The organism is Allostigmatella hybrida (assembly GCF_020103775.1).
Lineage (GTDB): Bacteria > Myxococcota > Myxococcia > Myxococcales > Myxococcaceae > Hyalangium > Hyalangium aurantiaca.
In genome coordinates, this window is sequence record NZ_JAHXBH010000003.1 from 402,232 (window position 1) to 459,902 (window position 57,671).

Here is a 57,671-nt window from a genome sequence, read left to right on the forward strand (position 1 = left end):
TGCAGCTTGCCTCGGCCTCGTTCGATGCCTCGCTGCGCGACATGCTGCTCCCCGTGTTGATGGGGGCTCCGGTGGTCTTCGCCGATGGCGACCGGGGACGCGATCCCGAGGAACTGCTCGCGGCCATCGAGCACCACCGTGTGACCTTGCTGCCCAGCGTCGTTCCCAGCCTGCTCCGGCTGCTGATCGCGGCGGCGGGTTCCCGGCCGCGTGCCCTGGGCACGGTCCGGTTGATCCTCTGCAGTGGAGAGCGGCTCCTCGCCACGGACATCGAGCGGGCGCGCGAGGTCTTCGGGGCCGGGGTGCAGATCGTCAATCAGTACGGTCCCACCGAGTGCACGCTGACGAGCACGTACCACATCGCGTCCGCGCAGGACGCCACGGGCGTGGTGCCCGCGGGACGGCCCATCGATCACGCGGATGTCCTCCTGCTCGATGGCCGAGGTGAGCGCGTCCCCCGCGGAATCGTCGGGCAGATCCACATCGGCGGGAAGGGCGTCACCCACGGCTATCCTGGCCGGCCGGATCTCACCGCCGACCGTTTCGTGCCCCACCCTGATGCGGCCCAGCCCGGAGCACGCCTGTACGCCACGGGCGACTACGGACGCTGGCGCGCTGACGGAACGCTCGAATTCGTGGGACGGCGTGACGACCAGGTGAAGGTGCGCGGCAACCGGGTGGAGCTGGGCGAGATCGAATCGACCCTGACGCGTCACCCCGGCATCCGCGCCGCCTCGGTCCTCGCCCTTCCCGATGCGGACGGAGGCTCGCGGCTCGTCGCGTGCTTCGTCTCCAACGGCGCCACGGCTCCGAGCGATACCGAGCTCACCGCCTTCCTCGCCACCCGCCTGCCCGAGCCGATGATTCCCTCGGCCTATCTGCCGCTCGACGTGCTGCCCCGCACTCCGAATGGCAAAGTCGACCGCGCGGCACTCCTGCCCGCAGCGGAGGCCGCACAGCGGCGCGGCACGGACAGCGCATCCCCTGCGCTGATGCCCCGGACCCCCACCCAGGAGATCCTCGCCGGGTTGTGGAAGCAGCTCCTGGGGGTCGAGCGTGTCGGGATCCGCGACAGCTTCTTCGCGCTGGGCGGACACTCGCTGCTGGCCACACAGGCTGTATCGCGCGTGCGCGCGGCCCTGGGCGTCAACCTGCCCCTGCGCGAGCTGTTCGCCCATCCCACGGTGGAGGCGCTCTCCGCGCGCATCGAGGCCATCTCCCGGAGCAACCAGGAGGGAGGAGGCCCACCGCCCCTCGTGCCCGCCCCCCGCTCGCAGCATCTGGCCCTGTCCTTCGCCCAGAAGCGGCTCTGGGTCGTGGACCGGATGCGGCCAGGCAACCCGGCCTACAACGTCTCGGGAGCCATCCGGCTCCAGGGAAGGCTCGACGTCGAGGTTCTCCAGCGCTGCATCGATGAGATCGTCCGCCGCCACGAGAGCTTGCGCACGGCTTTCGAGCTGCAGGGCAATGAGCCGGTGCAGCGCATCCTCCCCTCGCTCTCCGTCCCCCTGGGGGTCGTCGACCTCTCGGAGACGCCCGAGGACCAGCGCCACGGCATCGTCGTGGAACTCGTCATCAAGAAGGCGAGCGGGTCTTTCGACCTGGCACGGGGCCCGTTGCTGCTCCTCTCGCTGTTCCGGCTGTCCGCGGACGAGCACGTCCTGGTGCTCGTCATGCACCACATCATCTCGGACGGCTGGTCGCGCGGCATCCTCATCCGCGATCTGATGGCGCTCTACGAGTCCTTCATCGAGGGCAAGCCCTCGCCGCTCGCCGAGCCCTCCCTCCACTACGCGGACTTCGCGTCCTGGCAGCGCAACTGGCTGCAGGGCGAGGTGCTCGAAGCGCAGCTCGCGTACTGGCGGCGGCAGCTCGAAGGGGCCCCACCGGTCTTGCCGCTGGCCACGGACCGCCCTCGGCCCGTGACGCAGAGCCTGCGGGGCGCGCACCACCGGGCCGCCCTGCCCCCTCCCCTCGTTCAGGCCTTGAAGGGCCTCAGCGGCACGGAGGGGACCACGCTCTTCATGACCCTCATGGCCGCCTTCCAGGCGCTGCTCGCGCGCTACACCGGGCAGAGCGACATCCCCGTGGGAACGGATGTCGCGGGCCGCAACCACGCCGAGCTGGAGGGCCTCATCGGCTTCTTCGTCAACCAGCTCGTCATCCGGGGACGGCTCGACGGGAACCCCACGTTCCGGGCGCTCCTGGCGCGCGTCCGGGAGACTTCGCTGGAGGCATACGCCCATCAGGACCTGCCCTTCGAGGAGCTCGTCCGGGCACTCAACCCGGGGCGTGGGCTCGGCCACTCGCCGCTGTTCCAGGTCAAGCTGGTGCTCCAGAACATGCCGGCCCCAGTGCTGCACCTTCCGGGCTTGTCCCTGAGCGGCGTGGAGTTCGAGAACCCGACGTCCAAGTACGACATCTCGCTCATCCTCGAGGAGTACGAAGGGAGCCTGATTGGGCTGTGGGAGTTCAGCACGGACCTCTTCGACGCGGAGACGATCGTCCGGATGGCGGCGGCCTACCAGCGGCTGCTGGAGGCGGTGGTCACCACGCCGGATCTGCGGCTGTCCGCCCTGCCCGTCCTGTCCGGGGAGGAGCGCCACCAGCAGTTGGTGGCCTGGAATGCGGCGCGCGCCGAGCTGCCCGAGGGCCGCTGCGCGCACCACCTGTTCGAAGAGCAGGTGCGCCGCACGCCCCAGGCGCCAGCGGTGGCCTTCCAGGGAACGGTCTGGACCTACGACGAGCTCGACCACCGGGCCAACCAGCTCGCGCACTACCTGCGTTCCCTCGGCGTCGGCCCCGAGAGCCGCGTGGGGGTCTGCCTCGATCGCTCCCTTGAGCTGGCCGTGGCCTTCCTGGGCGTGCTGAAGGCAGGAGGCGCCTTCGTCCCGCTGGATCCGGCCTACCCCACCGAGCGCATTTCCCTGCTGCTGGGTGAATCGGCGGTCTCCGTGCTGCTGACCCAGGAGCGCGTCCTCGACGAGCTTCCGATCCAGTCGGAGTTCCCCGTCTGCCTGGACACCAAGTGGGCGGAGATCTGCCGCCATCCCGAGACTGCGCCCACCGTGGATGTGACGCCTGGAAATCTCGCCTACGTCATCTTCACCTCGGGCTCCACGGGTCAACCCAAGGGGGCCCTGCTGGCCCACCGGGGGTTGTGCAACACCGCGCTGGCCCAGGTGAGCGCGTTCGAGGTGGGCCCCGGAAGCCGGGTGCTCCAGGCCGCGGCGCTCGGCTTCGACGCCTCGGTCTCCGAGGTCTTCGCCACCCTGCTGGGCGGCGGGTGCCTGCACCTGGCGCTGCGCGACGAGATGATGCCGGGCGCCCCACTGCGGGGGCTGCTCACCCGGGAAGCCATCACCACGGTGACGCTGACGCCGCCTGTCCTGGCACAGCTCGATCCCCAAGGGCTCGAAGGGCTGAAGGTCGTCATCTCCGCGGGAGACGCGTGCACGCCCGAGATCGCCGCCCAGTGGAAGCCTGGACGGAAGTTCCTCAACGCCTACGGCCCCACCGAGGTGACGGTCTGCGCGAGCATCAGTCTCGACGTAGCGATCGAGCGGCCTGGCATCGGCCGTCCGCTCCCGAACGTGCAGCTCTATGTCCTCGATGCCCACCTCGAGCCCGTGCCCGTGGGATGCATCGGCGAGCTGTTCGTGGGAGGCGTGGGGCTGGCGCGAGGCTATCTCGGCCGGCCAGACCTCACGGCCGAACGGTTCATCCCCTGCCCCTTCGCCCCCGAACCGGGTGGACGGATGTACCGGACGGGAGACCTCGTGCGCTACCTGCGCTCCGGCGAGCTCGAGTTCCTGGGACGCGCCGACCACCAGGTGAAGGTCCGTGGATTCCGCATCGAGCTGGGAGAAGTCGAGGCGGTGCTCGGGCAGTACCCCGAAGCGCAAGAGGTGGCCGTCACCGTGCGGCCTGATCCCTCCGGCGGGAAGCGGCTCGTGGCCTACTTCGTTCCCCTGGAGAACACCCCGGACGCCGCCGAAGGGTTCCGGGCGTTCGCGCGGACGAAGCTCGCCGACTACATGGTGCCGTCCGTGTGGGTGCCCCTCGACGCGATGCCGCTCACGCCCCACGGGAAGGTGGACACCAAAGCACTGCCTGATCCCGAGGCCAGCCTCGTCACGCAGGGCCGGGGGCGCATTGCCCCCCGCACACCGCTCGAGGAGATTCTCGCCTCCGTGTGGACCGACATCCTCGGATGCGGCCCCGCCGGAGTCGAGGACGACTTCTTCGAGCTGGGCGGGCACTCGCTCATGGCCTCGCAGCTGGCCGTGCGTGTCAGTGGCATCTTCGGCATCGAGCTGTCCCTGACCGACTTCTTCGCACAGCCCAGCGTGGCGGCGCTCGCCGCGCGCATCGAGGCCAGCGGGGGCATGCCCGGTCCGCAGCTTCCTCCCGTCACGCCCACGCCCCCGTGCGAGGTGCTGCCGCTCTCGGTTCGCCAGCAGGTGTACTGGTCGTCCGCCCAGCACGGGCCCGAGGATCTCGCCCATTCGTCTCCCTCGGCGTTCCGCCTGGACGGTCCGCTCGACGTGGCGGCCCTGGAGGAGAGCCTCCGCGAGCTTGTCCGGCGCCACGAGATCCTCCGGACGACGTTCCCCACCGTTGAGGGTGTTCCCGTTCAACGGATCGCCCCGCAGGGAGACGTCCGGCTGGAGCAGGTCGACCTCGGTGAGTTGCCCGAGCAGGAGCGCGAGGCGGAGGCCATGCGCCGCATCGGCATGGAGCTGAACCGCCCGTTCAACCTGGCACGCGGGCCGCTGCTGCGAGCCACCGTGTTCCGGCTCGGCTCCGAGGCGCACCTGCTGCTCCTCAACCAGCACCACGCGATCACCGACTACGTCTCCACCTCCCTCTTCATGGGAGAGCTGGCGGCGGGCTACGCCGCCCTGCACGAGGGACAACCGCTCCGGCTCCCGGAGCCTGCCCTGCAATACCGCGACGTCACCCGCTGGGAGCAGGACTGGCTGCGCGGAGAGGCCCTGGAGAAGCTGCGCGCGTACTGGGATCAGAAGCTCGCGGCACCACTCCCCCCGGTTGCCCTGCCCTACGAGCGCTCTCGTCACGAGAACGAGGGCCTCGCCAGCAGCCTTCAGCCCTTCGCGTTCTCCCCCAGCCTCTCGCAGGAGCTCCAGACCCTCTGCCGCAAGGAGGGCGTGACGCCGTTCGTGTTGATGCTCGGCGCGTTTCAGTTGCTCCTGTCGCGCTATGCCGGACAAGAGGACATCACGGTCGGCTTCTCCCATGCCAACCGTCAGCGTCCCGAGTTCGAGAAGCTCCTGGGCATGTTCGCGGGCTACCTGGTCGTCCGGACGGACCTGTCAGACAACCCAGACTTCCGTGAGGTCCTCCGGCGGGTGCGGACGGCGTATCTCGAGGCATTCCAGCACCAGGGGCTGCCCCAGGACGACTTGATGAAGCGGATGCCCCACCTGTGGCAGGTCGGCTTCTCGTTCACGCACCTCGACGGCAATGAACACCCCCTGGTGCCCGGGCTCTCGGTGAGCCCCATTCCCCTCCAGCGCGGGCGGACATTGACGGAGCTCAAGCTCAACGTCATCGCCGGTCCCGAAGGGCTGAGCGGCACCTTCGAATACAAAACCGGCCTCTTCGAGCCCACGGTCATCGCGGCCATGCGGGAACAGTTCCTGGCCCTGGTCGAGTTCATCGTGGCCGCCCCGGACCGGAGGCTGGCGGATCTTCCCGCCTGGCCAAGCCCCCTGAAGCGCGCCGCAGACAGTTAGAGAGGGGCCGCCGTGCGCTGCGCGAGGAACTCCTCGATGGGGCCAGCGGCCCCCCGCGAGGCCTCTGCCTGGAGAAAGTGGAGCCGCAGCGCCTCGCATGCACGTTTGTATGCGGGGTTGCGGACCACCTCCTCGAGGGCGGCGATCAACCGGTCCGCGGTGACCTCCCGGGGAGGAAGGGTGCGGCCCACGCCGTGGTGTTCGACGAGCCGCCCGATATCAGGCTGATCGAACTGCAGCGGAATCGAGACCATGGGCACACCGAAGTAGATGCACTCCTTCACGCTGTTCGTCCCGGCATGGTTCACCATCACGGCCGCCTTCCGGAGCAGGCCCAGCTGGGGGGCGACCTTCACGGCGATCACGTTGGGCGGCGCCTTGAATGCCGCCGGATCGCCCGTGCTGCCCACCGCGATGACGAACTGCCACTCGGGGCGCTGGGCGGCCGCCGCGAACCCGGCTTCGAGGAGCCTCCGGTTGAGCTTCGAGCCGTCCGCGAGCGTTCCCAGCGCGAAGAGGACCAGCAGGCGGCCATCGCGCAGGCGCTCCCAGGGAAACTCGGCCTCGCGGCGCTCCAGATCGATGCATGGCTCGAGGTAGAGGTACTCGCCCGGCGCGCTCTGGCCCCCTACCTCGGCGAACTCCCGTGGACAGAGGAGAAGCTCAGGCGAAAGGAAGCGATCGAGCACGGGCTGCCCTCTGGGGGTGGTCTTGAGGGGATAGCCGTGCTTGCGCGCCAGCTGCACCAAGGTGGGGTTCAGCCGGGGCACGAGCCCAAGGGCCATCAGGAGTTTCTCGCCTGGGATGACATCGCCCCGGCCGGGGCCGCGCGGTGTCCCCGGCTTCGCCGGAATCAGCTCCGGCGGAATGGTCCCGTTCAGCTGCAGGACGGGAATGCCGAGCCCGTGTGCAATCACCGAGAGGTGGCGGAGTTTCTCGTCACAGATGAGCAACGCGGGGCGCAACCGCGCGAAGCGCTCATCGAGCTCGCCCTCCACCATCCGCCGGAGCACCTTGTTGATTTCACGGATCTGCCCGCGCAGGAACCACAGCAGGCGCAAGCCCCGCAGCTTCGCCGAAGTCACGCGCAGCTCCGCGATCTTCCCCTTGGGAAGAATGTCCCCGAACACGGCACCGAACTCGAACCCCTCGGCGCGGAGCTCCTCCTCGATCTCCGGAAGGCCCAGATAGATCACCCGATGGCCTCTCTTCTGAAGCGACCGGGCGATCCGCAAGCTCGAATTGACATGACTCGGGACCGGCAAGGGGGCGATCAGGATGGTGGCCATGGGACTCCACGCGCGTCAGGCAGCGCAGACCAGACGCAGTGTAAAATTCTCTTGTTTTCGTCGTCCAACCCTGGCACGATAATCATGTTTTACTGGCTTAAACTGACTGGCGTGACATCAGGACGCCGCACGCTCACCGAGAGACACCTTGGACAACGCCGGCGGACAGCACGTCCTGAAGGACTCATGGAATGCCCCCGTTGCCCCCCAGGCCCTGCTTGGCATCGTGGGAGGCATGGGGCCTCTGGCCTCGGCCGAGTTCCTGAAGACGCTCTACGAGGAGAACCGGTTCGAGGTGGAGCAAGAGGCCCCCGCCTGTTTGCTCCTGTCGGATCCCAACGTGCCCGATCGCACCGATGCGATCGTCCGCGGCGAGGAGGAGCCGGTCACGCGCTGGCTCGAGTTCTCCTTGCGCCGCATGCAGAACCTCGGTGCGCGCCGGGTGGTGATTGCCTGCATCACCATGCACCACTTTCTCAACCGGGTCTCCGCGCCGCTGCGCGACCTGACCGTCTCGCTGGTGGATCTGGCGCTCGACGAGGTGATCGCCTCCGGGGAGCGCTGGCTGCTCCTCACCAGCCGGGGCACGCGCAACGCGGGCATCTTCGAGCGCAGTGAGCGTTGGCGCCAGGCCGCGCCCTACCTGGTCTGGCCCAGCGAGCAGGACCAGGACGAGCTCCACGGCGCCATCTACCGGCTCAAGAAGCATGGCGAAGTAACCCAGGCGGCCGAGCTGTGCGCGCGGCTGGTCCACGAGGGGGGCTACGGCGTGAATGGCTTCATCGCCGGCTGCACCGAGTTTCACCTCGTCACCAAGCACTTGCAGTTGAAGCCGGCTCCAGAGCGGCTCCGGTCCATCGACCCCCTGTTCCTGGTGGCCAACCGCATGTCCACGCTCGTCTCCCGCTGAGGCGGCGGGCGGTGGCTCAGGCGAGGAAGGCCCTCCAGGCGGACATGAGGAAGGTCAGCGCCTGGCGTTCGATCTCACTGAGACCGGGATGCCAGGTGTCGAAGAGCAGCACGGCCCGGTAGCGGTCCGAGTCGTTGCGAACCTCGTGCTCGAACGAGTCATCGAAGATCGAGCACTTCCCCTCTTCCCAGCCCCGCGTCTCGCCGCCGACCCGCATCGCGCAGTCCGGGGGCACCACCAGGCCCAGGTGGCACCGGATCCGGGTATTGGTGAAACCACAGTGCGGCTTCACCTGGGTGCCCGGCGCCATCACCGAGAAGTACGCCATGCCCGCCGTCTCGATCCCGGGCACCTCCGAGAGCGCACGGACGGTGTCCGGGCACGCGGCATGGTTCTGGTCGAAGCGCTGGCCCATGTGGAAGAAGTAGAAACTGTTCCACTGGCCCCGGAGCGCGAGCAAGCGGGCCTCGGGGTGGGTCTCGATTCTCTCGTACTGGCTCAGCAGCTCGGCCTTGATCTCCGCGAAGCGTTGCTCGATTCCGCGCACCCAGCCGAACTGGCTGGCGTCATGCCACGGCCTGGCCTCGAGCCCCCGGCAAAAAATGACAGGCTTCTGGTAGGGCGCGCCCTGCACCTCCGTGGCGGTGAGCGCATCCTCGATCCGGCTGAGCTGCGAAGGACTGATTCCGCCGCGGTGGGCCCAGTCCTTCATGGCCATGAGGCTCGCGCTTCGAGGGTCTTTCATCCTCCGGATGATAGATCCGCCCTACCGGCACCGAAGGGCGTTTTTTTATGATTCCGCCCATACCACAAAAAACCAGCAATACCCTTCATCCTTGCCGAAGCGGGGCTCACGCAGCGACAGGATATGACCACTAGAACACCATTTTAGGACCACAAGGGGCAGCCCTGAATTGGAGTGGTCTTCCCGTTCAAGCCTTTGATTTTCATGTGCTTTCCTGGGAGGCCCTCCATGGAGGCACCAATTTTTGTGTCGGGGTCCGCAACTTTCTCATTGAAGTCCCGATTCTTATCAGTACAAGGAAGCAGTCCACTCTAATACCAGCTACGTGCCGCGTGACGCACGGCAGATGGCAGTCCCGAAGTGGGCGCTTGGCTTCGCCAAAGGAGTGTCACCACATGCTCAACACCGCCTCGAAACTCAGAAGTCTCGCTTCAGGAGCCGTCTTACTCGCCACACTGGTGGGGTGTTCCGGGGAGCAGGATTTCTCCCAAGAGGGCAGCCCCGTGGAGACGTCGTTCAACCGGGCTGGCATCTCCTCCAGGGCCGCCGCGTGGGCGCCCAACGTCAGCTACACGGCGGGCACGCTGGTGAGCTACGGCGGCAGCACGTACAAGTGCGTGCAGTCCCACACCTCGCTGCCCGGCTGGGAGCCGTCGAACGTCCCGGCGCTCTGGGAGCTTCAGGCGGGCGGCGGCGACACGCAGGCGCCCTCGGCTCCGTCCAACCTGACGTCGCCGTCGAAGACCGCCACCTCCGTCTCCCTGGCCTGGGGCGCCTCGACCGATAACGTCGGCGTGGCGGGTTACGACGTCTACCGGAACGGCTCGCTTGCCGGCAGCACGGGCAGCACGTCCTTCACCGTCAGCAACCTGACCGCCTCCACCGCCTACTCCTTCTCCATCAAGGCCAAGGATGCCGCGGGCAACGTCTCGGCGGCCTCCAACACCCTGTCGGTCACCACGAACGCCGCGGGCCCCGCTTGCGCGGCGCTGCCCAGCGTTCCCGGCGGCCTGGCCTCTCCGTCGAAGAGCTCCTCGTCGGTCAGCCTCACGTGGAATGCCGCGAGCCCGGGCACCAACTGCTCCATCGCCGGCTACGACATCTACAACGGCAGCACCCGCGTGGCCCAGACGAGCGGCACCGGCACGAGCCACACCGTGTCCGGCCTGAACGCCAACACGGCCTACACGTTCTCCGTGGCGGCCCGCAACGAGTACGGCGCTTCGGCCAGGAGCTCGGGCGTGAGCGTCACCACCAGCCCGAGCAGCGGCGGCGGCGGAAAGATCATCCTCGGCTACTTCGCTCAGTGGGGCGTCTACGGCCGCAACTACCACGTCAAGAACATCGTCACCAGCGGCTCGGCCAGCAAGCTGACCCACATCAACTACGCCTTCGGCAACGTCACCAACGGCCAGTGCGTGCTGGGTGACACCTACGCCGACTACGACCGCGCCTACACGGCCGCGGAGAGCGTCGACGGCGTCGCTGACACCTGGGACACGGGCGCGCTGCGCGGCAGCTTCAACCAGCTGCGCAAGCTCAAGAAGGCCTACCCCAACATCAAGGTCATCTTCTCCTTCGGTGGCTGGACCTGGTCGGGCGGCTTCGCGCAGGCGGCGGCCAACCCGGCGGCCTTCGCCGAGTCCTGCTACAAGCTCGTCGAGGATCCACGCTGGGCCGACGTGTTCGACGGCATCGACATTGACTGGGAGTACCCGAACGCCTGCGGCCTCAGCTGCGACACGAGCGGCCCGGATGCGTACGTTCGCCTGATGGCGGCCCTGCGCGCCCGCTTCGGCTCTTCGAACCTGGTGACCGCGGCGGTACCCGCGGGTGCGGCGAACATCAACGCGGCCAACTACGGTGCCGCGGCCCAGTACCTCGACTGGTACAACGTGATGAGCTACGACTTCTTCGGCGCCTTCAACGCCCAGGGTCCGACGGCTCCCCACTCGGCGCTGTACGCGTGGCCGGGCATGCCGACGGCGAACGGCCAGGACAAGTTCTACACCGACGCGGCCATCCAGCTCTTCAAGAGCAAGGGCGTGCCGGCCAGCAAGCTGCTCATCGGCGTCGGCTTCTACGGCCGTGGCTGGACGGGCGTGTCCGGCACCAACGGCGGCCTGAACCAGCCGGCCACCGGCGCGGCGCAGGGCTCGTATGAGCCGGGCATCGAGGACTACAAGGTCCTCAAGCAGACCTGCCCCGCGACGGGCACCGTGGCGGGCACGGCGTACGCCCTCTGCAACGGCAACTGGTGGAGCTATGACACCCCGGCGACCATCGCCACCAAGATGACCTACAAGAAGGACCAGAGCCTGGGCGGCGCGTTCTTCTGGGAGCTGTCCGGCGACACCGCCAACGGTGAGCTGATCAACGCGCTCTACAACAACCGCTAAACCCACCTGAGGAAGGGGGGCGGGCGCTCCGCCCCTCTTTCCCCTGCTTCACCGGAAGGGACGCACCGGACTGCCTTCGGGCACCGGCGCGTCCCTTTCTCGTTTTACAGGCATCTCACACGCGAGAGCCGTCCAGGGGGATCTGTAACGCACCTACCACCAGACGGCTTGCCGCCTTGCTTTCGCTTGTGGCGTGCAACGGGACCGAAGATTCTGGCGCAAAGCCGCAATCCGCCCCCGCTCACCCCTCCTGATGCCACTCCTTGCCCTTCTGATCATTCCCTGGGTTTCCGGTGTCATCGCGGCACTGCTGCCCACGAGTGCCCGGAACCGCGCAGCGGCGCTTTCGGGCCTCACGGCGCTGGTGGGCCTCGTGGGCGTGGCGCTCCACTTCCCGAGCGTTCAGAACGGAGGCCTGCGGGTCGAGCGCTTCTCGTGGGTCCCCTCGCTCGGGCTCCACCTCGTGCTGCGGCTCGACGGCTTCTCGTGGACATTCTGCGTGCTCGTCCTGGGCATCGGCGCGCTGGTGATGCTGTATGCGCGGTACTACCTCTCGCCGTCGGATCCAGTGCCGAGGTTCTTCGCCTTCCTCCTGGCATTCATGGGGGCAATGCTGGGCGTGATCCTTTCGGGAAACCTGCTGCAGCTTGCCTTCTTCTGGGAGCTGACCTCCCTCTTCTCGTTCCTGCTCATTGGCTACTGGAACCAGCGGAAGGACGCCCAGCGCGGGGCCCGGATGGCGCTGACGGTCACCGGCATGGGCGGCCTGAGCCTCCTCGCTGGGCTGCTGACGCTCGGCCACGTGGCAGGAAGCTACGAGCTGGATGCCGTCCTCGGAAGCGCGCAGGCCATCAAGGCCCACCCGCTCTACCCGGTGGCGCTCTGCCTCATCCTCGTCGGCGCGTTTACCAAGAGCGCCCAGTTCCCCTTTCACTTCTGGCTCCCGAACGCGATGGCGGCCCCGACGCCAGTGTCGGCGTACCTGCACTCGGCGGCCATGGTGAAGCTGGGCGTGTTCCTGCTGGCGCGGCTGTGGCCGGCGCTGTCGGGAACGGAGACCTGGTTCTGGCTCACGGGCTCCGCGGGGCTCGTCACGCTGCTGCTCGGCGCGTGGGCGGCGCTGTTCCAGCGCGACCTGAAGGGGCTGCTCGCATACTCCACCATCTCGCACCTCGGGCTGGTGGTGCTGCTGCTTGGGCTTAACAGCCCGCTCGCGGCGGTCGCGGCGGTGTTTCACATCATGAACCATGCGGCATTCAAGGCATCGCTGTTCATGGCGGTGGGGATCATCGATCATGAGACGGGGACGCGGGACATCCGCCGGCTGTCGGGGCTCTTCCGCCTGATGCCCATCACCGGCACGCTCGCGCTGGTGGCCACCGCGGCGATGGCGGGAGTCCCGCTGCTCAATGGCTTCCTGTCGAAGGAAATGTTCTTCGCCGAGACGGTCTTCATCGACGCCATCCCCGCCGTCCAGTGGGGCCTGCCCATCGTGGCGACCCTGGCGGGCATGGGCAGCGTCGCCTACTCGCTCCGGTTCGTGGTGAGGGTGTTCTTCGGGCCCGCCAGTGAGCTGAACACCCCGCGTGTGCCGGAGGAGCCGCCCAGTTGGATGCGGGCTCCCGTGGAGGTGCTGGTCCTCCTGTGCCTGGTGGTGGGCATCGTGCCTGCGATGTCGATCGGGCCCATCCTCGAGGCCGCGGCCTGGCAGGTCGTGGGCGGGCAGCTCCCGCCCTACAGCCTCAAGCTCTGGCATGGCTTCACGCCTCCGCTCCTCATGAGCATGCTGGCGCTCGGCGGTGGCACGGTGTTGTACCGGGCCGTCCGGCGGCGGGAGGCGGGGCGGGTGGGACTTGCCGACGGCCTCGTGGAGCGGCTCGACGGCGGGAGGCTCTTCACGTCGCTGCTGGCGTGGCTCACCGCGGCGAGCCGGTGGATCCGCCGCTGGCTTCTCACCGCGGGTCTCCAGCGGCAGCTGATGGCGATGGTGCTGGTCACGCTGCTGGTGGGCTTCGTGGCGCTGTGGGGCGGCATCGGCCCGGGAGATCGTCCGCTGGTGCCGCTCTCGCCGGTGTTCATCGCGCTCTGGGTGGCCGGAGGCACCGCGGCGGTGGGAGCCGCCTGGCAGGCGAAGTTTCACCGGCTCGCCGCGCTCATGCTCTCGGGGACCGCCGGCGCGGTGTGCTGCATCACGTTCATCTGGTTCTCCGCGCCGGACCTGGCGCTCACCCAGCTCACCGTCGAAGTGGTGACGACGCTGCTCATCCTGCTGGGCCTCAGGTGGCTTCCGGCACGGGAGCCCGCTCGCGGCGTGTACGATGCGCACACCCGGCGGATTGCCCAGGCCCGGCGGGCCCGCGACTTCATCATCGCGGTGAGCGCAGGCTGCGGGATGGCGCTCCTGGCCTATGCGGTGATGACGCGCGAGCTCCCCGAGCGCACCTCCTTCTTCCTCGAGCACTCCTTGAGCGGCGGGGGCGGGCGCAACGTGGTGAACGTGATGCTGGTGGACTTCCGCGGGTTCGACACTTTCGGCGAGGGCGTGGTGCTGGCACTCGTCGCGCTCACGGTCTACGCGCTCCTGCGGCGCTTCCGGCCGGCGCCCGAGGTGATGGAGCTGCCGCCCCAGCAGCAGGTGCTGCCCATGGACCTGCAGACGGATCTGGTGAACCCGCGCCAGGCGCGTGACACGGCGGTGGGCTACCTGATGGTCCCCGCGGTGCTGGTCCGCCTGCTCCTGCCCGTCTCGGGAGTCGTGGCGGCGTTCTTCTTCCTGCGTGGGCACAACGCGCCGGGCGGCGGGTTCGTGGCGGGGCTGGTGATGTCCGTGGGCTTTCTGCTCCAGTACCTCATCTCCGGGACGGAGTGGGTCGAGCAGCGGCTGCGCCTCGCGCCGCGCGCGCTGATCGGCGCCGGGCTCCTGTTGGTGCTCGGCACCGCCGCAGGGGCGTTCGTGGCCGGGTATCCGCTCCTCACCTCGCACACCTTCCATCTGAGCGTGCCGGTGCTGGGTGAAATCCATATCGGAAGCGCGACGCCCTTCGACCTGGGCGTGTTCTGCCTGGTGCTGGGCTCCACGTTGCTCATCCTCGTGGCGCTCGCGCACCAGTCGATCCGCGCGCCCCGGGCCTCGGGAGGTGACTGATGGAGGTGGTGCTTGCGATCGCTATCGGCATCCTGACGGGCTCGGGCGTCTGGCTCCTGCTGCGGCCCCGCACGTTCCAGCTCGTCGTCGGCCTGTCGCTCCTCTCCTATGCGGTCAACCTCTTCATCTTCAGCATCGGCGGACTGGCCATCAACAAGGAGCCCATCCTCGCGGACGGCGTCCCGCCGGACCTCGCGCACTACACGGATCCGGTTCCGCAGGCACTCGTGCTGACGGCCATCGTCATCAGCTTCGCGATGACGGCGCTCCTCCTGGTCATCATCCTGGCCTCACGCGGGATGACCGGGACCGACCACGTGGACGGCACTGAGCCATGAGCGCGCTCATCCAGGCCCTGATGCCTCACTTGATGGTGGCCCCCATCCTCCTGCCCATGCTGATCGCGGCGGTGATGATCCTGCTGGGCGAAGGCAAGCGCCCCGCCAAGCTGCTGCTGGGGATGAGCTCCACGCTGCTGGGGCTCGCCATCTCGGTGGCGCTCTTCTCATGGGTGGACACCCACGGCGCCGTCGCCTACCTGCCCGGCAACTGGCCCGCGCCGTTCGGGATTACCCTGGCGGTGGACCGGCTCTCGGCGGGAATGCTGGTGCTGACCTGGGTCCTGGGCACCTGCGCGCTCTCCTTCGCCTCGGCGCGCTGGCACCGTGCGGGCGTTCACTTCCACCCGCTCTTTCAACTCCAGCTCATGGGGCTGTCGGGCGCGTTCCTGACGGCGGACGTCTTCAACCTCTTCGTCTTCTTCGAGATCCTGCTCGCCGCCTCGTACGGCTTGTTGCTGCATGGCTCCGGAAAGCCGCGGGTCCGCGCGGGCGTGCACTACGTGGCGGTGAACCTCGCCGCCTCGTCGCTCTTCCTCATCGGCGTGTCGATGATCTACGGCGTCACGGGGACGCTCAACATGGCGGAGCTCTCGGCGCGCCTGTCCGAGGGGGACGTGGCCAACCGGCACCTCATCGACGCGGGAGCCGCCATCCTCGCGGTGGCGTTCCTGGCCAAGGCGGCGGCCTGGCCGCTCAACTTCTGGCTCGTCCCCGCCTATGCGTCGGCGACTCCGCCCGTGGCGGCGATGTTCGCGGTGCTCACGAAGGTCGGCGTCTACGCGCTGATGCGGCTGTGGACGCTGATGTTCGCCGGGGGGCCGCTGGCGGGGTTCGGCGCGGACGGCCTGTTCGTGTTCGGGGTGGTCTCCGCAGTGCTCGCGGCCCTGGGGATGCTCGCCTCTCAGCGGCTCGCGGTCCAGGCGGCGGGAGGAGTGATGGTCTCCGCCGGGACGCTGCTGGCCGCGCTGGGGCTCGGCGAGGAGGCCGTCCTCGGCGCCGCGGTGTTCTACCTGGTGAGCTCCACGCTGGCCTCCAGCGCGTTCTTCCTGCTCATCGACCTCGTCGAGCGTTGGCGCGCGGGGGTGACCGTGGTGGACGAGGCGCCCTTCTTGAGCGCGACGCTCAAGGACCAGGAGGTCAACCTCGATGACGAGGGGGAGCCGCTCGTCGCCCTGCCGTTCCCCGCTTCCACCGCGCTGATGGGCATCGCCTTCATGGTGTGCACGCTGCTCACCTCGGGCCTGCCGCCCCTGCCCACGTTTATTGGCAAGCTGGGCATGTTGTCGGCGGCGCTCGGGCCAGGCGGAGGGAGCACGCCTGTCTCCCAACGGGCCTGGCTGTTCACCGGCGTGCTGCTGGGCTGCGGCCTGCTCACCCTCATCGCGCTCACGCGCACAGGCATCCGGACCTTCTGGTGGGAGATGGAGCGCGCGCCCCCCCGGGTCCGGGCGCCGGAGGGGCTGCCCTTGGTGGCGCTCCTCGCCGCGTGCGGAGTGCTGACACTGGCGGCGGGGCCCACCTTGGAGCTCGCGAACGCAACGGCGCGGTCCCTCTATGACCGCCGCGGGTATATCAACGCGGTCCTCGGTGCAGAGGTGCGGCCGCCCCCCACGGCGCGGGGGGCTGGGCCATGAGGCGGCTCCTTCCCTCCCCCGTGCTCTCGGTGGCACTGCTCCTGCTGTGGATATTGCTCATGCAGTCGGTGAGCGCGGGGACGCTGGTGCTGGGCGTTGTCCTGGCGCTTTTCTGGCCCGCGGTGACCGTCCAGCTCAGGCCAGCGCCCGTGCGGTTGCGCAAGCCCCTGGTGATGGCACGCCTGTTCTGCCGGGTGGTCGTCGAGATGTTGCGATCGAACGCCGAGGTGGCATGGGCCATCCTCACCCAGCAGTCACGCGACATCCGTTCCGGCTTCGTTCTCGTTCCGCTCGAGCTGAAGGATCCCAACGGGCTGGCCGTTCTGGCGGTGATCGTCACCTTTACGCCGGGCACCGCCTGGGCGCAGCTCTCGGCGGACAATCGCGTCCTTCTGCTGCACGTGCTCGCCATCCAGAGCGAGGCGGAGCTGGTGGCTTTCATCAAGCAGCGCTACGAGCGCCCGCTCAAGGAGATCTTCGAATGAGCCCTCTGCTCTCCTGGGCACTGGCATTCGCCCTGGGCTGTCTTGCCCTGGGCATCATGCTGGCGCTGGCACGGATGATCCTCGGACCCAGAGCGGAGGACCGCGTGTTGGCGTTCGACTGCCTGTACCTGAACGTGATGCTGGTCATCCTCGCGCTGGGGCTCATCTATCGCAGCAGCTCCTACTTCGAGGCGGCGCTCTTGATTGCCCTGTTCGGGTTCGTAGGCTCCACGGCGATGTCCAAGTTCCTCTTGCGCGGAGAGATCATCGAATGAACGGGTGGACGCCTCCGTGGGTGGATGCGCTGACCGCGGTGCTCGTGGTGGTGGGCGCGCTGGCGGCACTGATCGGCTCGTTCGGGGTGCTGCGCCTGAAGAGCTTCTTTCAGCGCGTCCACGCGCCCACCCTGGGAGCGACGCTGGGAACCTGGAGCTTCACGCTCGCGACGGCAGTGCAGGTCTCCTTCGAGCGCGGCCAGTTCTACCTTCATGCGCTGCTCATCGCGGTGTTCATTGCCCTCACCGCGCCGGTCACCACCGTGTTCCTGATGCGGGCCGCGGTGTTCCGGGGACGCATGCGTGGCGAGGACATTCCAGCATCCGAGGGTTGACGACGTAAGGCGGTTCGGGGAACGGACCCATGCTAAATCCTGTCTTCGGGAGGCGGAGTCATGTCGTACTCACAGCTGCTGGCTCAGATTTCCATCTTCGAAACCCTTCAACCGGAAGACCTGGAGCAGTTGTCCGCGCGCTTGCGCTCGCGGCGCTATGCCAAGGGCGAGATCGTCTTCCACCAGGGAGACGTGGGCACGGCCCTCTACATTGTCCGCAGGGGCGAGGTGGCCATCCGGCTCAGCTCGGATGACGGCAAGGAGGCCATCCTGGCGCTGCTCGACCGGGGAGACTTCTTCGGTGAGCTGGCGCTCCTGGACGATGAGCCGCGCTCGACGGACGCCATCGCGCGTGAGGAGAGCGATCTGCTCGTCCTCCAGCGGGAGGACTTCCGCCACTTCCTGGAGGAGCGTCTGCACCTGGCCATGAAGTTCCTGTCCGCCCTGACGCGCATGGTGCGGCGCGTCACGCAGCTCATTCACGATGCGACCTTCCTGGACGCACGGACGCGGCTGGTCCGCGTGCTGCTGGACCTGGCCCAGCACCAAGGGAAGCCAGGCGCTGCCGGGGTGGTCATCCACCAGCGGCTGACGCAGTCGGAGCTGGCCAATCTGTGTGGCCTGACCCGCGAGAGCACGAACAAGTGGCTGCGCTTCTATGTGCGCGAGGGGCTGCTCTCCTACGAAGGGGGGAAAATCACCCTGGTGAAGCCCGAGCGGTTGAACCAGGAGGCGGAGTAAGCCGGACGCTCACCGCGCAGGCACCGCGCTCCAGTCCACCCGGTACAGCGTCAAGGGCTCCTGCTTGCCCTTGACCTGAACCGGGGGCAGCCGCTCCAGGGGCCAGGAGCGCTCCTCGCAGCGCTGAAAAGTCGCCTCGGCGATGCAGATCTCCCCATCGGAAGCGGCGCTGCAGACGCGGCTGGCGACGTTGGTGGCATCCCCGATGGTGGCGTACTGCAGATAGTGCTCGGAGCCGATGTTGCCCGCCGCGACCCGGCCGGTGTTGAGGCCGATGTGAATCTGGAGCTCTGGCTTGCCCTCGGTCCGCCAGCGTGCGTTCAGCCGGGCCAGCGCATGCTGCATCTCCACGGCCGCGCGCAGCGCCCGGTCCGCGTCATCGGGCTGAGGGAACGGCGCGCCCCAGATCGCCATCAGCGCGTCCCCGATGTACTTCTCCAACGTGCCCTCGTGACGGAAGACGATCTCCGCCATCACGGGGAAGTACTCGTTGAGCAGGTCCATGACCTGCAATGGGTCCAGCCGGGAGGACAGCGAGGTGAACCCGCTGATGTCCGAGAAGAGAACGGTCACCTCCGTCGCGACCCGCTCCAGCGGGGCGCCCCGGGTGCTCTGCAGCTTCTTGATGACGGTGGCCGGGAAGAAGCGCAGGTAGGTGTTGCGGAGCACGGCCTCCTCGGCCAACCGCTGCGAGAGCATCGAGCTCTCCAAGGCGATGGCGGCCTGGTTGGCGAAGGCGGTGAGGAACTCCAGGTCCTCCTCGGTGAAGCGGTTGGACTGGGTGAGGTTGTCCACGTACAGCACCCCCAGCACCTCGTCGTGAGGCTTGAGCGGGACACACATGGAAGCGTGGATGGACTGCACCATCACCGAGGAAGCCCCTTCGAGCCGGGGATCCTGCAGCGCATCGGCGAACAGCGCCGCCACGCTGCGCGTGCGCACGTACTCGATGATCTGATGGCTGTAGAAGTCGCCGGAGGGAACCTCTCCCGAGGAGACCCGGGCCACCCGGGAGCGGAGTACGCCATCGGAAGGATCCACCAGGAAGATCGCCGCCCGGTCCACCTCGAGGATGCGAAAGACGAGCTGAATGATGCGCTCCAACAGCTCATCGATGGGGCCTAGCGAGGAGAGCAGCTGGCTCACCTTGAGCAGCACCTGGAGCTTTTCGGCGGCGCGGCCGTCATGGGACGGCGCCTGCCGCAGCTTCAGCACGGAGTTCCCAGAGACGGGAGTCCCCAGGAGCAGCTCTTCCATGGCCCCGGGCGAGAACCGGGTCTGGAGTTCCTGGGTATGGGTGGGCTTCGGCTCGCTCGCGGCAAGCATCAGCTTGAAGGACACCTCTCCGCAGCGAAAGGAGTCCCCCGCGCGCAGCACCCGGCGCTCCACGCGGGCCTCCTCGACGAACGTCCCATTCTTGCTTCCGAGGTCGACGAGGACGGCCTGATCGCCGTGACGCTCAAGCTGGGCGTGGCGGCGGGACAAGCTGGCATTGGGGACGTAGAGGCTGTTCTCCTCCGTGCGTCCGATGGTGGTCAGCCCCTCGGGCAGAGGAAGCACCCGCTCCGTGATCAAGCCGGGATTGATGATGAGCCACATGTATCCTCCGGGTCGCACCGCATGACGTGAGGAATGAGGAACGGTTTGGGCCAGGGAACGGACCTGACTACTCCGTCAGGTCCGACGCCGCATTCGCCGCCATGAAGGGCTGCTCGCTGGAGGCCGCGGGAACCACCGAAGGCGTGGCGTCCGCGACGGTGAGCACCTTCTCCCGGCGGCAGATCACCTGGGAGAGGAGGACAGGAGCGCTCAGGCCGGGCAACTGGCGCGTGCCCGCCGCCGCGCACTCGAAGCTGGAGGTCAACCGCTCACCGAGCTCCTCGCGGATGAGGATTTGATCCCGCTCCGCCAGACTGGAGAGCCGGGCGGCCGTGTTCACCACGTCTCCCAGCACCGTGTAGTCGAGCCGGCCCAGCGCCCTGGCACCGATGCTGCCCGAGAGCAGATCCCCCGAGGCCACGCCGATGCACACCCCGTGAGCATACGGAGACTGATCTCCGCTGCGAAAGGCCAGGGCGCGCAGCTGCTGCCGCACCGAGAGGCAGGCATCCAGCGCCCGGCCCAGGTGCCCCTGGCCCCGGAAGACGGCCATCACCGCGTCTCCGACAAACTTGTCCACCAGCCCGCCCCGGGAGGTCAGCTCGGGCACGATGACTTCGAAGTTGGAGTTCAGCCTCCGGAGGGCCGCTTCCGGCTCCTCATCCCGGATCACCCGGGTGAAGTCCTTCAAGTCGATGAAGGCCACCGTGGCCTCCACCCGCTCCCCCACCACCCCCTGGGGCACGCGGACCGCCGAGAGGACGCGATCCACGATTCCGCCGTGGACGAACATCCGCAGCAAGTCATTCTCCTCGGTGGAGCGCAGCATGCGCCGCAGCGCGGCCACGTGCTTGAGCGTCTTCTCCAGCGTGGCCTTCAAATCCTGGAAGTTGATGGGCTTGACCAGGAAGTCGAAGGCGCCGCGGTTCATCGCCGTGCGGATGTTGCTCATGTCGCTGTAGGCGGAGATGATGATGATCTTGACGAGCGGGTGCACCTCGCCGACGCGGCTCAAGAACGTAAGCCCGTCCATCTTCGGCATGTTGAGATCCGAGAGCACGGCATCCGTGTCCGGATGCTGGCGCAGCATCTCCAGGGCCTCTTCCCCATTGGCGGCGAAGATGAACTCGTAAGCGCCATCCTGGATCTGCTTGCGGAAGCGCATCCGCATCACCATCTCCATGTCCGGCTCATCGTCCACGACCAGGATCTTCGCGGCTTGAGCGGGCTGCCCTGCCACCACCAGCTCGGAGAAAGCAGCGGCCATGTCGCGCACGGACGCGAAGCGCAGGGAAGGCTCCGCCGCCAGCGCGCGCGCGAAAAAGTCATCGATCTCCGAGCCCAACTTGGGCAGCACGCTCGATGGAGGGATGGCGGCTGGGGAGGCACTCCCGCTGCGCAGGGCCACGAGCGCGTCCGCGGAGAAGGGAAACTGTCCGGTGAGGAGCCGGTAGAGCACCACCGCGAGCGACCAGAGGTCCGTGCGAGAGTCCAGGCCGGGTAGGCCGCGCATCTGCTCAGGGCTCATGTAGCGCGGGGTACCCGCCAGCTCCTTCGCCTGGAGGAGCCGGGCCTCGGCATCGACATCCAAGAGGGCCAGCCCAAAGTCGAGGACCTTGAGCACCTCTTCCCCATCAATGCGGGCCAGGAAGAGGTTGGCGGGCTTGAGATCCCGGTGAATGACACCGGCCCCATGGGCCGCGGTCAGGGCCCGGGCCACTTGATTGAGCAGGGGCGCGACGGCGGCAGGCGTGAGCCGCTGACGCCGCTCCAGGAGCGCTTCGAGATCCTCGCCTTCCAGGCGCTCCATGACGATGTACGGCACATCGCCATCGACGCCGTAGTCGTGGATCTGAACTACGTGGGGATGGTGAAGCCGGGCAACCGCCTTGGCCTCCTGGGCGAAGCGCTGCCGCGCATCCGGCGAGGAAATCCGGTGGTCCGCGAGCAGCTTGAGCGCCACGTGACGCTGGAGCTGTGAATCGAGTGCCAGCCAGATGGCGCCCATGCCACCGCCCGCAATCCTTCGCTCCAAGACGTATCTGCCGCCAATGAGGCGCTCGGACATGCTCTTACCTGTGGTGTGACGGGGCGTCGCCTCAACCATGGGAAGCGGAGGTGCTTCCAGCCAGGCCCTCTTTTTTTGGCTGCAAGATAGCATGTCAGCTGGAGCGCTGTGGAAGGGCCCCACGCGGCGCCGAGGTGGGCCTTGAGTGGCTGCACAGGGACCAAGCCACGCTCACAGTCGCATGAATCTCCGGGCTTACTGTGATTTCTGTCTTCTCCTCCCGTGTTTCACTGGAAGGGACGCACCGGGCCGCCCTTGGGCTCGGCGCGTCACGGGTGATTACGGCGCCCAGGGGCGATCGTCGAAGAGTTGCACCCAGCGGCCGTCGAAGCCGCCGTTCGCCGCCTGGTACCAGGCACCGGGCAGCCAGAACCCCGTCTCGGCGCTGTCCTTGTCGTTCACGTCGCCGGTGTGGACGAAGTAGTCATGCTGCCACCAGAAGGCATTGTGCGAGTTCAAGTAGCCACTGGCGCTGCCACGGGTGCGGCCGCGGGAGTCGAGCCCTCCGGTCTGGTAGGCCGGCGTCTTGAAGTCAGCGCTGCTGCCTGACCGGTCCGCGTCGCGCTCGATGGAGTGAACGCCGTAGAACCAAGTCTTGTCCAGATAGCCCTCGCGGCCGTCAGTCTGGCTCGACTCCGAGTAATCCCTGGACGGGGTGAAGAAGCGCTGCATCCCGGCGCTGACCTCGGCCTGCCCGCTCTCGTTGATGATGGGGCTCTCCATCAGGATGTCGATGCCCTTCGTGTCCAGCCAGTGGGTCTGGTAGCCCCCGTATTGCCAGTGGGTGGGCAGGATGTCGGCGAGATCCTGCAGCTCGTAGGTGATGCGGGGAACCGCGCCCCAGCGGGCATTCGTCTCGTTGTCATAGCGGCTGACCAGGCCCGGCGCCGTCGAGTAGTTGAGCGGGCTGGCATTCCAGGCGCTCACCGCGGCCGGCGAGCCCTCCGGCACGAAGGCGTAGTGCACGTTCTTCTTCTTGTCCTCGTTGTTGATGTTCACCTCCGCGCGCGCCGTGGGGGACACGTGCTGGCTGCCCACCCAGGAGTAGGGGTTGGTCACGAAGTGCAGTTCCTGCTTGTCCGTTGCCAGGGTGCGGGTGGACCACTCCGCCTGCCAGATGAGCACGTGCTTGCCCGTGGCCGTCTGCATGAAGTTCAGGCTGCTGTCGTAGGAGCGGCGGACGATGTGCTCGTGGTGCCGGGTGATCGTCACGTGATCCACGTACTCGCTACTCCCGGGCGAGCCGCCCACGTTGCGGATCAACATCTCGATGCGCTCCCAGTCGTGGATGCCGCTCTCATCCAGCGCGTGGTACACGTGGTAGATGAGCACCAGCGACTTGGCGCCGCCATCCACGAACTCGATGAGCGAGGTGTAGAGCGTCGGCCGGATGCGCCAATGGCTGTAGGCGCCCGTGCCATACTGCGCCCCATCGATGTACTGGTTGAGGTTCTTCCAGTTCTGACGGTTGTTCGCGAAGTTGCCGTCGCGGTCGAAGTCGAAGTTGGTAACCCAGTCGCGCCCGTGCTCGTTGTTGTTGCCGTTGCCGCGCTTGAGGATGATCGGCGCGTAGTACTGGAGATACGCCTGCCGCTGCGCAGGGGTCAGGCTCCAACTCTGCGCGAACGCTGAGTCGCTGAACAGCCCCATGGCCAGCAGCACCAAGGCTGTCAGCGCGGCGGGGGAAATACCTCTCTTGAAATGCATCATCTCTTTCTCCTGAAGACAGACGCGAAGAAAACTGGTTAAACCAGAAAAGATCAGAATACATCTTGCGTGGTTTTTCTAAAGAATCATCGAGTTCTCATCTCACTGCGGACCTTCGTTGACCTGGTGCAGCTCGCCCGTGAGCGCCTCGGCCAGCAGGCTCACCTGCTCCACGGGAACCCCCTTGAAGTCCAGCACCGCCTTGCCCTTCTGGTTGCGCACCGTCACCTTGACGAGCGCCCCCTTGCCACTGGGGAAGCGCAGCGCCACCGCCTCGCTGTACTGCTCGGCCAGCTCCACTTTCTCCGGCGGCAGGGGTTTGCTGGAGGCCGGTCGGCGCTTGCGCTGCACCGCCCGGCGCATCTGCTCCACGCTGCAGGCCGAGAACGGCTGGACGGTCACCTGCGCATTCTCGTCCGGCACCTCGATGGGCGTGGGACCCGGCTCCTCAGGGTTCACCTCCACATCCGCCGCCTCTTTGTAGCTGAGCAGCAGGTACAGGCACGTGACGCCGAAGCGCCGCGCCACCCGCTCGCTGAAGGTGCGCGCCACCGCCCCGTACAGCGTCAGCGACGTCTGGGACAGATCCGCCAGGTGCTTGCTGAAGTACTCCCGGGCGTCCTTGTGGCCGGCCTTCTCCGCCAGCCGCTTCTCCACAATGTGGTTGTAGATCTGCCCCATGCGGTGGTGGTTGCTGTTCTCCTGAGCCATCAGCTCGAGCAGTTCCCCGCGCAGCTGCTCCAGCGTGGTGCCCTCCGGGATGGCCCGGGCGCCGGACGTGCTCTCCGAAATGGCGCTGGTGGCTTCCTTGAACTTCAACAGACTGAACATGAGAGGTTCTCCCCTTTGGGAACGCACCATGCGTCCCGTCCGCTTGAGTGCGCGGTTGCGCCAGCCCTGAGCACGCCGCGCGCCAACGCCCGCAGGCTTGCGAAAACAGGCACTTGCCAGAGCAGGCCTCCCGGCAGCGTCCGCGCCGTGGACGGTCCGTCCGTGGGGCGGGACGGTGCGAACAAAGTGTTGGAATGCCCAAGGTTTACGGGGGGGCACTGGCTGTGGGAGCAGCGGAGCAGCGCGATAACTCCTTGAACGGACAAGCGCGGGCGTCCGCCCTACTCACCCGGGACAGTCCGCGTTCGCGGACGGTGGGGAGCGGCGGTCCCCACTCAGTGGGGAGTGGCAGCCCGCGGCAATGCCACCCAGTGGCTCTACCAGCCCAACGCCAGCAGCTTCACGCTGGGCATGGACCCGGGAAATGACCTGGTCATCCCGGATCGGTACTAAACCACCGGGTCTCGGCAGGCACGGGACAGGTGCCCATGGCCCTTTTGGGCGAAGCACCGGAGCAGTTCGTCCCGGCCCTTCTTGCCGTGCTCCAAGAGGTAGGCCAGCTCCGACGGCAGCAGCGCCTGGACGGTGACGAGCCGCACCTCTCCGGGCGGCATGGTGAAGCTCCGGGGGAGCGCGCTCGGCTCCTGGCCCAGCAGCACGCCCACCCTGCCCTCCTGGGTGACGAGCGACTGGGGCATGCCCTTGCCGGAGACCTCCATGGACATCAAGCCCGTCTTCACCCTCTCGCGCACCCGCTCGTGCTCGGCCACCTCGTCCCCCACCCGCTCCAGCAGCAGCAGGGGCCAGCTCTTCTCGGCGTCCTGGAGCGGCTCGTCCGTCTCCAGGGCCAGTTCCAGGCCGAAGCCCACGGACGGCTCCGCGCGGTCCACGAAGAAGTCCGAGAGCCCGTCCGTCACCAGGAGAGTCCGCCCCTCGGGGCGGTGGATGACACGCCAGACCTGGCGCCGGGCAGGCCAGTTACCACCGACGACGATGGGGATGATGGCTTCCTCGTCCAACCTCCCCAGGGTGCGCCAGAAGGCTTCGCGGGCCGCGTCCGTCTCATCCCGAAGCGCCAGGAGCTTCCGGTTGTGTTCACGCTCCTCCGGACTGAGGGCGCTCGGGCCGGTGACCTCCTCGAACTTCGCCCCAGTGACGCCCGCTCGCTCCAGCGCCTCCTTGATGTCCTCGGACACGATGACTGTCCCAGTCCATCCCCAGGTCCGGAATACCTTGGCGTCTCCCACCTTTGCCGGGTCGATTCGCATGCCGTAGACAGCGCGATACTTCCCGACCTTCTCCGGGCGCCCATCCTCCGGCTTCCAGTACCGCACCTCCTCCGAGATGTTGTCGTCGATGCACCGGATGAGCCGAGTAACAACGAGGATACAGTATGGCTCAAGCAGCCCGTCGACATCGACCGGGATGACCTGCACGTTGTCAGGCGCCAGCTCCGCGAAGATGCTCGCGATTCTCTTATGAACGACGGGTGCGCCACCAACGTCCGTCAGCGTGAAATCGAGAGGGCTCCCGGGATGGTAGATGGGGATCTTGAGTCGCTCTTCAATCGCGACGGGACATCCAGCCTTGAACTGCCATGGGTCATCCACCTCCTGGCCCTGCGAATCCGTGGGGTCTCCCAGCAGCCATCGCCCCTGGAGACTCATGTCATCGGAGAGTTTGAAGTATCGCATCGTCAAGAGTCTTCCTGTGCGTCAGTTCCGGGTGACCAGGGCATTGAGCCGGGAGCCCGGTTGGGTGATCTCCCGGGCCAGGGCCTCAAGTTCTCCAACGAGCGCCTCCCGGCATTGCTGAATGCTCCGGCAGCCTCCCATTGCATCCTCCAACCGCTCGTAGATCTGTTCATGATACTTCTGCGGGTGAGGCCCTTTGTGGCCCGGCACTCGAACCTTGTTGGCCGTGTCATCGAGTGACATGTCGGCCCGGTCGAAGAGCTTCTGGAACCTGGGGGACCACGGGCCACCGCTGCTGGTGGAGTCCCACCACTTATTCGTGGCGATATGGTGTTCGTGGGCAGCGCTCGCCACCGGCTCGGACGCCACGGCTCTCGTGCCGCGTGCCGTCTCCGCGACGGCCTCCGGACCCAGTGCAATGGTGATAACGCCTCCCGGTGCCACCGCCACCGAGGTGACCTGGCCCGCCGCCGCCAGCCGGAAGCCCCCCTGCCCCACCCCCACCAGCGAGGCTTGCGCGGATCCGGGGAGCGTGGGAACCCTCGTCGCCAGCGTCTGCGCCGTGCTTCCCAGGGCCGCCATCGCGAGCATGACGAACGCCCGCGCGGCGTTTCTTCCCATCACCTTTCCGTACTTCTCTCCCGCGTCCTGTATCTCATCGAAGGTGGTTGCCGCCTCCACCTCCCTTGCCAACACCCTCCAGCCCTTCACCAAGCTCCACACTGTGTCCCAGCCCAGGTAGCCAATCAGCGCCACGGTCAGCGTCGCAGCGATGCCCTTCGACAGCACCGGGTCGGGCACCAGCCATAAGCCGAAGTAGATGGCTCCCGTCGTGGCGAGCATCGTCACCATCGCTTCCTTGTCCGTCAGCCCTCCCAGGGCCTCGGCCGTTTCGGCCCAGACCGAATCCAGGGCCAGACGGAAGGCCAGGGTGCGCTTGCCCTCCTTGTCCAACGTGACGCCTTCCTCCAGCAGATGCAGGCAGTCCCGAGGCATCTTCTGGCACTGACACCAGCGCCCGTAGGCGCTCGCCAGCTCCGGTTCCGCGTCCTGCTCTTGGGGCACAAGAAGACGGCCCCGGTGCGGATCCTCCACCGAGATCAGTCCCAGGCGCCCGCGCACAGGAGCGAAAGCGCGGGGGTGGCTCAGGTTGAACAGCCGCAGCGCCGCTTCCCTGGGTCGCCCTGACAGGGGCGTGGTGCGTGCCAGTTTCTGGACCGCCTCCTGGAACTCGTCAGCGCGCAGCCTGACTGGCTCCTCATTCATGCGTGGCGTGTAGACAAAGGGCTGCCCCTCGCCTGTGTCCAGGCGAACTCCCCGAGAGGCCGCACAGCCCGATCCCAGCAACACCAGCAGCAGCACCACCGTGCCTCTGGGCAGCGTCATGTTCTTCTCCAGCTCATAGAGCCCCCGCTCGGCACACGTATCCTTCTCGTTGCCCCCGGAAATCCATGTGGTATAGAGCCGCCCCAGAAAGGTGCTTTCCGAGGCCATGCCTGTTGCACAACGGCGGGCGGGGCGGTAGGAAGCGCTGGAAGTTCCGCAGTAAAAGCAGTAGGTTACACACCATGGCCAGGTAGCTCACCTGGTTAGAGCGGCGGTCTCATAATCCGCAGGTAGTCGGTTCAAGTCCGACCCTGGCCACAGGCCCCGTCCCCAGGATTTCCCGGGGACGGGGCTTTTTTTTACCCAGGTGCCCCCTCCCCCCGCCGTGCCCATCTTGTCCCCGACACACCCTGGAGGGGCCTGTATGTCCACGCAGTTGCCGCCGCAGACCACGCCGCCCGTCAAGGAGCCCGATCCTCAGACGCCCCGGCGTGAGCCTCCGCCCGGCCCGGCCCCGGAGAAGGATCCGCCCTCGCGCTCGCCTCCGAAAGAGGACCCGCCCCCACCGGCGCCCGAGCCTGGCAAGCCCGTCCCCGAGGTGGAGGATCCTCCCGCGCCGGGCCAGCCGCCCCGCTCGCCGGGCATCATCGCCTGAGCGCCCTCCGGGCCGTTTTTTTGACGGAACGGCAGGCCGGCCTCCTAATTGCCGCCCACAGGCCAGTAGCGGCCTGTAGCAGCTCGCCAGGAGGTTCCTGATGCAGGATGGCAACGTCAGCCCACTGAGCTCCGACACCCCTTCGGCCCCGGTCGAAGCGGGGGAAGTCCGCTCCGTCCCAGAGATCGAGGTCGTCTCCACCCACGTCCTCGTCGCCGAAGAACAGGTGCAGAAGCTCCGCGAGCTCTCCCGGCGCACCCGCATCGCCCAGAGCGAGTACCTCCGCGAGGCCGTAGAGGATCTGCTCGCCAAGTACGGCAAGGGCGGAGGACAGCCGTAATGCCCGCCACTTCCACCCACGCCGCCACGCGCACCCGCGAAGTCCTCCCCACGCCCCTTGCCCGGGAGCTGGAAGGCCTGCTCGGCCCTCACGCCCGGCCTCTGTCCGGACGGCCTCCCACCATCAAGGACGCCATCATCCGCTGGCTCAACGAGGAGCTGTAACCCAGCGCCCCTCCGGCCTCAGGCCGTGGGGGCCGAGGCTTCGCCTTCGTCCCCCTCCTCGTCCTTGTCCATCTTCGTGGCGATGTCCCGGAAGGACAGGTGCCCCAGCGACAGCAGCAGCAGGCCGAAGCCCACCTGTTGCACCGTCTGGCACAGCCACGTCACGTTCGCGTAGGCCAGGCCGCTGGAGTTCACCACCGAGGCCGGCAGGAAGAGGCTCATGCCCACCTTCGTCGCCGCCTGGAACGTCCCCATCATCCCCGGGGCCGCGGGAATCATCAGCCCCACCACCAGCACCGTCATCACCACGTAGCCCTGGAACAGCGTCAGCGTCATGGGCTGGCACGAGGGGTCCACCGAGCCCGCGCAGCTGAAGGCCCGGGACAACAGCGCCATGCCCGCCCCGTTCAGCCCCCAGTAGGCGAAGGTGTAGAGGAAGAAGAAGGTGAGCTGCTTCGCATTGGGCAGCTGGCGCATCGCCCCGACAAAGCCATCCACCACGTCCGCCATCTTGTGCGCCAGCGCCGGGGCGAACCGCCCCACCGTGAGGCGCACCAGGTGCACCGCGCGGTCATGCTGCCAGCGCGCGAAGAGCAGGAACGCCAGCCCGCCGCCGAACACGGCGAACATCAGCGTGGAGCCCAGCTTCACGTAGCGGACTTCCGGCGTCTCCGTGGGGATGAAGAAGAGCAGCACGCGCAGGAGCGTGGCCACGAAGAGCCCGTCGGTGATGCGCTCGAGCACCACCGAGGTCATCGCCGCGCTGCTGCGGATGGAGGTGCGCTGGGCGATGAGGTACGGCCGGGCGAACTCCCCCAGCCGGAACGGCATCACCAGCAGCATCATGAAGCCAATGCCCGAGGCCTGGTTGAGCGGCCGGAACGGCACCCGCTCGATCCCCGACAGCAGGCACCCCCACCGCAACGTCCGGAAGACGTGGATGAGGGTCAGGATGCCGAAGTACGGCAGCACATAGAGGTAGTTCGCCGAGCGGAGACTGGCCCACTGCGATCGCCAGTCCGTGTTTCGGAACGCCCACCACGAGAACAGGAGGGTGACCAGCACGCTGGCCACGAGCTTGACGGCACGCTTCACGGCGGCGGGTATACCGTCACTCCTCCATGGACTCCAGCGGCTCTCCCAGGAGCAGCCGCCGGGGATGCTCCCGAAACAGCTGGACGAAAGCCTGCTCTCCTACCTGCCCCCGGAGCTCCGCCATCGCCCGCCCCACCCAGTCCCGGGCGCCCGTGGGGGCATGTAGGTCCGTCGCGGCGAGCGTGTACAGCCCCTCGTCCAGGAAGGCCCGGGCCTGCTTCTTCGCAGGCCCCCCGTAGCGGCCCATGAGCGCCCCCACATCCATCTGAAGCAGGGCCCCGGCCCGGACGGCCTCGGCCGCGCGGCCCTTGCGCGCGAACTCCTGGCACCGCTCGGGGTGGGCGATGACGGGCCTCACCCCCTTGAGGCGGATGCGGAACAGGATGTCCAGCAGCGCCGGCACCGGGGCCGTGTAGGGCAGTTCCACCAGCACGTAGGGGCCCTCCCCCAGCATCCGGGCCTCGGGCGTTCCCAGCCCCTTCAGGAAGGCGTCATCGAGCACGTTCTCCGCGTTGCGGCCCAGCGTCAGCGCGATGCCCTCGCGCTCCAGCGCCGCGCCCACTTCCGCGAGGCGCGTCTCCACCACTTCCCGGGGGGCGTACTCGGGCCGGGCATGCGGGCTGGGCGCCACGGTGGAGAACCCCAGGTCCACCAGCGCCCGGGCCATCTCCAGGCTGGCCTCCAGCGTCTTCGCGCCGTCGTCCACCCCCGGCAGCAGGTGGCAGTGCAGGTCAACCCACCCGCTCACGCGTCGCCGCCCCGCTCGGGATAGCCCGGCGGCAGCTCGTCCTCCCGCTCGTCCATCTGGCGATCCGGGACCCGGTACTCCTCGCCCAACCAGCGGCCCAGGTCCACGGCCCGGCACCGTCGGGAGCAGAACGGATAGGAGGGATTTTCCGCGCGGGGGGCGGAAGGCTTCTGGCAGATGGGGCAGGCAGGACGCGACATGATGGACTCCCAGGCTTCATAAGCCGTGAGGCTCTCCTGGGCCAGGGAGTTCGCTGCCCCCACTGGAGAGCAACCAGGCTTCTCGCCGAGGTGTCCCATGCACGTGTTCCGAACCACCGGCGCAGGCGGTCCCGAGGTCCTCTCCTTCGAGGAGCGGCCGGACCTCACCCCTGGCCCCTCCGAGCTGCTCGTCCGGGTGCGCGCCACCGCGCTCAACCGGGCCGATCTGCTCCAGCTCAAGGGCCACTACCCGCCGCCCCCGGGCGCCCCCCCGGACATCCCCGGCCTCGAGTACGCCGGTGAGGTGGTGGCCGTGGGCTCCCGGGTGCGCCGCTTCCAGCCGGGCGCCCGTGTCATGGGGCTGGTGGCGGGCGGGGCCTGGGCCGAGCAGCTCACCGTCCATGAGCGCGAGGCGATTCCCCTGCCCGAGGGCCTGGACTTCACGGACGCGGCGGCCCTCCCCGAGGTCTACCTCACGGCGTTCGATGCCCTGGTGCTCCAGGGCGGCCTGCGCCCCGGGGAGACGGTGCTTGTCCACGCCGTGGCCAGTGGCGTGGGGTCCGCGGCCGCCCTGCTGTGCCGGGCCATGGGGGCCCGCGTGGTGGGCACGGGACGCAACGCCTCGAAGCTGGAGCGTGCCCGGGAGTGGGGCGTGGAGCGCACCCTCCACGTCCCGGGCTCCCCTCCCCGCTTCGCCCAGGCCGTCCGGGAGGCCACCGGTGGCGCCGGGGCCGACCTGGCGCTGGATCTCGTGGGGGGCGACTACGTCCCGGAGACCCTGGAGGCGCTGGCCTTCCAGGGCCGGGCCATGCTCGTGGGGCTCGTGGCGGGCAACCAGGCGCAGGTGAACCTCGGGCTCATCCTCTCCAAGCGCCTGCGGATGACTGGCACCACGCTGCGCAGCCGCCCCCTGGAGGAGAAGATCGCCGTGGCCCAGGCCGCCGAGCGGCACCTGCTGCCGCTGTTCCGCTCCGGGGCGCTCAAGCCCGTCATCGACGCCGTGGTGCCCATCCAGGACATCCGGCAGGCGCTCCAGCGGCTGGCGGGCAATGAAACGGTCGGAAAGGTCGTCCTTCGCTGGGGGTGAGAGTTGCGAAGCAGGGCCAGGCCTTTATCCTGCGCCGCGCCATGGCTACCCACTTCGATCCCGGCGCCGCCGCCGGCGCTGACTCCGGCATCTTCGGTCTTCCCCACTCTCCCGAGGAGGCCCACGTCGTCCTCGTCCCCGTCCCCTTCGAGGCCACCACCAGCTACGGCGGGGGTACCTCGGAAGGGCCCGCCGCCGTGCTCCAGGCGAGCCGCCAGGTAGACCTCTTCGATGTGGAGACCGGCCGCCCCTACGAGCGCGGCATCGCCCTGCTCCCCGAGTCCGAGGAGCTGCGCGCCTGGAACACCCGCGCCAAGGAGCGCGCCCAGGTGGTCATCGAGGCCGGGGGCGTGAACCCCTCCCAGCCGGAGCTCCAGGCCGCCGCCGATGACGTCAATCAGCTCTGCGAGAAGATGAACGACACGGTCTACCGCACCACGAAGCACTGGCTCGAGCAGGGCAAGCGCGTGGGGGCCGTCGGCGGGGACCACTCCATCTCCTACGGCATCATCCAGGCCCACGCGGAGAAGTACCCGGGCATGGGCGTGCTCCACCTCGACGCGCACGCGGACCTGCGCAACGCCTACGAGGGCTTCACCTGGTCTCACGCCTCCATCATGTACAACGTGGTGAAGCGCATCCCGGGCGTGAAGTCGCTCGTCCAGGTCTCCGTCCGCGACATGAGCGAGGAGGAGAACCAGGTCATCCAGGACTCCCAGGGCCGCATCCGCTCCTACTTCGATGCCACGCTCCAGCAGCGGCGCTTCGATGGTGTGCCCTGGAACCGGCAGGTGGACGAGATCATCTCCCACCTGCCCGAGCACGTGTACCTCTCCTTCGACATCGACGGCCTGGATCCGGTGCTCTGCCCCCACACGGGCACGCCGGTGCCCGGCGGCCTGTCCTTCCCGGAGGCCATCGCCCTGCTCTCCGGCGTGGTCCGCTCGGGGCGCACCATCGTCGGGTTCGATCTCACCGAGGTGGCCCCGGATCCCGAGGGCGGCGAGTGGGACGGCAACGTGGGCGCGCGGCTGCTCTACAAGATGATCGGCTGGATGCTGAAGTCCCAGCGCGCCTGACTCAGTCCCTCGGCAAGAGCAGGCTGAAGGTGACCCCCTTGCCGGGGTGGGACTCGACGGACAGCGCGCCGCCATGCAGGCGCGCCAGCTCCGAGGCGATGTACAGCCCCAGCCCCTCGCCCTCCTGGCGCTCCGGGCCCTCGTCCCGCACCCGCACGGACGCCACGGTGCTGGACACGCTCAGCTCCACGCGGACCTCTCCCTGCCCCGCCCCCCGCTGGAGGGCGTTGGCCAGCAGCGCGTCGAACACCTGGTGGATGCGCTCGGGATCATAGCGCACCACCACGGGCTCCCCGGGCACGGTGAGGCGCAAGGACAGGTCCGGCCGCTCCGCCTGGCAGGCCTCCACCGCGAGCCGCAGGCACGGCGTCAGGTCCACCGGCACCCGCTGCAACATGACGTTGCCCGAGGCCAGGCGCGCCGCCTCCTGGACGTTCCGGCCGGCAAACTCCAGCGAGCGCAGCTGCGCGCCCAGCGTGATCAGCGCCTGCCGGTCCACCTGGAGCGCCCCGTTCAGCCGCTGAAGCTGCTCGCGCGCCACCGCCAGCGGGCCCTGGAGCGTCTGCGCCACCCAGTGGCTCAGCTGTTCCACGGGCAGGGCTTCCGCCCCCGCCGGTAGCGGCGGCACCTGGGCCAGGGACTGGCGGATGAGCGCCTCGAAGTCGTTGATCTCGAAGGGCTTGTGGAGAAACGCGGAGGCCTCGGGCGCCCCATGCGGCAGCACCCCGCTCAGCAGGATGACCGGCACGCTCTTGAGGACTTCATCCCCGCGCAGCCGCCGGCACAGCTCCAGCCCGCTCAGCCGGGGCATGACATGGTCCGTCACCACCAACTGGGGCCTGCGGATCTTCGCCAGCCCGAAGGCTTCCTCCCCGTCCCGGGCGCACAACACGTCATGGCCCAGGTCTTCCACTACGTGACTGAGGACTTCCAGCACCGCCGGCTCATCGTCCGCAACCAGGACGAGACTCATTCGACAACTCCTCGCTCCCCCAGCGCGGGCACCCGCAACCCGCTGCTCCGGACGATTTCTTGATTTATGCGAGCGTTGCGCTTCGCATCCAGGGGGGGGCCGGGAATGCTGGCGGGTTCTCGACAGTCCAGCCGTCGTTCGCAAGGCACGGCAGTGTGCACGGAGGTACGGAATGAGAGTCGTGGGTAAGGGGTGGTGGTTGATGGCCGCGCTGCTGGTGGCCTCGGGCGCCCAGGCCGACATGGGCCGCCGCCGGGATGCCATCGTCGAGGTGGTGCAGAAGGCCTCCCCCGCGGTCGTCTACATCGGCACCGAGCAGGAGGTGGAGTCGCGCTTCCGCGGGGGCCGGCGCTCCGTGCTGGAGGACTTCTTCAGCGGGCGCGAGGAGCGGCGGCGCATCCAGGGCCTGGGCACCGGCGTCATCGTCGATGCGGCGGGCATCATCATCACCAACGAGCACGTCATCCGCGGGGCCTCCGCCATCCACGTCGTCCTGGAGGATGGGCGGACGCTGGATGCCGAGGTGCTCGGCAGCGACGCGGGCAATGATCTCGCGGTGCTCAAGGTGACGGCGCGCGAGCCGCTGCCCACCGCGAAGCTGGGCACGAGCTCGGACCTGATGATCGGCGAGACGGTCATCGCCATCGGCAGCCCGTTCGGCCTGTCCAAGACGGTGACCGCCGGCGTGGTGTCCGCCACCGGCCGCACCTTCCGCGCCGAGGATGGGCGCGTCTACAACGACTTCGTCCAGACGGATGCGGCCATCAACCCGGGCAACTCCGGCGGGCCCCTGCTCAACGTGGACGCGGAGATCATCGGCATCAACACCGCCATCTTCGCCAGCGCCCAGGGCATCGGCTTCGCCATCCCCGCGGACAAGGTGCGGCGCATCGTCGAGGAGCTGACGCGCTTCGGAAAGGTGCGCCCCGCGTGGGTGGGAATCGAGGCCGTGGACTTGCCTCCCCAGCTGGCGGCCCAGCTCGGATGGGACCGGACCTATGGCGCGCTCGTGGCCGCCGTCGAGCCTGGCAGCCCAGCGGAGCAGGCAGGCGTGAAGCGGGGGGACGTGGTGGCCGAGATGGGTGGCTCCCGCATCGCGGACGCGGAGGATTTCGACACCCGCGTGCGGGGGTATCCGGCGCGCTCCAGCTTCGGGCTGACGCTGTTCCGCGAACGCGGCACGCGCAGCGTTCAGGTGACCCCCGTGGAGTTCCCCTCCCGCCTCGTGGAAACGCTTGCTTGGGAGCGGCTGGGACTGCGCATGAAAGAGGTGCGCGGCGTGCTCGCGATCGCGGCCCTGCGGCCGGGCTCCACGGCCCAAGAAATCGGCCTGGAACCGGGGGATGTCATCCTGCGAGTGAACAATCAGCCGGTCGCCAGCTTGGATGCTTTCAGGGAAGCGCTGCTCAGCGCGCGACGGGGCCGTAGCGTGTTGTTGCTCGTGCGCCGGGGAAGGTATGGCTATCACGTCACCCTCCCTTTCCAGGGCCAACGCCTTTAGCATGTGCCTCACATGAGTCAGGTTCGCTATCAATCTCTCGGGCCGTTGCTGTCAGGAGAAGGTTCCCGTGCCTTCCTGGGTCTCGCGCTCGAGGCAGGTGTTTCACCTCGCCCCGTGGTGCTCATCTGGGCGCCGCAAGACATCGCTCAGGATCCGGAGCTGACCGCGAAGCTCCGGCGGGAAACTCAGCGCGCGGTCGTCTTTGATCATCCGCACATCCTGCGGGTGCACGGCCTGGTGACGCTGGAGCAGGGGCTGGCGCGCATCACCGAGTACGCGGACGGTGAGACGCTGCGCCGGGTGATGGAAGTCACCCCGCGCGTGCCTCCCCCGCTGGCCGCGAGGCTGGTGGCAGACGCCGCCCTGGGCGTTCACTACGCGCACATGGCGGGCAATGACGATGGCTCGCCGCTCGTGCACGGCGACCTGCGCCCCGAGACGCTGATCATCTCGTTCCAGGGCATGTGCAAGGTGACGGGCTATGGGGCCCTCAGCGTCGCGCCGCGCGAGCGCGGGGGCCGCCGCGTCCGCAACCGGCGCAAGTACAGCGCCCCCGAGCAGCTCCTCGGTGGACGCGAGGCCGTCAACATCCAGACGGATGTCTTCCTGCTGGGCCTCACCCTCTACGAGTGCCTCACCGGCAAGGTGCCCTTCAAGGACGCGAAGGACGCGGACACGGCCACCCTCACCGAGGCCCTGCCGTCCCTGCCCCCGCCCATCCCGCGCGCGCTCGATGCCGTGGTGCAGAAGGCCACCGCCAAGCGCGCCCAGGAGCGCTATCCCTCCGCCCTCGCCCTGCGCGAGGCCATCGTGGAGGCGATGGGCGGTCTGCCCGAGACGGATGTCGTCGCGGCCTTCATGAACAAGCTCTTCCCCGCGCAGGATGAGGCGCGCGGCGCCCGGGCCAAGGTGCTCGAGCTGGGGATCGCGGATGTCGTCCGCCGCGAGGGACTCCCCGCGCCTGTGCCCGTCCCGGTGGCGGCGGCCGCGCCGAAAGCCGTGGCGCCCCCGCCCGCGGTGAAGGCTCCTGCCGCGGCCCCTGTTTCAGCGGCTCCAGTTCCTGCGCCTGCCCCTGCCCCGCAGGCGGTGACGCCGGCGCCTCCGGCCGTGGCCGCCGTGCCACCGGCTCCCGTGGCGCCGGTTGCGGCGAGTCCGCAGGCTCCCGCGAGTCCTCCCGCCAAGAAGTCCTCCCGGGGCGCTCGCATCTCGTTGGTGGTGGCCTCCCTGGCGCTGGCGTCCGCGGCGGCCGTCGTCGTCTCTCGGGATCAGCTTCCGCCCAACCTCCGCTCCTATTTGGACTCGCTGTCCGCCACGGATGCCTCGGAGCCTCCCCCGGAGGCTTCGGCGGATGCCCTCGGGCTCGCAGACGCCGGGACGCCCGATGGGGGCGTCGATGCCGGGGTGACGACCGTGCTGGAGCTGATCGTGGATCCCCGCGTGGAGGCCGGGCTCTCCGATGGTGGAACCCTGGGCCGGACGCCCCTGTCGGCGCCGCTCCCGCCGGGCCGCCATGTCATCTCCTTGAGCAGCGCGTCCCTGGGCATCCAGACGTCGCGCACCCTCACCGTGAACCCCACGGGCCGCACCACGCACCGCATCTACCTGAACAAGGGCTTCGTCACCGTGAAGGCGCCCCCGGGGGCCTTGGTGCAGGTGGATGGCCGGAAGATCGGCATTGCCCCCATCGAGGAGCTGGACCTGTACGAGGGCTTCCACCGGCTCCTCGTCACGGTGGACGGGGCGCGCTGGCAGAAGAACTTCCAGCTCACCCCCAGCCAGCGCCTCGTGTTCGATGTGGACTTCGAGGAGCCGCCTTCGGACACGGAAGCGGAGTAGCGCCGCCGCTTCTACGGGAGGGTCCGGGTGCGCTCCTCGACGGCGCCCTGGTACTCGATCCGGAACGTCACCGTGCCCGGCTGGGTATACGCGAAGGTGCCCTTGTCCTTGCGCACCCACTGCACCCCGGCCGTGTTGGAGACGATGGTCAGGGCCGCGTTCCAGGTCACCTCCGTCCCCCCCACGTAGACCTTGAGGATGTGATCGTTCAGCATGATGTCGAGCTGGGGCGCGGGCTGGGCCAGCGCCATCGCCTCCAGGTACTGGGTCAGCACCGGGCTCATCACGCCGTTCGTCGGGTTGAGCGAGAAGTGGTACTTCGCGATGCCGCCGAACCAGTTGCCTCCGCCCCAGAACGCGTACCCCGCCCAGATCTCCGGATGGGCGTGGATCTTCGTGAGCAGCGCCGTCAGCTCGGGCATGCACTGCGCGAAGGTGCCCGCGGCGAACTCGCCCAGGAACAGCTGCACGCCCTCGGCGGCGGCCCAGGCCACCACCTTGTCGATGCGGTTGTTCGAGCTCACGTCACAGGTGCCGTCGCCACCGTCCGAGCCCGAGTCCAGGTACTGGTGCACCTCGAAGGCGAAGTTGTTCAGCGGATCCTGGAAGTTCGCCATCGCGGCCGCGTTGCCGCTGCTCACCCACGAGTGCGCCCCCGTCCAGGCCGTGCCCGGCACCAGCATCTTGTTCTGGAAGCCCAGGCGGCGCAGCTCCGTCACCGTCGCCTGAACGAAGGTGAACCACTGCTGCGCGGTGTGGCTGTGCGGCTCGTTCTGCAGGCCAATCCACAGGTTCGGCTGGGTCTTGTACTTGCCGAGCAGCTTGTGGAGGAAGTCCGCGAACGCCACGGGCGTCGCCTCTCCCGTGCCCAGCAGCGTGCTCACCCGGTACCCGTAGTCGTGGATGTCCGGCACCACCACGAACCCCTTGGCCAGGGCGTAGTCGATGGACTTGTGGTACTCGGTGTACTCGTCCTTCAGCGGCCCCCCGACGGTGGCCTGGAGCCGCCGCCACTTTGCCGGCAGGCGGAACAGCTGAATGCCCTGCGCCGCGAAGTAGTCGATCTCCGACGTCTTCGGGTACGTGTAGTCCTTGTTCAGGATGCCCGGCATGGCGCTGCCGTTGAACTCCGCGCCCGCGATGTTGACGCCCGGCACCTGTGCCGCCACGGGGCTGGCCAGCCCCACGGTTAGCAGAAGGGTCACAAGCCGTCTCAGCATGACGCACTCCTGGAGAAGTTGGTTAAACAGGGAAATCCTCTCTACCAGCGATTCCTGTCTGTTCCAACCCCCGGAGCTTACGGGCGCACGCGTTTGCCGAACGGCGCCAGGGCGAGCATGGCGAGCTTCACGTGCTGAATGGCGAAGGGGATGCCGATGACCGTGACGGCCAGTCCCAGGGCCAGGCCCAGGTGGCTGAGGAAGATCCAGATCCCCGCCACGAGGATCCAGAAGACGTTCAGCACGCAGCCCACGGGGCTAGCCCCCGGCGCATCGGAGATGTCCTTGCCGAAGGGCAGCAGCCCAAGCCCCGCGAGCTTGAAGCACTGCACCCCGAAGGGAATCCCGATGATGGTGAGGCAGAGCAGCAGGCCGCCAATCAGGTACTCCAGCCAGATGATGAAGCCTCCGCCGAGCACGACCCAGAGGATGTTCAGGAGCAAGCGCATGGGGCGAGCTTAACGCGGACGCCCCCGCTTCACGCGCTCTTGCGGCGCCGGATCATCGCCTCGTACGAGCGGGCCACACTCTGGGCGAGGATGAGCAGCTCGCCCACGTCGGTGGGGGGCGTGAGCTGGTCCGGCCCGTTGTCCAGGTACAGCAGGTGGACGACCTTGCCGCGCACGAGCAGCGGCAAGATGACCGCCGTCTTCGGGTAGGTGGGGTCCGGGCGCTTGTCCGCCCCCAGGAGCCGGTAGAAGACGGCCATCGCGGCATCCCGGCGGACGGGGCCCACGTAGTGCGAGCGGGTGTCGCGCACCAGGCGGAAGGTGCTCTGCTCGCGCAGCGCGACGCCGATGCGGCGCACGGCTCCCTCCCGCACGCCCTTGCCCATGCCATGCCAGCCCGTCACCAGGCTGCCCTGGACGGACAGCAGCAGGCACCGCCGCCACTTTCCCATTGCGTAGCGCAGCACCGTGGTGGCCACGTCCTCGCGGTCGATGCTCTTGGCCAGCTGCGCCTGGGCCTCGGCGAACGAGAGCTTCGGGGGCGGCGCGGGGCGGGCGGCCGCTTCCTTCCGGGGTGCGGCCTTGCCGGGCACCGCGGGCAGGGCCTTCGCGATGGGCGGCAGGGGCACCCGGGCCCGGGGCGGGGCGGCCACGGGCGGCACCACCGGGGCCACGGGCGGCACCACGGGCGGTACCACCGGGGCCACCGGGGGGAGCGCCGCCACCTTCGCCGGGGGCGCGGCCACATCCGAGGGCACGGGGATGAAGGACAGCGTCGGCCGGTGCGCCGGGGCCGGCTGGGTGAGATCCGGAATGAACGGGAGCGGCTCGGGGGGCGCGGGGAACGGCCCGTCCGGGACCGGCGGAACGTATTGCGGCGCGGGAACGTCCGGGACCGGCGGCGAATCCGCGAACAGCTGGCCCGCGTCCAGGTCCGCGGGCAGCGTCCACATGGGGATGGTGGTCCGGGACGGCTCGGAGGCGGCCTCTTCCTCGGGAGGCACGTACTCCTCCGTGGGCTCGTAGACCTCCTCGCCGGTGAGGACCTCCTCCTCGGCGCTCGCCGCCGCGTAGGCGGGAGCAGGAGCCTCCAGCTCCGGCGCGGCCTCCTCGGCCGGAGCGGCTTCCAGCGCGGCCGGGGCAGGCTCGGGCTCGTGGGCGGGCTCGGCCTCCGCTTCGTAGGCCACCTCCTCCCCGGTGATGACCTCCTCTTCCTCCTCCAGGAGATCGTGGAGGTGATCCGACCGGGCACCGCCGGTGAGCGCCTGGGCGTAGACGGTCTGGAACTCCTCCTCGCTGATCAGCTCCGCGGCCTTGGTGGGCTTCACCGGCTCGCCCGACGCCTCCTGGAGCGTCTTCGAGGGGCGGACCGTGTTCATGTCGACGGCGCGCAGCGGCCGGAACGCCTTGCAGTACCGGCGCAGCGACTGGTTCATCCGGAACTCGGGGACGATCACCGGCACCACGCGCTTGCCCGTCTTGAAGGCCAGCGCATCGAGCATGGCGTAGTCCTGCGGGTTGATGACCGCCAGGCTCAGCCGCGTCGTGTCCACCCGCATCGGCAGGTAGTCGCGCTTGTCCGCGTCGTTGAGGTTCACCAGCTTGAGCGCCTGGGGGTCCGGCGCCAGCTCGCCGGAGGCATGCGCGCACCCGTGGAGCTGCCCCAGCATGCGCGCCAGGTCCTTCTCGGCGATCAGCCCCAGCTCCAGCAGGTTCGTCCCCAGGCGCCCGCCGTGGACGACCTGGGACTCCAACGCCTCCTCCAGCCCCTGGGGCGAGATGAGCTTCTCCTGAATGAGCAGTTCCCCAAGGCGCATGTCCCACCTTGATACCCGTGGGCCCTCGCCTTGTGCAAGGCGGCCTTCCCTGCCTGGTTGGGTTAGTCCTCTGGGTGATGGCTGAGCGCCACCCGGTTGCCCTCCGGGTCCCGGACGTAGAACGTCCACCGGGTCTCGTGCTCCAGCGCCACCCCCGCCCGGGTGAAGGACTCCACCGCCGCGGCCCGCCCCGCCTTGGGAATCCGGAACGCCAGCATCAAGAGCCCCGGGTGCTCGTGACGGAAGGGTAACGGCTCCGGGGTGCCGGGCACGGCCTCGATGGCCAGGAAGCAGCCCCCGGGCACCCCCACCCAGATGCTCCGCAGGGTGCCATCCGGGCGGTGGTGCCGGGTCAATTCGGGAAAGCCGAGCAGGTCCCGGTAGAAGGCGGTCACCCGCTCCACGTCCTTCGCCTGAATGGCCACATGGTGGAAGCCCTGAACGTCCATGACGCGGATGCTATGGTCTCGCCCCCCCATGGCGCGACTGCTCATCATCGAGGACAACCCCGAACTCGCCTCCCTGATGGTGGCCGCTGCCCAGAGCCGGGGCCACCACGCACAGGCGGTCCATACGGGCGAGGCGGCCCTCGCTCTGCTGCGCCCCCGGGCCTTCGACGCGGCCGTGGTGGACCTGCTGCTGCCCGACATCCGCGGCTCCGAGGTGCTCACCGCCCTGGTGCCCAACGACATCCCCGCCATCGCCATCAGCGGTGTGTTCAAGGGTGACCGCTTCGCCCAGGAGGCCGTCAACATCCACGGCGCCCGGGCCTTCTTCGAGAAGCCCTTCGAGCTGGATGCCCTGCTCGATGCCCTCGAACAGAAGTGTGGGCTGCCCTCCGTGGCGCTCCCCCCGCCCCCGCCCCCCGAGACCCAGGAGGACGAGGAGGCGGTGCTCGACCTGATGGACCTGCTGGTGCCCGAGGACGACGTGGAGGAGCTGCCCGCGCTGGCGGAGACGCCCCCGCCCCTGCCCTCCCGCCCCCGGGAAATCACCTCCCTGCCGCAGCCCGACGAGGCGATCGAGCCCAGCGCCTCCGCCCTGCCCGAGGCCCCGCCCGAGCCGGAGATCTTCCTACCGTTCGGCGAGCGCGAGAAGGTCTGGACCAAGCCCCCCCCGGCCGAGGCCGCGCCTGCCCCCCGCGTGCGCCGCCGGACCCTGCCCGACTGGTCGCTCGAGGGCGAAATCAAGGAAGCCACCGTTCCCCGGCTCCTCAACGCCTATTACGAGGCACGCCACAGCGGCGAGCTCAAGCTCAAGCAGGGCCAGGTCCTCAAGGTCATCTACTTCGAGGGAGGCCGCCCGGTGTACGCCGCCTCCAACCTGGCCCACGAGCGCTTCGGCCGCTTCAGCCTGCGCCGGGGCGTGGTGACGCCCGAGGGGCTCCAGGCCGTGGCGGCGCTCGCCAAGGAGAACGTGCGCACCGGCGAGGCCATGATTCGCCTGGGCTTCCTGGACGCCGAGCGCCACCGCCAGCTTGTCGAGGAGCAGGTGAAGGAGATTCTCTGGTCCACCTTCGGCTGGACGGAGGGCAACTACGGCTTCAGCCCCATGCGCCTGCAGCGCTCGGGGCGGGTGAAGCTGTCCATCTTCCCGGGGGACCTGCTGCTGGAGGGGGTGCTGAAGATGGAGACGCTGGTGACGCTGCGGCAGAAGATGGCCGCCCCGCGCCGGCTCTTCCCCACGGCCAATCCGCCCTATGCGCTGCACGAGCTGCGGCTGTCGGGCCCCCAGGCGATGCTGCTGGCGTACTCGGATGGCAGCAAGACGGTGGAGGACTTGCTCACGCTCACGGACCTGTCCGAGCGCGAGACGCTCGCCACGCTGCACGGCCTGGAGCTGATGGGGATTCTCGAAGAGCGGCGCGAAGAGCCCAGCCGGCGCCGCATCACCTTCGGGCTCTGAGCCCTGCCCGGAGGGCTCAGCCCTCCCGGCGGCGGCGGCGCAGGACGAGCACCCCGGCGGCCAGCCCCAGCGCGGCGAATCCGGGGCCCGTCCCCTCACAGCCAAAGCCCGAGGCCTCGGCGTCCTCTTCCGGAGTGAAGGAGACGGGAATGTCCCGCAGGGAGCTGCTCCCCGAGAACGCCATCTGCCCGAGCAGGTGGGGGCGGACCACGTAGGTGAGCGTCCGGGTAGCGCCGCCCTCCAGGGCCAGGCCGCTCACCGTCAGCGTGCCCTCCCCCCACACCGCCTCCACCGGCGCGCCATCGAGCCGGGCGCTCCCCTCCACGTAGTCGAGCCCCTCCAGCCGCTCCTCGTGCTGCACCTCGCTCACGCCGCAGGCGGTGGTGTTGCGCAATTCCACGGCCACGCCGAAGAGGCTCGTCTCGGAGCCGGAGCGGTGCTCGCTCACGCGGTGCACCGCCACGAAGGGGGCCGCGGCGATGGTCACCTTCTGGCGGCGCGTCTGGCCTCCCGGGGTGTCCGCCCGGACGTCCAGCTCCACCTCGCTGCCAATGAGCGCGCCGAACTCCCCTTCCTGGATGGACGCGCTGACTTCCTGCCCTCGGAGCACCGGCTGGCTGAGCGCGGGCCCGGACGCCTGCGACCAGAGGACCGCCGCCGCGGAGCAGGGGCCCTCAGGCAGGGGCTGCCGCAGGATGCCTTGCGCCCCCTGTCCACAGGAGGCGACGAGCTGCGACGCACCCAGGGACCCCAGATGAACCTCGAGCGGCGGCACCTGCACCAGCACGGGCTCCGCCGCCGTGGCCTCCTCCTCGCCCGGCGCCAGGCCGCCACCGGCTTCCCAGTCATAGACGTTCTTCGACAGGGTGCCCGTCACCCGGTAGAGGCCGCCCTCGCAGTTGTCCGTGAGGCCGAACTGCCACGTGCCGGGGACCTTGAAGGTCTGCTCCACCGTGGCCTCGTCCGACACGCGCGTCAGGCGGAGCTTCGCCTCCACCCCGCCGCGCGCCTCCAGGCAGTTGAGCCCCTCCACCTGCCCGCTTCCCTCCACGGTGGAGGGCGTGGCGCTGGGCGGCTCCAGGCCCAGCCGTCCGTTGCCCAAGGGCGTCCACTGGGGATCGATCTTCACCTCGCAGGTGGAGACCTCTCCATCGAGGCCCGAGCCATCCACGGCGCGGTTCATCGCGGAGAGCCGCAGCCGGGTGCCCACGCACGTCTCCGCGCGGAACTTGAGCTCTCCGGTGGTGACGGGCCACTGGGCGACGGGGGCGTTGTCCTCGTCGAGCACCTGGAGCCCCTCCGGGGGCAACGTGCCCTCCAGGATCGTCCAGCGCGTGGAGACCGACTCCTCCGCGCACTGACGCCTCTGGTCGGGCGCCACCGTCCCGGTCTCCAGCGGTTGAAAGGTGAAGAGCTTCTCTCCGGACGGAAACGCCGGCAGCGGCTTGCCCCAGGGCATCACCTGCACGAGGAACGGCGTCTTGTCAGAGGACAGCGCGCCGGCGTCCTTCACGCTCACCGTATAGAGGTAGCTCTTGCCCCAATTTTCGCACTGCCCGGACACCGGGTACTGGAAGGTGGCCCCCCGCCCCCCGTCCGTGACGAGCTCCGGAGCCCCGTCCGTCACGGCCGTCCACTCATACGTATCGAGCTCGCACGCCGGAGACGCAGGCGCCTTCACCTCGATGGTGACCGGCCTGGCAGGATCCGGCAGCACGCGGATCGCCGAGGTGTCCAGGTTCAGCTCGGGCGGCTTGGGCTTTTCCGTGTGGAGCACCTGGACCGTGATCGCCCGCCTCGTGGGGGTCGAGCCCGTGTCCTTGGCGATGAGGGTCACCGTGTACGAGGTGTCCTTGCAAACCACGCCCGTGGTGAGGTGAAGCAGCTTCGTGCCGGACGGGGTTCCCTCCGTGAGCCGCCACGTCAGGGCCTGGGCCACCGGGGTTGGAGAGATCTCCACATCCACCCGATCCAGATCATTGTCCGGGTCCTGCACCGAGAAGGAGACCGTCTGGGGCTGGACCGTCCTTTCGGGGATAAAGAGCTCCTCGTCCCCGATCAACACGATCGTCGGCGGCGCCGCCTGCGCCAGGGGCGCGCGCCCCAGCAGCCCGGCGAGGACCACGAGCCACTGAAGGAACCGGGTCCTAGTAAGCCACTTCCGCCCGTACATAGAACCGGTCCGCCTCATCCTGCGCCTCTCCAGACAACCCAAGACCCTTGAATCCCAGCACCGTGTAGCCTGCGGCGAACCGCAGCCCCGCGTCCACCTGGTACCCCAGCTCCCCGCGGACCGACGACAGCGACTCGCCGTCCCGGGCCGACGTGCGGCGTGCGACCTCCGCCCCCACTTCCAGACCTCCCACCACTCGCACGGAGGGCCGAAGTGTTCCAGTGCCCACCCACGCCGCCTCGTTGCCCAGGCGAGACCGGCCCAGGTGGAGCCCCGCCGCCACGGCGAACCGGTCCCCCACCCGCACCGCGGGCACCAGGGAGAGGACTTGAAGCACGCGCTCCCCGAACGCGGAGCGCACCCCGGGCACCTGCTCGCGGGTGAGGCTGTAGCGCGCCACGAGCAGCCAGGGGCCCGGCCGCCAGGCCACCCCCGAGGAGCCCTCCAACAGGCGCCCTTGCAGCCCATCGGCCCCGCCGGTGCGGGCGAAGTTCACGCGGCCCGACAGGGTCAGGTCCTCGCGCAGCAACGTCTCCGCCGCCAGGGCCACCAGCGTCTGCACCCGGTCCACCGCCACCTGGGGGCCCCGGATGGGAACGCCCCGCTCGTGGCGCAGCTCCGTCCGCCCCTCCAGCCGGAAGCGCTCGTGGACCCACTGCCCGAAGAGGCTCGCCGTGTCGCGCGTGAAAGAGGACGGCAGCTCGAACGGGTGGCGGATGCCCCGCTCGTAGCGCCCGCCCACCTGGAACCCGCCGAAGACGGCCTGCTGGAAGCCCACCGCCCGCGCCAGCCGCACCGTGTTGGCGTCATGCGCGCTGATGTCCTCCACGAAGACGCTCGTGCCGTCCTGCAGCTCCGTGCGGGCCCCCGTCACCGCCCGCCCCACGCCGAAGTCCGGCCCATCCACGTCCACCGAGTAGCCGCCGTAGTAGACGTCCGGCCCGCGGTGCATGGCCGCGTTCGCCCACACCTGGGGGCCCAGCTCCGGGCCCCAGCCGCCCCGGAGCCCCACGGTGGTGTCCGCATCGAGGGTGACGTCCACGCCCGCCGAGGCGAACGTGTCATCCAACTTCCCAGGCCCGTCGCCCCGCTGGACGAGCGCCTGCCGGTGCCCCGCCGAGAGCACCACCCGCTCGTGGACCCGGAACCGCCCCTGGAGCCCCACGGAGGTCCGGCCCCCTTCGAGCACGGGGCCATCCCCGGCCAGCTCGGGGGCGCGCAGCCAGCTGTCCCGAACCTCCACGCCCACGCCCCACGCGCCGCGCTCGTAGCCCACCCCGGCCCCGAGCGTGCGGGCGGCGATGCTGCCTGCCTCGAACGGCTCGCGCGGATCCGCCGAGCGGCGGTCATCCCCGAGCAGCGTGAAGCGCCAGGCCCCCACCGGCTGGGAGGCCCGCAGCGAGAGCTGCCGGAAGAGCGCGGTCTCCAGGTGCGCCCCATCCGAGAAGCCCTGGCTCCGCCACCGGAAGGCCGCATCCACCGAGCCGCCTCCCAGAGGCCCCGGGCCATGCACGCGCAGGCCGAGGGCCTCGCCCTCCTCCCCGCCGTTCAGCGACGGGCGCAGGTAGGACAGGCCGCCATCGTCCGAGACGCCAAACACGTTCGAGCCCACCGCCCAGCCGCTGCTGCTCGCCACCTCCGCCTGCAGCGCATAGGCGCCCAGGGTGCCCTGGGCCCGTCCCGAGAGCAGCTGGTAGGGCGCTCCCACGCGCCGCTCGCGGACCCCGCCCAGGGTCAGCCGCGCGCCGCGCCACTCCGCCCAGGCCTCGCCGCCCACCGCATCCCGCGCGCCGGCGAACTCGATGGCGGCATAGTCGGCCACGAGCACCGGCTCGGGCGCCGCCGTGAGCGCATCCGTGCCGAACCCGGACGCCCCGGCCATGAAGGACAGCGGCCGGGCCAGCAGGATGCGGCCCGAGAAGGCATCGAGCTCGTAGTCCCGTCCGCGCACCAGGTGCTTTTCCGCGAGCGGCAGGCCCGTGAGCCCGTCGCGGTACTCCACGCGCAGCAGCTCGGAGCCCTCCACGATGGCGGAGGCCCCCAGGAAGTAGAGGCTGCCGCCCGTGGCCCGCAGCTCCTCGTGCGCCGGCCGCGTGGCCACGCCCCGGACCGGATCGCTCATGCCCCCGGCGAACGCGTCCACGCCCACCCGGAGCGCGCCCGTCCCCGCCTTCAGCTCGGCGAAGGGGCCAAAGAGCGGATGGTGGTAGCGGCCAATCTCCCCTTCCGCCATCAGGGCCCGGTACGTGCCGAACCCGGCGCGCCCATGCGTGTCGTGCTGGATCTCCAGCCGCAGGCGCCCCTCCGGGGCATTGGGCGTCAGGCTGACCGAGTCGTCCGCCCACTCCTCGATGGAGAACTCCAGGTCCGGGCTGCGCTCCAGGCGCTCGGGCAACCGGGGCCGCAGCCAGCCCGAGGCCGTGTCCCCGCCATGCAGGGTCCGGAAGTCCGTGTCCCGCAGGTCCACCTCGCCGAGGAGCTGGAAGGCCCCCAGCCGCGCCTCGGCATGGGCCGCGCCGCGCCCCAGGAGCTGGAAACGCCCATCTCCAGGCGAATAGCTGCCCTCCAGATCCAGCAACCCCACGATGAAGGGGCGCGCCGTGGCCACCAGTTCCACCGTGTACTTCCCGGGGGCTTCGCCCGGCCGCTCCAGTTCCACGTCCACCGCGTTGGGCCCCGGCACGAGCGTGACGGGCACCTCCACGCTGCCCTGGGCGCCCACGCCCCACTCCCCGCCCCGCAGGCGGACCCGGGTTCCCTCCACCGCTTCCACGTGCAGCGAGACGGTACCGCTGGGCACCGGCTCGCCCCGGCCCGCGGGCAGCCGCACCTGGCCCAGCGGCTCCAGGGCCCGGGGGGCGATGAGCCAGCGGCCCTCGCCCTGCTTCACCACGTCGGCCCGCTGGCGGGACAGGCGCACCGAGCCGCCGGGGGACACGGCGACGATGTCCAGGACGTTCGCTCCGGGCCGCAGCGCCACCTCCGCGCGGTAGAGCCCCGAGGCATCCACCTGGGCCGGGCGGCCCGAGACCCGGACCTCATCGCCCGGGGCGGCCTGTCCGGCAACGGTGAAGGAGACGCCCCCCTCGCGCACCTCGGCCTGGGGAGGCGCCTGCGGGTGCGAGAGCGCCAGCGCACCCAGCGACTCCTGGCTCTGGCGGACCGCGAAGTCCTGAAGCACGGCCGCGCCCCAGGGCACCTCCACGGTGACGGCCTCGGGGCTCACGCGGCCCCCGGCGGGAACCGTCCGCAGATCCACCTTCAGGCGGTGCCGGCCCGGGCGCAGGTGAATGCCACCCACGGCTTCCGGGCTCCGGGCATCCACCCCCGTGACGTGGTAGCGCCCGTGAGTGTCCGTGCGCACCTCGCGCCCCGTGGCGAGCACCAGCCGGACGCCCGCGACCCCGGGCTCCCCGTCACCGCAGCGCCCGTCCCCGTCCCGGTCCTCGCACACCCGGCCCGCGAGGGAGGACGCGAGCGTCACCGGATCCGCCACGGGCACCTGGCCCCAGCTCACCCCGGGCACCAGCGCCACGCCCAGCGCCCAGGCCTTCCAGGCCCTCACGGCTTCACCTCGGCCAGGGCCGTCACGCCCGTGGCCACGTCCGCCACCGAGACGCTCACCGGCGTGCCCTGGGCGCCCGCCAGGGTGAACCGCGTGCGCCCCTCCCGCACCTCCGTGGCCGCCGCGTGTCCCGAGGACAGCGCCACGTGCACGGCCCGGCCTGGAAGCACCTGGCCCTTCAGGTCCTCGACCCAGTACGTCACCCGGGCCCCTTCCACCTGGAGCTGCACGAGCACGGGGATGGCGGGCTGGACGAGCACCTGCCGCACCACCGGCGCGGGGATGAGCGGCGGATCCTCCGGGTACACGGGCCCGCCCTGCGCGAGCACGTGGATCGTCTTGTGGAGGCCCGGCCAGACCCCATGCACCACTTCGAGCTTCCCGGTGCTCACCGCCCCCACGCTCACCGTCCCATCCTCGCCCGTGAGCCACTCCTGTCCGCCGACACGCAGCGGCTGCTGGGGAATGGGCAGCCCGGCCAGATCCGAGACGCCCAACTGGAGCGCCCCACCCGACATCCAGGCGGAGATGCGCGCCGGCTCGGACCCGGGCGGCCCCAGCGCGCGCGCCGTCACGGTCACCTCGCCCAGGGGCCCCTCCGGGGGCAGCGTCCAGGTGGCCTGGAACTTCCCCGGCGCCTCCTCGCGCGGCGAGGACATCGTGCCCAGGGGCGCGCCGAGCAGCACCTGCGCCCCGGGCCGCGGCTGGCCGGAGCCATCCGCCACCGCCAGCGCGACCGGCACCTCGGCGCCCAGGAAGACCTGCGGGACGCCCAGCGCCAGGGCGAGCCGCTCGGCGGGGCCCTGCACGAGCTGCAGCGTCATCTCCTCCTGGGAGTTCACGCCCCCGCGGGACCAGGCGGCCAGGATGCGCTCGGGCTCGGAGGGCCTGTGCCGGGGGGCGGTGTACAGCCACTCGAGCAACCCGCCCTCGGCGCGCCGGGGGCCGTCGAGCGTGCCGTAGCGCGCCTTCGCGGTGGCGCGCGCATCCGGGGCCGGCTGGCCCATCGGATCGCTCGCCGCGCACAGGATCCGCGCCCGCGCGCTTCCATCCGCGGGCAACCGCTGCGGGTTGAGCACGCAGGCCAGGCCGTCCGTCTGCGGCAGCCCGAGATCAATCGCCCGGCGCTGGACGTTGCCCGCCGGGTCCACGATCAACCCCTGGCCCATGCGGTGCCCCGGAGGCACCACCACGGGCACCCGGAAGCTCCCGTCGCGCGCCGCCTGCACCGGGCCGTACTTCACCCCCGCGATGACGATGGAGATGTTCGCCTCGGGCTCGGTCTCGCCCGGCAGATTCACCGCGGCGGCCAGGGGCACCACCACCCGGCCGAAGGCCCCGTGAATGGACTGCGGGTGCGGCCACGAGGAGAGCGCCACCAGGATGGCCACCTCCGGGTAGTTCGTCTTCGGCAGCAGGTAGCGGGCCCGGTAGGTGCCAGGGCCGCTCCGGGACAGCTCCTCCACCCGGCCGACGCTGGTCCGCACGACCGGAGGGGCTCCTGAATCCTCGGGGGAGCCGTCCGGCCGGAGCATCCGCACCGTGAGGGTCGCCTCGGTGTCCCGCCCCTTCACGGGCGCGGCCGGCTCCAGGGCCAGCTCCACCCGGGAGGCGGGCGGACCAATGACGTACTGGGCCTGGGCGTGCAGTGGCCCGGCGCGGGCCCGCAGCGCCACGCTCCGGGCGCCGGGCCTGGGCAGGATGCGGTAGGAGCGCAAGGGCGCAGGCGCCGGCTCCGGACGCACCTCGGCCTCCTCGGCCACCAGCGTGGGCGAAGACAGGGCGCCTGGGATCCCCGCGGCATCGCGGAGCACGAGTGCCACGGAGAAACCCTCCGGGGGCACGGCCTCGGAGGGCCCGAGAATGTCGAGCGTCTCCGCCAGCGCTGCGGGACCAAGCAACAGGAGCAGGACAGGAACGAGCCGGTTCAGAGCCTTGGACTCTACAAGCTCTCAACGGCTCCCCGAAATCCTATCGTGCAGGGGGGGCGGATCTCCTCCGGCGCGCGCGCACCGGCACGCGCCAGAGCCCCGCGAGCCCCACCAGCCCCAGCCACACGGCCAGTGCCATGGGCCCGCCTCCGCCCTGGCTGCAGCCGCCGTGGGCAACCTGGGGCGTCTCGCTCAGGACGTCCCTCCCCACGGGTTCGGCCATTCCCCACACCTGAGGCGCGACGGTCTTTCCCGGCAGGATCTCCTCCCCCGGGACGGGCTGCTGACAGAGTGAGCCGCCGTTCGAATCATCATAGAGGCGCATGCGGAAGGCGCCTCCCGAGGGCCCATCGATGAGGGCCTCCAACTGCACGCGGCCATCGAACGCCACCTGCTTGGCCAGGAGCTGGGGCTCCTTCTGGAACGCGGAGGGATCCAGCACGGCGGTGCCGTTGATCTTCACCCAGCCCAGGGAGGTGGCCGTCCCCTCATGGCCATTGTCCACGCACAGCAGGCCCTGGCCGGAGGCGGGAAACAGCGCCTGGAACCGCTGGGGGGCGCCGCTGAAGCGCCGCAGCGTCACGGAGGACAGCAACGGCCGCCCCCCGGGGTCCGCGCATGCCGCCTCGAGCCCCGGACAGCCCGAGGGGATGTCCCGCCCTCCTCCCGCAGGCTGTTGGAAGGTCAGCGCCCGCACATCGAACCCGTTCTCCTGCGTGGTCCACAGCACATGGACCTGGCCGCGCGCGTCCATGCCGATGTCGTTGAGGGACTCGCCGCGGAAGGTGTTCGTGAGGGCGTAGAGCGTGTGCGTCCTCAGATCGAAGAGCATGATCTCCGGGTTGGGGAACGGCGCCGCCGGATCCCTCCACTCGAAGGCGAGCAGCGAGCCGCTGAGCACGGGGCGGGAGTCCAGGCCGGGCAGCGCCAGGCGGTACTCCAGCCCCCCTCCGACGGCCTGCCAGTAGATGTCCTGGGTGGGTATCCCCTGCTCGATGCGCCGGCTCGTGTAGACCACCACCTCGCCATTGGTCTGCGGCTGAGACTCGTCCCCCTGCGGGCCCGTCAACGCCCGCGTCGTGAACCCCACCTCCCCCGCCACCGCCTCCCAGATGTCGCAGTCGAACGGCTGGGCACACTTCGTCCAGACGATGACCCGCCCATCGGGGCTCACCATGGGGGTGCGGTCCGGCAGATCATCGTCCGTCAGGCGCGTGAGCACACCGCTCTCCAGATCCACGGTGGCGATCTCCGGCTGCAAGGTCTGCGGCGCGTAGGAGTAGTCCTGCCACGCCACGGTGCGCTGGCCGATCACCGCCCCCCGCCGGCGGGCAGAGGGCCGTGGGGCGAGCTCCACCGGAGGCCCCCGCTGCTTCAAGTCGTAGAAGAAGACGGAGCTGGCCGACGTCACCCGCGTGAAGACCACCCCGTCACCGCTCACGTCGGCGACCACGTCAAAGCCGCTGCTGTCCGGGATGACCCCTTGCTCGCCCGTGGACAGCTCGTGCCAGCGAATCTCACTGACGCCCTGCATCCAGTGCGTGTACACGGCCCACGAGCCGCTCACGTGCGCCTCGAACTGGTGGCCCGGACCGGCATTCACCGCCCGGCGGGTGCCCACCAGGGGCGCCCCCACGCCTTCGGCCTGCGCACCTCCCGCCAGAACGCCCAGGAAAACGAGAAAGAGTCGCAACATGGAAAACCTCTACAACGAGGTATCCATTACAACCTAAGCGTTTCTTTCTCTTGGAGCAACGCTTTATGGACTCTGGGTCTGTGCGGGGGCCTCCGAGGGTGAGGGATTGCCCCAGGGGAGATCCACCTTGAGCTTTTTGGGAGGCCGGGTGTCCTTGTTGAACGTCTTCTGGGCCTCTTGGTGGGTCCCCCCCACGGAGTAGGCGCGCAGCCGCACGAGGTTCTCGCCCTCCTTGAGTTCCACGCTGCGCTCGAACTTCCCATCCGGGCCGGGGGAGAAGTGCTGGCCTGCCAGCTCCAACCGGCTGCCGGGCTCGGCCTCCCCAGCCACCGTGACGCGGCGCTGGTTGCGGCGGTTGTCGGGCCAGGAAATCTTGCGCAGCAGGCTGGTGGGGACCGGCGCGGGCTCCGAGGGCCCCCCGCTGGTGGGCGTCACGATGGACTGCTGGCCCGCCCGGACGATGACCACCTTGCCGTTGCCCCGGAACTCCACGTTGCCCTCGCGGGCCCCCACCGCCACGGTGCCCGCCCCGTCATTGCTCATGGTGAAGGTGCTGGCCTCCTCGGCGCGCGCCAGCGCGTCGCTGTGGGCCGCCTTCACCTCGAAGGTGTGACGCTTGCCCGGGCGGATGACGGTCGTCGCCATACCGGTCTCGAGCAGGATGCGCGACAGCTCGTCCGTCAGGGACTCCACGGACACCTCGGTGCCGGCGCTCATGAGCACCTCCACCGCCTCGTCGCCGATGATGACCGCCGAGGACGCATCCTTGGTGCGCACCGCGTCCGTGGGATTGAGCGGCGCCCCGCGCTGGGCCGCTTCCCAGGGGCCCCCGCCCCGGCGCACCTCCACCGTGCCCTCGATCGTCTTGAGCGACAGCTGCACGGCCTTGCGTGGCGCGGGCGCCTCCACGGGGGGCGCGGGGGGCGGAGCCTTCACCACCACCGGGGGCGGTGGAGGGGGCTCCCTCAGGAAGACGAAGTACCCGAGCGGCAGGGCCGCCAGGATCAGCGCGAGCCCGATGAGGAAGGGCGCCTGGCGCCTGGGTGTCTGGGATCCAGCCATTGCGGACCGCAGGGTAACTCACGCGGCCGTGAGGCTCACGCCTTCGTGAGCCAGACGGTAAAACACGAGCCCTTGCCTGGCTCGCTCCTCACGTCGATGGAGCCTCCGGCCTCGGTGACGACCCGGTACGTCACCGACAAGCCCAGTCCCACATTGGACCACACATCCTTGGTGGTGAAGAAGGGCTCGAAGATGCGGTTGCGGTGCTCGGGGGAGATGCCCTTGCCGGTGTCCTCCACCTCGAAGAAGCCCCGGCCCTCGCGCTCCCCCGTGCGCACGGTGAGCGTCTTGGCGGGGCTCTTCTGCATCGCGGTGCGCGCGTTGGAGACCAGGGCGAGGATGGCCTGGGACGTCTGGCCCGAGTCGGCCATGACGCGCACGCCCTGGGGCGCCAGCTCCAGCGTCAGGGTGATGCCCTCGGCCTGGACCTGGTTCTCGGTGAGCGTGAGCGCGTCGCGCACCACGGTGTTGAGGTCCACGGCGCGCAGGTCCGTGCGCTCGCGCTGCTGGGAGAAGCGCAGCAGGTTCTGGGTGATTTCCTTGCAGCGCTTGGCGCTGCCTTCGATCTTCCGGAGCATGTCGAGGTCCGGATCGCTGTCCGGACGGCTCATGAGCATGAGCTGCACGTAGCCGAGGATGCCGGCCAGGGGGTTGTTGAGCTCGTGCGCCACGCCCGCGCCGAGCTGGCCCACCGCCGCCAGCTTCTGCGTCTCCACGAGCTGGGCCTGGGCGGTCCTCAAGTCCGCCAGGGCCTCGTCCACCCGGAGGCGCAAGTCATCGTTCCAGCGCATCAACCGGGCACGCGCCGTCTCCAGCTCGGCCCCCATGTGGTTGAACGTCGTCGCCAGCGCGCTCAGCTCGTCGCTGCCCTCCACCTTCACGCGCCGGTCGAGCTCGCCCCGGCCAAAGGCCTCCGCGCCGGCCACCACGTCCGAGAGGCGCTGGTTGATGCGGCGGGTGAAGAGCCCCCCGAGCGCCAGCAGCACCAGCAGGGCCAGGCCAATGGACATCAGCACGGTGCGCCGCAGGGACCGCACGGGCGCGAGCGCATCCGCCTCGGCCACCGACAGCACCACGTGGAAGCCGAGCCCCTCCGGCACGCGTGCCGTGCTCACCCGGAGGACGGGATCTCCCACCCGGAAGCTCTGGGCGGTCTTCTCGCCGCCCTGGGGCAGCCGCTGGGCGATGGCCTCCTCCAGGGGCTTGAGCCGCCGCTCCGGGAGGGTGCTCGCCAGGATGAGGCCCGAGCCGTCCACCAGGTCCATCCGCCCAAGCAGGCCCTCGGCCCGGCGCCGCAGCAGGTCCTCCAGATCCCGGAAGACGATCTCCGCCAGGGCGAACGGCGCCGCCTCGCCCTGGCCCAGCTTCACGGCGACGGCCACCGCGGCCATGCCGCCCTCGCCGAGGGAATAGGCCTGGCCCACGGCCGCATCGCCCTTGGCGCCACGCCGCAGGGGCTGCACGGGAACGGCCCGGGCCAGCCGCTCCACCTGCCGCGGATCGAACGCCGGGTGCTCGCCGCCGCCCTCCGCTTGGAAGATGGGCTGGCCCTGGAGGCGGCCCTCCGCGTCCAGCCGCAGCACGGCGCTCAGCGCGGTGGACTGGTTGTAGAGCAGCGACAGGGCGCCCCGGGCTTCCTCCTCGTCGGCGCTCTGCCAGTCGATGATCTCCGCCACGCGCGCCACCGCGTCCACCGTCTCCATCAGCTCGGCGGCCACGCCCTCGGCGGTGGCGGTGGCCAGCGCCCGCTGCTCGGCGGAGATGCGCTCGGACAGCGCTTGCTCCGCGCGCGACAGCACCAGGAAGCCCACCAGCGCCAGGGGCAGCACGGTGGCCGCCAGCATGAAGAGCACGAGCTGTTGGTACAGCTTCATCCGGTGATGATCCGGCTCTCCTGCTCGCGGTCGCTGCGCAGGTAGATGGATCCCTGAATGGCCTTGGCCCGCTTCTTCATGTCCGCGGCGCGCCTCGCCAGCTCCGCATGGTCATGGGTCACCCCGTCGCTCATCACCGCGACGATGGAGACGCTCATGATGGGGAACTTGCGCTTCTCGCCAAAGCGGTCCTCCGCCTCGATGTGGCCCCGCTCCCGGTCCTGCCGGTCGTAGTAGAGCGGGATGATGCGGTCGAACGCCTCGATGGCCCGCTGGCAGATGCTGTCCACGGACTCCGGCGACGAGATGAAGACGAAGTCATCGCCCGCCACGTGGCCGAGGAAGTCTCCCTGGACGCCCTCCTGGGCGAAGATTTCCCGGAGCAGGTCGCCCGTCTGGCGCACCACGCCGTCGGCCTTCGCGAAGCCGTAGTAGTCGTTGTAGGCCTTGAGGTTGTCCAGGTCGAGGTAGCAGAAGGCGAACGGACGGCGGGTCATCAACCGGCGCTGCACCTCGCGCTCGATGGCGTTGGAGCCCGGCAGCTGCGTGGTGGGCGAGGCGCTCAGCTCCTGCTCCTTGCGCCGCAGCACGCTCTCCACGCGCGCGCCCAGCTCCAGCGCGTCGAAGGGCTTGGTGATGTAGTCGTCCCCGCCCAGCTTCAGGGCGCGGATCTTCAGCGCCGTCTCCGCGCGGGCGGAGATGAAGATGACGGAGATGTGGCCGCTGGCGCGCTCGGCCTTGATCTCCTCGATGAAGACGAAGCCGTCCCCATCCGGCAGGCCCACATCCAGGAGGATGACGTCGGGCCGGCGCTCGCGCAGGGAGCGGCGGGCCTCGTCCAGCGAGCCGGCCACCGCCACCTCGAAGCCCAGGCTGGCGAGCACCTCGGAGCAGATGCTGCCGATCTTCGGATCGTCGTCCACCACCAGCACGCGCCCGTGCTGCTGGCCGGTGCGGCCGCGCACCAGCGAGTCCACCGTGGCCAGGAGCTTGTCGGCCATCAGCGGGCGCAGCAGGAAGGCATCCGCGCCGGAGCGGAACGCGCGCTGCCGCTCGTCGAACGAGCTCGTCACGAGCAGCGGCGTGCGCCGCGTCTCGGGGTCATGCCGGAGGATCTCGGCCAGCCGCAGCCCGTCCACATCCGGCAGCCGCACCGCCACCAGGATGGCTTCCGGGTGCGAGGTGCGGGCCGCGCTGATGCCCTCCTCCGCGGAGCCCGCCAGGCGCACGGCATAGCCGCGGCTCAGGAGCAGCCCCTTGATGATGAAGCCCAGCTCCCCCTCGCCCTCGATGACGAGCAGCCGGCCGCGCGGCTCGGCGCGCTTGGGGGCGGGCGGCGCGGCGGGCGTCTCACTGCCCTCGGGCTTGAGGAGCTCGGCCGGCGGCTCCACCGGCACCACGGTGACGAAGCGCACCCCCTCGGTGCTGGGCTCGCACCAGATGTGCCCGCCGTGGGCCTCGACGATGTGGCGGCAGATGGCCAGCCCCAGCCCCGTGCCGCGCACGGTGCGGTTGGAGGCGGTGCGGGCCTGCTCGAAGCGGTCGAAGATGCGCTCCAGGGCCTCCTCGGCGATGGGCTCGCCGCTGTTCCAGCAGGAGAGCGCCACGTAGCCGGGCAGCGCGGACGTCGCCCGCAGCTCCAGCCGGACCTCGCCGCCCTCCGGGGTGAACTTCACCGCGTTGGTGAGCAGGTTGTTGAGCACCTGGTTGAAGCGCGAGGGGTCCGCCAGCGCGCGCAGGCCGTGCTGGGGCAGCGTCATGAGCACCTTGACCCGCCGCTCCTGGAACGCGGGGCCGTACTTCTCGGCCGCGCGGCGCACCAGCTCGTCCAGGTACGTCAGCTCGAAGTTCATCCGCAGCCGGCCCTTGGCGAACTTCGCCAGGTCCAACAGGTCATCCACGAGCGAGTTGAGCTTCTCCGTGGATTCGCGCGCCATGAACAGGTAGCGCTGCTGCTTCTCGTTGATGTCCCCGGCCAGGAAGTTGAGCACCAGGTCCAACGCGCCGGAGATGGAGGTGAGCGGGGTGCGCAGCTCGTGGCTCACCATGGAGACGAACTCGTCCTTGCGCTCCTCCAGCATCTTCTGCTCGGTGACGTCCCGCAGCACCACGCACACGCCCTTGAGCGTGCCGCGCGCGTCGTTCACCGGCGTCACCGTGCACTGGATGTGCCGGTCGAACAGCTCCACTTCCTCCTGGAGCATCTGCGAGCCGCTGTACTCCCAGCCGCGGATGAGCTCCGAGGGCTGGAAGCCCAGGCGCTCCTCCAGCATCTGCCCGGTGAGCGCCGACACCTCTTCGGTCACCCGCAGGAGCCGGCGCGCCGCGGGGTTGATGACGACGATGGCGTTCTGCTCGTCGGTGAGCAGCACGCCGTCGGCCATGGCCTCCACCATGCGCTCGATGCGCCGGCGGGCCTCGTCCTCCACCGCGCGCAGGGACTGGATGGCGTCCGCGGTCTGGTTGGCCAGCGTGTCCAGCAGCACCCCGTCGTCCTCGGTGAACGCCTGGAGGCGCTGGGAGAACAGGGACAGCATGCCCACGGGCCGCCCGCCGGCCACCAGGGACACGGTGAGCTGGCTGGGGTACACGGACGGCGCGCTCGCATCCTGCGAGATGGTGCCCGTCACGCGCGTGGTGAGCCGGTCCTCGGGCAGGAGCTGCCCCGAGCTGCGCCGGTAGGCGCCCAGCATGGACTCCTTGACGCCCAACAGGGCCTTCTCGCCCACGGTGCCCAGGCAGCGCAGGCGCAGGATGGCGCTGCGCGAGTCGTCCGGGGCAATCAGTGCCGCGCCGCAGTCGTACGGCAGCACGCGCGCCACCGCGCTGAGCACGCGGTCGATGATGGCCTCGTAGCTCGGCGGGTCCGAGGCACTCGCCCGGCTGACCTCATAGAGGACGAAGAGGGCCTCCACGCGCTGGTGGAGCTGGCGCAGCAGCCGCTCCTTGTCCCGGCGCAGCTGGGTGTACTCCACCGCGTTCTTCACGGTGATGAGGAGATCGTTCACCTCCCAGGGC

The 57,671-nt window shown here is 69.4% G+C and carries 41 protein-coding genes and 1 tRNA gene (2 of these 42 only partly in view); 19 read left to right on the forward strand and 23 right to left on the reverse strand.

Features of this window, described 5'->3' with window-relative positions:
- Positions 1-5,759, forward strand: the final stretch of a protein-coding gene (locus tag KY661_RS08650) for a non-ribosomal peptide synthetase/type I polyketide synthase (protein ID WP_225409748.1). The gene continues 6,499 nt to the left of window position 1, outside the view; the window shows 5,759 of its 12,258 coding nt (coding positions 6,500-12,258); its start codon lies off the left edge, out of view; the stop codon is at positions 5,757-5,759.
- On the opposite strand, the gene KY661_RS08655 is transcribed toward KY661_RS08650, so the two are convergent.
- A complete protein-coding gene (locus tag KY661_RS08655) occupies positions 5,756-6,955 on the reverse strand; it encodes a glycosyltransferase (protein ID WP_398577162.1) in 1,200 nt (399 codons plus the stop codon). The genes KY661_RS08650 and KY661_RS08655 overlap by 4 nt on opposite strands.
- Positions 6,956-7,196: 241 nt before the next feature.
- On the opposite strand from KY661_RS08655, the gene KY661_RS08660 reads away from it, so the two are divergent.
- A complete protein-coding gene (locus KY661_RS08660) occupies positions 7,197-7,958 on the forward strand; it encodes an aspartate/glutamate racemase family protein (protein WP_225409750.1) in 762 nt (253 codons plus the stop codon).
- 16 nt (positions 7,959-7,974) lie between these two features.
- Here the strand turns inward: KY661_RS08660 and KY661_RS08665 are convergent, their stop codons facing one another.
- Positions 7,975-8,703: an aspartyl/asparaginyl beta-hydroxylase domain-containing protein gene (locus KY661_RS08665; RefSeq protein WP_225409751.1), complete on the reverse strand. Its 729-nt coding sequence runs from the start codon at positions 8,701-8,703 to the stop codon at positions 7,975-7,977.
- 503 nt (positions 8,704-9,206) lie between these two features.
- Between KY661_RS08665 and KY661_RS08670 the strand changes: the two genes are divergently transcribed.
- The 8 genes from KY661_RS08670 to KY661_RS08705 all read left to right on the forward strand — a co-directional run bounded on the left by KY661_RS08670 (position 9,207) and on the right by KY661_RS08705 (position 18,058).
- Entirely contained in the window at positions 9,207-11,102 is a 1,896-nt protein-coding gene (locus KY661_RS08670) for a glycosyl hydrolase family 18 protein (protein WP_225409752.1), read from the forward strand.
- A 253-nt stretch (positions 11,103-11,355) separates the two neighbouring features.
- Entirely contained in the window at positions 11,356-14,247 is a 2,892-nt protein-coding gene (locus tag KY661_RS08675; RefSeq protein WP_225409753.1) for a monovalent cation/H+ antiporter subunit A, read from the forward strand.
- Positions 14,247-14,585 (forward strand): Na+/H+ antiporter subunit C, encoded by a 339-nt coding sequence (locus tag KY661_RS08680; protein ID WP_075006210.1) that lies wholly within the window; start codon positions 14,247-14,249, stop codon positions 14,583-14,585. Before KY661_RS08675 ends, KY661_RS08680 begins: the two co-directional genes overlap by 1 nt.
- Positions 14,582-16,222, forward strand: a complete 1,641-nt coding sequence (locus KY661_RS08685; RefSeq protein ID WP_225409754.1) for a monovalent cation/H+ antiporter subunit D — start codon at positions 14,582-14,584, stop codon at positions 16,220-16,222. Before KY661_RS08680 ends, KY661_RS08685 begins: the two co-directional genes overlap by 4 nt.
- Positions 16,219-16,707: a Na+/H+ antiporter subunit E gene (locus KY661_RS08690; RefSeq protein WP_225409755.1), complete on the forward strand. Its 489-nt coding sequence runs from the start codon at positions 16,219-16,221 to the stop codon at positions 16,705-16,707. Before KY661_RS08685 ends, KY661_RS08690 begins: the two co-directional genes overlap by 4 nt.
- Positions 16,704-16,982, forward strand: a complete 279-nt coding sequence (locus KY661_RS08695; protein ID WP_075006207.1) for a K+/H+ antiporter subunit F — start codon at positions 16,704-16,706, stop codon at positions 16,980-16,982. Before KY661_RS08690 ends, KY661_RS08695 begins: the two co-directional genes overlap by 4 nt.
- Positions 16,979-17,317, forward strand: a complete 339-nt coding sequence (mnhG, locus tag KY661_RS08700) for a monovalent cation/H(+) antiporter subunit G (RefSeq protein WP_225409756.1) — start codon at positions 16,979-16,981, stop codon at positions 17,315-17,317. The genes KY661_RS08695 and mnhG overlap by 4 nt, the downstream gene beginning before the upstream one ends.
- Before the next feature lie 60 nt (positions 17,318-17,377).
- Positions 17,378-18,058 (forward strand): Crp/Fnr family transcriptional regulator, encoded by a 681-nt coding sequence (locus KY661_RS08705; protein WP_225409757.1) that lies wholly within the window; start codon positions 17,378-17,380, stop codon positions 18,056-18,058.
- 9 nt (positions 18,059-18,067) lie between these two features.
- Here the strand turns inward: KY661_RS08705 and KY661_RS08710 are convergent, their stop codons facing one another.
- The 6 genes from KY661_RS08710 to KY661_RS08735 form a co-directional block, all read right to left on the reverse strand.
- Positions 18,068-19,657 (reverse strand): adenylate/guanylate cyclase domain-containing protein, encoded by a 1,590-nt coding sequence (locus KY661_RS08710; protein ID WP_225409758.1) that lies wholly within the window; start codon positions 19,655-19,657, stop codon positions 18,068-18,070.
- A 67-nt stretch (positions 19,658-19,724) separates the two neighbouring features.
- Positions 19,725-21,725: a protein kinase domain-containing protein gene (locus KY661_RS08715; RefSeq protein WP_225409759.1), complete on the reverse strand. Its 2,001-nt coding sequence runs from the start codon at positions 21,723-21,725 to the stop codon at positions 19,725-19,727.
- A 279-nt stretch (positions 21,726-22,004) separates the two neighbouring features.
- A complete protein-coding gene (locus tag KY661_RS08720) occupies positions 22,005-23,432 on the reverse strand; it encodes a hypothetical protein (protein ID WP_225409760.1) in 1,428 nt (475 codons plus the stop codon).
- A 102-nt stretch (positions 23,433-23,534) separates the two neighbouring features.
- Positions 23,535-24,263, reverse strand: a complete 729-nt coding sequence (locus KY661_RS08725; RefSeq protein WP_225409761.1) for a hypothetical protein — start codon at positions 24,261-24,263, stop codon at positions 23,535-23,537.
- A gap of 449 nt (positions 24,264-24,712) precedes the next feature.
- Positions 24,713-25,957 carry an imm11 family protein gene (locus KY661_RS08730; RefSeq protein WP_075006339.1) on the reverse strand — a complete coding sequence of 415 codons (1,245 nt, stop codon included), beginning with the start codon at positions 25,955-25,957 and terminating at the stop codon, positions 24,713-24,715.
- Between the two features lie 21 nt (positions 25,958-25,978).
- Positions 25,979-27,343 carry an AHH domain-containing protein gene (locus KY661_RS08735; protein ID WP_225409804.1) on the reverse strand — a complete coding sequence of 455 codons (1,365 nt, stop codon included), beginning with the start codon at positions 27,341-27,343 and terminating at the stop codon, positions 25,979-25,981.
- A gap of 184 nt (positions 27,344-27,527) precedes the next feature.
- Here KY661_RS08735 and KY661_RS08740 point away from each other — a divergent pair.
- The 4 genes from KY661_RS08740 to KY661_RS08755 all read left to right on the forward strand — a co-directional run bounded on the left by KY661_RS08740 (position 27,528) and on the right by KY661_RS08755 (position 28,442).
- Positions 27,528-27,601: transfer RNA gene (locus KY661_RS08740), tRNA-Ile, on the forward strand.
- Positions 27,602-27,707: 106 nt separating this feature from the next.
- Complete coding sequence (locus KY661_RS08745; protein WP_075006200.1) at positions 27,708-27,938, forward strand: hypothetical protein; 231 nt, start codon at positions 27,708-27,710, stop codon at positions 27,936-27,938.
- A gap of 100 nt (positions 27,939-28,038) precedes the next feature.
- Positions 28,039-28,278, forward strand: coding sequence for a ribbon-helix-helix domain-containing protein (locus tag KY661_RS08750; RefSeq protein ID WP_075006199.1), 240 nt, complete (start codon positions 28,039-28,041; stop codon positions 28,276-28,278).
- Positions 28,278-28,442, forward strand: a complete 165-nt coding sequence (locus KY661_RS08755; protein ID WP_177241354.1) for a hypothetical protein — start codon at positions 28,278-28,280, stop codon at positions 28,440-28,442. The genes KY661_RS08750 and KY661_RS08755 overlap by 1 nt, the downstream gene beginning before the upstream one ends.
- An 18-nt stretch (positions 28,443-28,460) precedes the next feature.
- Here the strand turns inward: KY661_RS08755 and KY661_RS08760 are convergent, their stop codons facing one another.
- The 3 genes from KY661_RS08760 to KY661_RS08770 are packed head-to-tail and all read right to left on the reverse strand — an operon-like array spanning position 28,461 to position 30,485.
- On the reverse strand, positions 28,461-29,537 hold the full coding sequence (locus KY661_RS08760; protein WP_225409762.1) for a lysylphosphatidylglycerol synthase transmembrane domain-containing protein: 1,077 nt from the start codon (positions 29,535-29,537) through the stop codon (positions 28,461-28,463).
- 16 nt (positions 29,538-29,553) lie between these two features.
- Positions 29,554-30,285: a tyrosine-protein phosphatase gene (locus KY661_RS08765; protein WP_225409763.1), complete on the reverse strand. Its 732-nt coding sequence runs from the start codon at positions 30,283-30,285 to the stop codon at positions 29,554-29,556.
- The gene (locus KY661_RS08770) at positions 30,282-30,485 is read right to left on the reverse strand and encodes a DNA gyrase inhibitor YacG (protein ID WP_225409764.1); all 204 of its coding nucleotides are present in this window, start codon (positions 30,483-30,485) and stop codon (positions 30,282-30,284) included. The genes KY661_RS08765 and KY661_RS08770 overlap by 4 nt, the downstream gene beginning before the upstream one ends.
- A gap of 97 nt (positions 30,486-30,582) precedes the next feature.
- On the opposite strand from KY661_RS08770, the gene KY661_RS08775 reads away from it, so the two are divergent.
- A complete protein-coding gene (locus KY661_RS08775; RefSeq protein ID WP_225409765.1) occupies positions 30,583-31,572 on the forward strand; it encodes an NAD(P)H-quinone oxidoreductase in 990 nt (329 codons plus the stop codon).
- A 41-nt stretch (positions 31,573-31,613) separates the two neighbouring features.
- Complete coding sequence (locus KY661_RS08780) at positions 31,614-32,651, forward strand: agmatinase family protein (RefSeq protein WP_225409766.1); 1,038 nt, start codon at positions 31,614-31,616, stop codon at positions 32,649-32,651.
- Position 32,652: 1 nt separating this feature from the next.
- Here the strand turns inward: KY661_RS08780 and KY661_RS08785 are convergent, their stop codons facing one another.
- On the reverse strand, positions 32,653-33,624 hold the full coding sequence (locus tag KY661_RS08785; RefSeq protein ID WP_225409767.1) for an ATP-binding response regulator: 972 nt from the start codon (positions 33,622-33,624) through the stop codon (positions 32,653-32,655).
- A gap of 172 nt (positions 33,625-33,796) precedes the next feature.
- Between KY661_RS08785 and KY661_RS08790 the strand changes: the two genes are divergently transcribed.
- Positions 33,797-35,125 (forward strand): trypsin-like peptidase domain-containing protein, encoded by a 1,329-nt coding sequence (locus KY661_RS08790; protein WP_225409768.1) that lies wholly within the window; start codon positions 33,797-33,799, stop codon positions 35,123-35,125.
- Positions 35,126-35,239: 114 nt separating this feature from the next.
- Entirely contained in the window at positions 35,240-36,961 is a 1,722-nt protein-coding gene (locus KY661_RS08795; RefSeq protein ID WP_317987235.1) for a serine/threonine-protein kinase, read from the forward strand.
- Between the two features lie 11 nt (positions 36,962-36,972).
- Here KY661_RS08795 and KY661_RS08800 read toward each other — a convergent pair whose 3' ends face one another.
- The 4 genes from KY661_RS08800 to KY661_RS08815 all read right to left on the reverse strand — a co-directional run bounded on the left by KY661_RS08800 (position 36,973) and on the right by KY661_RS08815 (position 40,896).
- On the reverse strand, positions 36,973-38,181 hold the full coding sequence (locus KY661_RS08800) for a glycoside hydrolase family 5 protein (protein WP_225409770.1): 1,209 nt from the start codon (positions 38,179-38,181) through the stop codon (positions 36,973-36,975).
- A gap of 77 nt (positions 38,182-38,258) precedes the next feature.
- Positions 38,259-38,630, reverse strand: a complete 372-nt coding sequence (locus KY661_RS08805; protein ID WP_225409771.1) for a YccF domain-containing protein — start codon at positions 38,628-38,630, stop codon at positions 38,259-38,261.
- A 29-nt stretch (positions 38,631-38,659) separates the two neighbouring features.
- A complete protein-coding gene (locus tag KY661_RS08810) occupies positions 38,660-40,447 on the reverse strand; it encodes a GspE/PulE/PilB domain-containing protein (RefSeq protein WP_225409772.1) in 1,788 nt (595 codons plus the stop codon).
- 62 nt (positions 40,448-40,509) lie between these two features.
- Positions 40,510-40,896, reverse strand: a complete 387-nt coding sequence (locus tag KY661_RS08815) for a VOC family protein (RefSeq protein WP_225409773.1) — start codon at positions 40,894-40,896, stop codon at positions 40,510-40,512.
- 28 nt (positions 40,897-40,924) lie between these two features.
- Between KY661_RS08815 and KY661_RS08820 the strand changes: the two genes are divergently transcribed.
- Positions 40,925-42,352: a response regulator gene (locus KY661_RS08820; RefSeq protein ID WP_225409774.1), complete on the forward strand. Its 1,428-nt coding sequence runs from the start codon at positions 40,925-40,927 to the stop codon at positions 42,350-42,352.
- Between the two features lie 16 nt (positions 42,353-42,368).
- On the opposite strand, the gene KY661_RS08825 is transcribed toward KY661_RS08820, so the two are convergent.
- The 7 genes from KY661_RS08825 to KY661_RS08855 form a co-directional block, all read right to left on the reverse strand.
- Positions 42,369-44,525 carry a hypothetical protein gene (locus tag KY661_RS08825; RefSeq protein WP_225409775.1) on the reverse strand — a complete coding sequence of 719 codons (2,157 nt, stop codon included), beginning with the start codon at positions 44,523-44,525 and terminating at the stop codon, positions 42,369-42,371.
- A complete protein-coding gene (locus KY661_RS08830; protein WP_225409776.1) occupies positions 44,500-48,090 on the reverse strand; it encodes a flagellar motor protein in 3,591 nt (1,196 codons plus the stop codon). Before KY661_RS08830 ends, KY661_RS08825 begins: the two co-directional genes overlap by 26 nt.
- Entirely contained in the window at positions 48,087-49,913 is a 1,827-nt protein-coding gene (locus KY661_RS08835) for a hypothetical protein (protein WP_225409777.1), read from the reverse strand. Before KY661_RS08835 ends, KY661_RS08830 begins: the two co-directional genes overlap by 4 nt.
- A 148-nt stretch (positions 49,914-50,061) precedes the next feature.
- Positions 50,062-51,717: a TolB family protein gene (locus KY661_RS08840; protein WP_225409778.1), complete on the reverse strand. Its 1,656-nt coding sequence runs from the start codon at positions 51,715-51,717 to the stop codon at positions 50,062-50,064.
- 63 nt (positions 51,718-51,780) lie between these two features.
- On the reverse strand, positions 51,781-52,779 hold the full coding sequence (locus KY661_RS08845) for a FecR domain-containing protein (protein ID WP_225409779.1): 999 nt from the start codon (positions 52,777-52,779) through the stop codon (positions 51,781-51,783).
- Positions 52,780-52,814: 35 nt separating this feature from the next.
- Positions 52,815-54,653, reverse strand: a complete 1,839-nt coding sequence (locus KY661_RS08850; protein WP_225409780.1) for a sensor histidine kinase — start codon at positions 54,651-54,653, stop codon at positions 52,815-52,817.
- Positions 54,650-57,671: the 3' portion of a response regulator gene (locus KY661_RS08855; protein WP_225409781.1), read on the reverse strand. 317 nt of this gene lie beyond the right edge of the window; the window shows 3,022 of its 3,339 coding nt (coding positions 318-3,339); its start codon lies off the right edge, out of view; the stop codon is at positions 54,650-54,652. The genes KY661_RS08850 and KY661_RS08855 overlap by 4 nt, the downstream gene beginning before the upstream one ends.

Bases quoted from the DNA above. Each gene is read 5' to 3' on its own strand.
- KY661_RS08775 (WP_225409765.1), top strand. From the start codon at position 30,583: ATGCACGTGTTCCGAACCACCGGCGCAGGCGGTCCCGAGGTCCTCTCC.
- KY661_RS08720 (WP_225409760.1), bottom strand. From the start codon at position 23,432: ATGCATTTCAAGAGAGGTATTTCCCCCGCCGCGCTGACAGCCTTGGTG.
- KY661_RS08785 (WP_225409767.1), bottom strand. From the start codon at position 33,624: ATGAGTCTCGTCCTGGTTGCGGACGATGAGCCGGCGGTGCTGGAAGTC.
- KY661_RS08735 (WP_225409804.1), bottom strand. From the start codon at position 27,343: ATGACGCTGCCCAGAGGCACGGTGGTGCTGCTGCTGGTGTTGCTGGGA.
- KY661_RS08730 (WP_075006339.1), bottom strand. From the start codon at position 25,957: ATGCGATACTTCAAACTCTCCGATGACATGAGTCTCCAGGGGCGATGG.
- KY661_RS08745 (WP_075006200.1), top strand. From the start codon at position 27,708: ATGTCCACGCAGTTGCCGCCGCAGACCACGCCGCCCGTCAAGGAGCCC.
- KY661_RS08840 (WP_225409778.1), bottom strand. From the start codon at position 51,717: ATGTTGCGACTCTTTCTCGTTTTCCTGGGCGTTCTGGCGGGAGGTGCG.
- KY661_RS08790 (WP_225409768.1), top strand. From the start codon at position 33,797: ATGAGAGTCGTGGGTAAGGGGTGGTGGTTGATGGCCGCGCTGCTGGTG.
- KY661_RS08685 (WP_225409754.1), top strand. From the start codon at position 14,582: ATGAGCGCGCTCATCCAGGCCCTGATGCCTCACTTGATGGTGGCCCCC.
- KY661_RS08695 (WP_075006207.1), top strand. From the start codon at position 16,704: ATGAGCCCTCTGCTCTCCTGGGCACTGGCATTCGCCCTGGGCTGTCTT.
- KY661_RS08755 (WP_177241354.1), top strand. From the start codon at position 28,278: ATGCCCGCCACTTCCACCCACGCCGCCACGCGCACCCGCGAAGTCCTC.
- KY661_RS08800 (WP_225409770.1), bottom strand. From the start codon at position 38,181: ATGCTGAGACGGCTTGTGACCCTTCTGCTAACCGTGGGGCTGGCCAGC.
- KY661_RS08825 (WP_225409775.1), bottom strand. From the start codon at position 44,525: ATGTACGGGCGGAAGTGGCTTACTAGGACCCGGTTCCTTCAGTGGCTC.
- KY661_RS08780 (WP_225409766.1), top strand. From the start codon at position 31,614: ATGGCTACCCACTTCGATCCCGGCGCCGCCGCCGGCGCTGACTCCGGC.
- KY661_RS08810 (WP_225409772.1), bottom strand. From the start codon at position 40,447: ATGCGCCTTGGGGAACTGCTCATTCAGGAGAAGCTCATCTCGCCCCAG.
- KY661_RS08850 (WP_225409780.1), bottom strand. From the start codon at position 54,653: ATGAAGCTGTACCAACAGCTCGTGCTCTTCATGCTGGCGGCCACCGTG.
- mnhG (WP_225409756.1), top strand. From the start codon at position 16,979: ATGAACGGGTGGACGCCTCCGTGGGTGGATGCGCTGACCGCGGTGCTC.
- KY661_RS08770 (WP_225409764.1), bottom strand. From the start codon at position 30,485: ATGTCGCGTCCTGCCTGCCCCATCTGCCAGAAGCCTTCCGCCCCCCGC.
- KY661_RS08845 (WP_225409779.1), bottom strand. From the start codon at position 52,779: ATGGCTGGATCCCAGACACCCAGGCGCCAGGCGCCCTTCCTCATCGGG.
- KY661_RS08725 (WP_225409761.1), bottom strand. From the start codon at position 24,263: ATGTTCAGTCTGTTGAAGTTCAAGGAAGCCACCAGCGCCATTTCGGAG.
- KY661_RS08690 (WP_225409755.1), top strand. From the start codon at position 16,219: ATGAGGCGGCTCCTTCCCTCCCCCGTGCTCTCGGTGGCACTGCTCCTG.
- KY661_RS08665 (WP_225409751.1), bottom strand. From the start codon at position 8,703: ATGAAAGACCCTCGAAGCGCGAGCCTCATGGCCATGAAGGACTGGGCC.
- KY661_RS08680 (WP_075006210.1), top strand. From the start codon at position 14,247: ATGGAGGTGGTGCTTGCGATCGCTATCGGCATCCTGACGGGCTCGGGC.
- KY661_RS08675 (WP_225409753.1), top strand. From the start codon at position 11,356: ATGCCACTCCTTGCCCTTCTGATCATTCCCTGGGTTTCCGGTGTCATC.
- KY661_RS08815 (WP_225409773.1), bottom strand. From the start codon at position 40,896: ATGGACGTTCAGGGCTTCCACCATGTGGCCATTCAGGCGAAGGACGTG.
- KY661_RS08820 (WP_225409774.1), top strand. From the start codon at position 40,925: ATGGCGCGACTGCTCATCATCGAGGACAACCCCGAACTCGCCTCCCTG.
- KY661_RS08715 (WP_225409759.1), bottom strand. From the start codon at position 21,725: ATGTCCGAGCGCCTCATTGGCGGCAGATACGTCTTGGAGCGAAGGATT.
- KY661_RS08710 (WP_225409758.1), bottom strand. From the start codon at position 19,657: ATGTGGCTCATCATCAATCCCGGCTTGATCACGGAGCGGGTGCTTCCT.
- KY661_RS08805 (WP_225409771.1), bottom strand. From the start codon at position 38,630: ATGCGCTTGCTCCTGAACATCCTCTGGGTCGTGCTCGGCGGAGGCTTC.
- KY661_RS08750 (WP_075006199.1), top strand. From the start codon at position 28,039: ATGCAGGATGGCAACGTCAGCCCACTGAGCTCCGACACCCCTTCGGCC.
- KY661_RS08705 (WP_225409757.1), top strand. From the start codon at position 17,378: ATGTCGTACTCACAGCTGCTGGCTCAGATTTCCATCTTCGAAACCCTT.